The organism is Thermus sp. KWY1, assembly GCF_057547025.1.
Genome location: NZ_BAAJPG010000029.1, coordinates 1 through 53,572, shown reverse-complemented (window position 1 = coordinate 53,572; position 53,572 = coordinate 1). Strand labels below are relative to the sequence as shown.

Below are 53,572 nucleotides of genomic sequence, written 5' to 3'. Positions count from 1 at the left end.
TGGGTGGAAACCAGGGGATAGTCCCGGCCCGTGGGGGAAACCTCCACGGGCCAGACCACCCCCTCGGGGTGGAAGAAGTGGGAAAGGGGGGCTACCCCGCTCCCCTTAGGCGGACCGGGAAGGGGCCAGAGGGGAAGGAGGGCCTCCTTCTCCCCAGCCTTAACCCGTAGGAGGGGCCTTTTGGGATCCGCCCGCCGCTCCCGGGCCCGGATGTCCGCAAGAAGGCCCAGGGCCTCGGCATCCTCCTCGCTTAAGAGCAAGGCCCCGTCCCAGACCAAGCGGCTTAGGGGCCTGGGAAGCTCCTGCAAATAGGGGTTGTCCCGGTAGCGCCCGTCGTAAAGGCTGGCGTCGGGGCGCAGGGTAAGCTCCCAAGGAGCCTCCTTCCGCAAAGGGGGAAGGCGGCCTTCCAGACCGGGGCGCACCTCCACGGGCACCTCCTTGGCCTCCGCCAAGGGCCTTCCCTCCACCAGGGCCTGCTTCTCCTCGGGGGAAAGGGCGGGAAGCTCCTCCCCCAGAAGCCCCGCCAGCACCTCCTCCAGGGTTTTCCCACCCCACAGGGGCTGGATGAGGGCCTGGCTGGACCAGAGCCGGCCCTCGGCATCCCGGTGCTGGCCCGAGGCCTCGAGGGGATGGGCCAAGGGAAGGCTCCAGGAGGCCGCCTTGTTGGGGTAGAGGGAAAGCGCCGCAGAAAAGGCCTTGCCCGAAAGGCTGGGCAAGGGACCCTCCGCCGCCCACACCAGGCGCTCGGCCTCCTCGGCCTGCTGGAAGGCTTTGGGCGTGGCCGCCTCCTTCTCCGGGGGCTCCACGTAGCGCACCGGGGCCTTAAGGACCTGGTTGATGGCCATGACCAGGGCCTGAGCCCCCGGGGAGAGCTGGGGCCCGGCCAGGACCACCCCACCCCGTTGCAGGTCCTCCGCCAGGATGGGAAGGAACCCTCCGTAGTCCGAGGCTGGACTTCCCGGCACCACCCCCAGGGTCTGGGCCAGGGCCAGGATAAACGCCTCCACCTGGCTGGGCTTTAAGGCCAGGCGGTGGTCGGCCATGCTCCCCAGAAGGCTGGCCCCGCTTTCCACCGCATAGATGCGGTTCATGGGCGGAATGCGCCTGCGGCTTAAGGCCTCCCACCAGAGGTATCCCGCCGGGTGCTCGTGCGCCTCCACGTCCAGGAGGAGTACGGTTTCCACCTTCTCCGGGGCGTAGACGGGCCAGGCCCTTTGCCCAAAGGCCACCTCCGCCCCCAGGTAGATGTTCTCCAGGCTCCAGGCCTCAAACCGGGCCACCCGGAGGTTGGGGAAGCGGGCCTGGGCTTTTTCCAACAGGCCCTCGAGCCTGGGGGAGGTGGTGCGGGGAAGAACCAGAAGGGTTTCCCCCTCCGCCAAAGCCCGCCGCCAGGCGGCGTAAAACCCCTCCCAGTCCGGGGCCTTGCCCTGGCGGGCCGGGTCGTATAGGGCGTAAAGGCCCGCCAGGGGGTAGGGGCTCATGGCCCTCTCCAAAGGCGCCATGAAGAGGGGCCTTTCCTGGTAGACCTTTACCCGCACCGGCTCGGCAAAGCCAGCATGGGCGATGGCGGTGACGAACTCCGCCTCTCCCCCCTCCACCACCCATTCCGGCTGGCGCACGTAGGGTACCCCCTTCCGCCGCACCACCGGGGTACAGGCCGCAAGGGACAAAAGCCCCAAAGCCAAGAACCCCCGCCGGGTCACAGGGCCAAAGGGAAACTCCTCACGGAAGAGCTCCCGCTCCAAAGCTTCTTCATAACCGCGCCGTTCCCTCATGAAGCCTCCTAGCGGTGACAGGTGTTGCAGCTGGTAAGGGCCTCCGCCGAACGCACCTGGTAGATCTCCTTCAGCTTCTTGCCCAGTTCGGGATCCGGGGTGTAGGCCATGTTGAAAACCTGCTCCCGGGGCCTGAGGCGGGCCTCGGGCTGGCGGTGGCAGTCCAGGCAGAACTTCATGGTGAAGGCCTGGGGCTGGCGGACCACCGCCATCTGGTCCACCCGTCCGTGGCACTCGGCGCACCCCACCCCCTTGGCCACGTGGGCCCCGTGGTTGAAGTAGACGAAGTCGGGCAGGTTGATGACCCGGTTCCAGCGCAGGGGCTCCCCGGTTTCCCAGCTTCGCCGCACCAGGGCCAGGTTGGGGCTATCGGGCTTGATAAAGGTGTGGCAGGTCATACAGGCCTCCGTGGGGGGCAGGCCCGCGTAGGCCGCCCGCTCCACGCTGGAATGGCAGTAGCGGCAGGAAAGCCCCAACCCTCCGGCGTGGAAGGCATGGCTGAAGGGCACGGGTTGCTCCACGGGCAGGGTGCGGTACTCAAAGGCCCCCACCGCCACCCCGGAAAACACCACCACCAGTAGCGCGAACACCCCTAGAACCGTTCCCCAGAAGAAGGTTTTTACCCATCGGTTGCGCCGCCGCATGCCACCTCCGGTCTTAAGGGCCAAGGCTACGGGCAAAGGGGCAAGGGGTCAATCAAGGGGCGTGGGTTTTTTCATAAGCGAATGGGCCCTACCCGTGCCTACCCTTTAGCAAGGTCTTCTCATGGGTACACTAGCGGAAAGGGGAAGGGACAAATGTCCCAAACCCCGGCAAACCTTGACAAGGAGGAGGCTTTTGCTAAACTAAGGCTTGCGCGTAAGGCGCACCCTGCCGGGATGGTGGAACTGGTAGACACGCCATCTTGAGGGGGTGGTGCCCGCAAGGGCGTGCGGGTTCAAGTCCCGCTCCCGGCACCAAAGAGGCCCTGCGGGGCCTTTTTCCTTTATGCGGCTTCTCCTAGAGCGCACCCTCAAGACCCTCGAGGACACCCAGGCCCTGGCCCGGGAAGCCCTGGCCCTTTTCCCCCCGGGGGCCCTGGTGGTCCTGGAGGGTCCCTTGGGTGCGGGCAAGACCACCTTCGTCCGCTTTCTGGCCGAGGCCTTGGGCTTTAAGGGAAGGGTGACCAGCCCCAGCTACACCCTCATCCACACCTACCCCACCCCGGAAGGCCCCTTGGTCCACGCCGACCTCTACCGCCTGAAGGACCAAAGAGCCCTTCTGCCCCAGCTGGAGGCGGCCCGGGAGGAAGCCCGCCTCCTCCTGGCGGAGTGGGGGGACCCTGGGCTCCTCGAGGCCGATTTCCTCCTGCGCCTCAGCCCCCAGGGTGAGGTGCGCCGGGCAGAGCTATGGCAACTCCACCCCGGCCAGGAGGAGGGCATCCAGCAAGGCCTCCCGCCCGGCCCGCCCAGCGAATAGGGCCACCACCTTGCCCTCGGCATCCACCACGAAGGTCCAGGGCTGGCCCAGGACCTTGAAGCGGTTGGCCACCTCGTGGGGCTTGTCCCTATCCGAGGCCAGCAAGGGAATGAACCGGGGAAAGGCCTTCATGTACTCCAGCACCACCTCCTTGGTGTCCTTGGGCTCCCGGCTGATCACGTAGAAGGGCACCCGGGTTTCCTCCGCCACCCGGTGAAGCCCCGGGAACTCCGCCTTGCACACGGGGCACCAGCTGGCCCAGAAGACGATGACCGCAGGCTTCTTCATGGTGGCGGGGGTGACGAGGTTACCCTTGGGATCCAGAAGGGCGAACTCGGGCAGGCGCTGGCCCGGCTGCACCGCAAGGACCACACCCAAAAGCAGAAGGAACCCCATCCATCGCCTTAGCATGCTTCCATTGTTTACCCTAGCGGGGATGGGTATGTAAACCACCTCACCTTGGCCGCCGCAAGCGCTTAAGGTCGTGGTCGGGCCAGATGCCGTCCGCCACCAGGTGGAGCCACTGGGAAAGGTAGTAGCCCAAAAGGGCCAAACCCCAGACCTCCCAGGGCCAGGAGGGAAGCTTAAAGGAAAACCCCATCCCCAGGTATTTGGCAAGCCCCTGGGCCAGGTACCCCAAGGCCAAAAGAAGCCCCGCCAGGTAACCCAGGCGGGTCAAGGGCCCCAGCACCCAGGTATGGGAAAGCCCCCGGTGGCGGAAAAGCCAGCCGTAAGGACGCCAGAAAAAACCCAAAAGGCCCCAGCGGCGCTGGGACCGCGTGCCCTTCTCCGCCAGGTCCAGATCAGGGGAAAGGAGGAAGGTGCCCGCCAGATAAGCCAGGGTGAAGGCCAAGCCCCGGGGGTCCTCCGGGGAGCCCCCGGCGGCCAGGAAGACCACCGCTCCCCCGCCTAAGACCGTCAGGTTTATGGCCTCGTGCACCCGCCCCGAGGGCATAGGGCCATGTTACCGGAGGAGGGGACCCCGCCCTCCTTAAAGGGCGGGCAGGGGGAAGCGCTCCCCCGCCGAGAGGACGTCCACCTTGAGCCCCTTCACCCCCCGGCCCGTGTACTCCGCCCCCCCGGCGTCCACCAGGGTTACCCCTCCCATCCAGACCTCCCCCAGGCCCTTTAGGAGGCGAAGAGCGGTGTTCTCCAGAAGGCCTAAGCCCACCAGGTCGGGATTGTCGGCCACCAGGCGCGAGAGAGCCAGGAACCGCCCCCTTTCCTCCACCCGGGGGAGGAAGACCAGCCCCCTCAAGAGGGCCAGGCCCAAGGCAGCCTTAACCTCCCCCTCCAGGGAGTAAAAGGCAGCCTCCCCCAGAAGGCCCGCCGCCTCCCCCAAGGCCACCACCCCACCCCCCTGGCGGTGGACCTCCAAAAGGGCCTGGAGAAGGAGACTTCCCCGGATGAGATCCAAAAACTCCGGTAGCCCCTCGGCGGCCAGAAGCACCAGGGGGCTCGCCGCCACCGCCTGGGCTATCTCGGGGTCAAAGGCCTCCTCCCGCCGCCTGAGGTAGAGGACCCTTCCCCGCCTCAGACCCAGGCTCCGGTAAGCGAGCCGCCAGGCCTCCGCCAGGTCCCGCAAAGGATAGGGCACGAGAAAAAGGGCCTCCCCCCTGGCCTCCTCCAGGAGCCTGGCCTCCACCGGGCGCAAGGCCCCCCGAAGGGGATCGGCGGTCAGCAAGGCGAAAAAGCCCTGACGCATACCTGACCTCCTATACCTTTAGGGTAATCCCCTCCTCATGAAAGGAAAAGGGTGATGTGGTAGACTTAAGGGCGTGGCCGCGATGGTATCCCCCCCGGGGGCGCTCTCCAAGGATAAAAAGAGGGCCATCCTCGAGGCCACCTTGGAGATCCTCCGGGAGATGGGGCTTTCCGGGCTCAAAATGGAGGAGGTGGCCCGGCGGGCGGAGGTGGGTAAGGGTACCATCTACCTCTACTTCCGCGACAAGAAGGACCTCCTGAAAAACCTGGTGGAGGAACGCACCTGGGCCTTTTACCGGGAGGTGGAGGAGGTGGTGCGCCAAAAGGCGCCCTTTTTTGTGCGCCTCGAGGGCCTCCTGAAGAAGCGTCTGGCCTGGATCGCCGAGTGGCGGGGCCTGTGGGCGGCGGTAGCCCGGGAGGCCATGGAGGACCCCACCCCCTGGCTCAAGGGGCTCCACCAGCACTACCTGGACCTCCTGGAGGAGCTGGTGCGAAGCGGCCAGGAAGAAGGGGCCGTGCGCCCCGAGCTTTCCCCCAGGGCCACCGCCCACGTGATCGCGGCCTTGGGGTGCACCCCCCAGCTGGAGGTGGAGGCTTATTTGGAGCACCTCATGGAGGTGCTCCGGAAAGGAGTCGCGCCGTGAAAGAGTTCCGTCCCGGCGACAAGGTGGTCTTGCCCCCTTACGGGGTCGGCGTGGTGGCGGGCATAGCCCAGCGAAGCGTGAGCGGCATCAGCCGGGCCTACTACCAGGTGGACTTTCCCGGTTCCCGCTCCAAGGCCTACGTACCCGTGGAGGCTCCCCAAAGCGTGGGCATGCGCAAGGCCCTTGCCCCGGAGGAGGTGCCGGTCATCCTTGACCTCCTGAAGAACGGACGCATGCCCCTGCCCAAACAGTGGGCCGCCCGGCACCGCAAGACCAGCGAGATCCTGGCGGATGGAAACCCCTACCGCATCGCCCAGATGGCCGGGCAGCTCAGGGCCTGGGAGCTGGAACGGGGCCTACCGGACCTGGACCGCCAGGCCCTCAGGCGGGCCATCTACCTCCTGGCGGAGGAGGTTTCCCAGACCCTGGAGATCACCGTGCAGGAGGCCAAGCGTCTCTTCGAAGAGGCCTGGGGCGAAGAACTGAACTGAAGGCCCTTGGGCTAACCAAGGCCCCGGGGTTCCGGGGTCTTTTTCCATCCCACCCCGGATTCCTCAACCGCCAAGAACGGGCTTAAAGCAGCAGGCTCCAGGTTTTCTTCTCCATCTCTAGGATGCGGGCCAGGTAATGCTCCAGGACCCCCGGATCCAGCCCCTCCACCTGGCCCTGGGCCATGACCTCCAGGTCGAAGAGCACCGCCTGGAACTCGGGGGCCGACCAGTGCTCGGCAAGCTCCTGCCAGGGTCCATCCCCCTCCACGTGGGCGTTCCAGGCCTCCAGGAATAGGCGGTTCAGGAAGTAGAAGAATACCAGGCGGTAAGGGTAGGGAAACCCCTCCATCTCCTGGAGCAGGGCGATGTACTCCTGCCGCACCGGGTGAACCGGTTCCCTGGGATCCGCCCCCTGGGAAAGAAGCCAGTCCAGCTCCTCCACCGTGGCCATGAGGGCCTGGACCAAAGGAGCCCGGTGGGGATGGGGGGCCTCCTTAAGAAGCCCCACCTGAAAGCGGTACAGGGCTTCCACGAAGGGGAAATCCTGCTTAAGCCAGAAACTGAACCGCTCCTCGTCCCAGCGGAGGGGCAAGGACTTGATCTCCTCCAAGGCATCCGGGCAACAACCAAAAAGCTCCCTAAATAACTCCATACCCTCCCCCCAGAATTCCGTGCCGGGCATAACCGGCATGCCGCAGGGCCTCCACCACCTTCTTGGCCTGGGCCTCGTCCTCCGCCAGGCCGAAGAAGGCGCTCCCCGAGCCGGACATTAAAACGCCCCTCAAACCCAAGGCCTTAAGCCGGGCCTTCACCTCCTTCAGCTCCGGATGAAGGCGGAAGGCAGGGCCCTCGAGGCTATTCCAATAGGGTGGCTCCTCCCCTTTCTCCAGGGCCTCGAGGATCTCCGAAACCGGAAGCTCGGGCCCGAAATCGTGAGGCTTCACCTCCCCATACACCCTGGGGGTGGGAAGGCGCAGGCCCAAGGAGAAGACCACCACCGGCAAGGGGGAAAGGGAAAGGGGCCTGAGCCTCTCCCCCACCCCCCGGGCCTCCGCCACCCCTCCCTGGAGGAAGAAGGGCACATCGGCCCCCAGGGAAAGGGCCAAGGAGGATAGGTCCACCTCCGCCGGGTAGAGCTCCTTCAGGCCCAGAAGCACCTGGGCGGCATCCGAACTCCCCCCGCCAAGACCCGCCCCCTCGGGGAGCCTCTTTTCCAGGAGGATCCGCACCCCCCCGGGCCAGCCCGCCCTTTCCAGATAGGCCGCCGCCGCCCGGTAGGCCAGGTTCCTTTTCCCGTACCGCCCGCGGAACTCGATCCCCTCGGGGATGGGCTCCAGGAAAAGCCGGTCCCCGAAGGATAGGCTGGCGAAGAGGGTGTGGAGCTCGTGGTAGCCATCCGGCCTCCTCCCCAGGAGGGAGAGGCCCAGGTTCACCTTAGCCACCGCTAGGCGCTCCATACCCTCGCCAAAGCCTCCGCCAGGGGCAGGTCCTCGGGGTAGGTGATCTTGAAGGCGGCCCTCTCCCCCTCCACCAGGGCCACGGGATAGCCCAGGGCCCTCACCAGCTGGGCGTCGTCGGTGGCGGAAAGCCCCCGCTTCCTGGCGTAGGCGTGGGCCTCCCGCAAGAGGGCGGTGAAGAAGCCCTGGGGGGTTTGGACCAGGCGCAGGGCCTCCCGGGGTACCACCTCCCCATACCCCTCCCCTTCCGGCCGCATGAGGGTATCCGGCAGGGGCAGAACCGGCACCGCCGCCCCCGTGGCGCGGGTGGCCTCGAGGACCCGCCCCATCAGCCTCTGGCTCACGAAGGGCCGGGCCACGTCGTGGACCAGAACCAGAGGGAGGCTTGCCGCCTCCAGGAGGCGGGAAACCGACTCCTGCCGGGTTCTGCCCCCCTCTAAAAAGGTGGCGCGAAGCCCCTTGGGGACAGGAGCTCCGGGGGGCAGGGCCACCAGGACCTCCGCCGCCTCCTTGAAGGCCTCCACGGCCCACTCCAGGAGGGTCTTCCCCCCCACCCGCAGGAAGGCCTTGGGCCCAAGGCCCAGCCGCTCCCCGTTCCCGGCGGCGGGGATCAGGACGGAAACCATCCGGTGTTCGCTTGTCAGCGAAGCACCCACGATTCCCATGGTAGCATGGGCTCCATGAGCCTTTGGGAAGCCCTTCTCTTAGGGGTGGTGGAGGGGCTCACGGAGTTCCTGCCCGTTTCCTCCACCGGCCACCTAACCCTCCTCTTCCACCTCCTGGGCCTGCCCATCCAAGAGGATCCCTTCCTCAAGACCTTCCTCATCGCCATCCAGCTGGGGGCCATCCTGGCCATCCTCCTCCTTTACGGAAGGCGCTTTGCGGTGGACCGGGCCCTCTGGCTCAGGATCGGAGTGGCCTTCCTGCCCACCGCGGCCATGGGCTTCCTCCTCTACCCCCTCATCAAGGGGAAGATCCTGGGAAACGACGGCATCGTGGTCTTCTTCCTCTTCTTCGTGGGCTTGGTCCTCCTCCTGGCCGACCGCCTGGCGGAACGGGCCCGCTATGGGGATGTGCTGGAGCTCCCCCTAGCCCAGGTGGCCTTAATCGGGGTCTTCCAGGGCCTGGCGGCCCTCTTCCCCGGCACCAGCCGGAGCGGGGCCACCATCCTGGGAGGCCTCCTCCTGGGCTTGAGGCGCAAGGCAGCAGCGGAGTTCAGCTTCCTCCTGGCCCTTCCCACCATGCTGGCCGCCGTGGGCTACGACCTCCTGAAAAGCGCTCCCGCGGTGCCCCAGGGGGGCTGGAACCTTCTTGGGATGGGCTTCCTCGCCGCCTTGGTCACCGCCCTCTTCACCGTGCGCTGGATGCTCGCCTTCGTGGAGCGCCAGGGCTTCAAGCCCTTCGCCTATTACCGCATGGCCCTGGCCTTGGTCTACGCCTACTTCTTCCTACGCTAGGGCCAGAACCCTATCCAGGGTTTCCAGGAACTCCTGGTAGGCCTCCCTCCGGGCTCCTTCCCCCATGAGGCCGAGCCGCAAAACCTGCCCCCGGGTGGGCCCGATTCCCCCGGCCACCGCCACCCCCTGGGCGTAAAGGGCCTTCACCAGCCGGTCGGCCTCCACCCCCTCAGGGGGGCGCACCACCAAGACCGTGGGCAGGGGGCTGGCCTTGGGGTAGGGGCGGAAACCCCGTTCCCTTAGCTCCCCAAGCAGCCAGGCGTAGACCTCCTTCGCCCTTTGTTCCCGGGCCTCCATCCCCTCCTCCAGGACCAGGTCCAAAGCCTCCAGCAGGGCGTAGTGCAGGAGGACCGGGGTGGTGTGGTGGTAGCCGCCCCGCTCCCAGTGCTCCGCCACCCGGGCAAGGTCCAGGTACCAGCCCCGCCTGCCGGTGAAGGCCTTGCGGGCCTCGAGGCTCACGGCAATGGGGGCCAGGCCCGGGGGAGCGGAGAGGCACTTCTGGCTGCCCGTGAAGGCGTAGTCCACCCCCATCTCCCGCATGGAGAAGGGAAGCATCCCCAGGGTGGTGACGGCATCCAGGAAGAAAAGGGCCCCGGCCTCCTTGGCCAGGGCCCCGATCTCCCGGGCCGGGTTCAGCACCCCGGTGGAGGTCTCCCCGTGGACCAGGGCCACCATGCGGTAGCGCCTCACCTTTAGGGCCCGGGCCACGGCCTCGGGGTCCACGGGCTCGCCCGGAGGGAACTCCAAAACCGCGGGTTCCAGGCCGTGCACCTGGGCCATCTCCGCCACCCTCTGGGAGAAGGCCCCGTTCACCAGCACCAGGACCGGGCCCCGGTCCAGGTTGGCGAGGCCGGCCTCCATGCCCAGGCTTCCCGAGCCCGCCAAAGCCGCCAGCAGGGCGCCTTCCCCGGGGTCAAAGAGCCGGGCAAGCCTCTCCTGTATGGCTCGGTTCACCGCCAGCACCTCGGGGTCCAGATGGCCCCGCATGGGACGGAGAAGAGCCTTTTGCACGCGCTCGGGGATGGGGGTGGGTCCAGGGGTCAGAAGCAGCATCTTGCCTCCTCTACTCCCGCCGGAAGCGGGCATAAGAAAAGCCCCCGCGGCGATACCGGGGGGGCCCTTCCCGAAGGAAGGGGCCCCCTACCGGATAGCTCGCAGGAGCCTCATTGAGGCCCACTTTAGCCCAAGGCCCCTTTCCTTGTAAAGTGCTACCTGGATGAAGGACTACTACGCCATCCTGGGGGTGGGCCGGGAGGCCACCCAGGAGGAGATCAAAAAGGCCTACCGCAAACTGGCCCTCCAGTACCACCCCGACCGCAACCCCGGGGACAAGGAGGCGGAGGAGCGCTTCAAGGAGATCAACGAGGCCTATGCGGTTCTCTCCGACCCCGAAAAGCGGGCCCGGTACGACCGGGGGCTTTTGGGGGCACCCGAGCTCCAAACCGAGGACCTCTTTGACCTCTTCGCCCAGGTCTTCGGCTTCCGCACGGGGCGCACCGCCCCAAGAGGGGAGGACCTCGAGGCCCAGGTGGAAGTGGACCTGGAAGACCTCCTCACCGGCAAGGAGGTGGAGGTCGCCTACGCCCGCTTGGTGCCCTGCGAAGCCTGCCAAGGCCAAGGGGGCAGGAGGGTGGTCTGCCCCACCTGCGGGGGTAGGGGGGTGGTGGAAACCTATCGTCAGGGTCTTTTTGGCGGGTTCCTGACCCGCTCCACCTGCCCCCACTGCAAGGGGCAAGGCCATCTCCTGGCGGAGGCCTGCCCGGTATGCCGGGGCCGGGGCCGGGTGGCCAGGGAGGAAAGGGTACGGGTACGCATCCCCCCGGGCATGGACGAGAACCGCCTGCTTCGGGTACCGGGTTACGGCAACCTGGCCCCCGGGGGTCCCGGGGACCTGTACGTGCGCTTGAAGATCCGCCCCCACCCCCACCTGGAGCGGGAAGGCCCCCACCTGGTCTACCGCTTGAAGATCGGCTTGGCCCAGGCAGCCCTGGGTACCCGGGTGGAGGTGCCCGGGCTTTCGGGCCCCATCCCCTTGGAGATTCCCCCGGGCACCGGGCACGGGGAGGTGTTTGAGCTTCCCGGAGAAGGCCTTCCCTACCCTGGGGGCCGGGGAGCCTTAAGGGTGGTGGTGGAGCTTTCCGTGCCCAAAAACCTTAGCCCCAAGGCCAAGGAACTCCTCAGGGCCTACGCCAAGGAGGTGGGGGAGGAAGTGGCTCCCGAAGGCTTCTTTGAAAGGCTACGGGGGTTCTTCCGCAAGTAGGTCCTTCGTGGTATAGTGAGGCATTCCGGGTCGCTATAGGGTGGCCCCTCGGGTCTAAAGCAACCCCTAAGGCCCCGGATACGAGCCCAAGGGCTCGGAAGCGAAGGAGCAGTATGCAGAAGGGTCGGGTCAAGTGGTTCAACGCGGAGAAGGGCTACGGCTTCATTGAGCGCGAGGGCGACACCGATGTGTTCGTCCACTTCAGCGCCATCAACGCCAAGGGGTTCCGCACCCTGAACGAGGGCGACATCGTCACCTTTGACGTGGAGCCGGGCAAGAACGGCAAGGGCCCCCAGGCGGTGAACGTCACCGTGGTGGAGCCGGCCCGCAGGTAAAGGGCAACCCGGACCGCCGTGGGGAAGACCCACGGCGGCTTCCTTTTGGGGAAGCTATCACCCCTTTCTCAGACCCCAGCCGGTAGCATGGGAGGGATGCGGACCCTTAACCTGAGCCTACGTCCAGTGCTTCCAGAGGACGCTCCCCTCCTGCATCAGCTCTTCCTGCGAAGCCCCGGGTACTTCGCCCTGATCGGTATGGAACCCCCGGCCCTCGAGGACGTGGCCCGGGACCTTTCCACCCTGGAGAAGGACGAGCGCCGCCGGGCCTTCCTCCTCTACCTGGAGGAGGAGGCGGTAGGGTACCTGGACTACAAGCTGCGCTACCCCGAGCCCGAGGACGCCACCCTAAGCCTCCTCCTCATCCGGGAAGACCGCCAGGGGCAGGGCCTGGGACGAAGGGCCCTGGAGCACCTCCTAAACCACCTGACGGGGGCCGAGCGGCTTTATGCGGTGGTCTACGGCAACAACGCCCGGGCCAGGGCCTTTTTCCAAGCCCAGGGTTTCCGCCACGTGAAGGATGGGGGCCCCACCCTGAGCTGGTACGTGCGGGAACTATAACCCATCACCCCACCCGGGCGAGAGCCCAGGTGGGGTGCACCCGAATCGTGAGGACTCCCCAGACTAAAGTCCGGGGCTTCTCGGGGTTTCCCCCGAAGGCCCCGTCCGGGCCCAGAAAGACCTTGACTCCGTATCGGCAGGCGAGCGCAATGCTTCTGGCTCTGCCACGGGTGTTCGTTTGGAGTTTTACCCATCGGACTACCCGATGGAACCCCCTACTCCAAGTTTCAAGGTCCACGGGGAACTTTGTCCCCAAGAACATTGTACCAAATCCGTGTCCACCTGTGGTGGACGTAGGGGGTAGGGGAGTCCATGTATCCCCGGTTTGGTCAGCCTGTGTCACGCGTTAGCGTATCTTGAGGGCTATCTTGGAAACCGGGGGATTATAGCTCCCCCACACCCCCTCTTTTCTCTAAGCCCGCTCTGGGCCAAAGCTCCTAGCCCAAACCGGCCAGCTTGCGGTTCTTCTCGATGTAGGACTTCCACTGCTCGGGAACATCCTCCTCGGGGAAGATGGCGTTCACCGGGCAGGCGGGTACGCAGGCCCCGCAGTCGATGCACTCCTCGGGGTGGATGTAGAACTGATCCCCCCCGTCGTAGATGCACTCCACGGGGCAGACCTCCACGCAGGACTGGTCCTTTACGCCGATGCAGGGTTCACAGATCACGTGCGGCATCCTTCACCTCCTAAGCCACCCTCCCCCCTATTTTAGGGGAGAAACCCTCCTGTCAAGGGGCTAGGCCCCCAAGTAGCGGAAGAAGGCCTCCCGGGAGATGGCCCCCACCACCTCTTCCCCCTTCACCACCAGGACCAGGGGTTGCCGCAGGAAGAGGGGGGAGAGCTCGCTGACCGCCACCTCAGCCTCCACGCTGGGGACCTCCTCCAAAGGGAGGATGTGGTCGGAAAGGCCCAAAAGCCCCACCGGGCGCCCTTCCTGCACCAACAGGGCCACCCCCCGGCCCTCGTAGGCCTCGAGGGCCTCCACCCGGGGCAGGGGCCTCGCCAGGCGGCGGGCCGGGGTGGGCCAGAGAAGCCCGGCGGTGAGCAGGGTGGTGCAGGGCACCCGCACCGCCTTCTTGGCCACGTAGAGGGCAAAGGTGAAGAAGAGGAGAAACCCCAGCCCCTCCAGGAGGCCGGTAAAGTTAAAGCTCTCCCACCCCAGCCTGCCCCCACCCCCGAGGAGGGAGTGCAGGAGGTAGGAGAAGAGAAGGCCCAGCACCAAGGCGGCCAGATAGGCGAAAAGCCCGGCCAGGCGGAGTTCCTTCACCGTGCGCATGGGCTTAGCTTACCAGTTCCTCCTCCCGGTCCACGTCCACCCCCACCTCGGGGTAAGGGGTGATGAGGGCCTTGGCCTCCACCCCGAGAATCCTCCCCGCCCTCGCCTCCAGCTCCGTGAGAGAAAGCCTCCCCAGAAGAAGCTTGATGAGGATGTCCAGGCCGATGAGCCGGGCCAGGGCCAAGGGTTTCTTCCTTAAGGCCACCACCTTTTTGGCCAGGGGCAGGGCCTGGTAGAAAAGCCCCTTATCCAGAAGCACCAGGTTCCCCCCGGTGAAAACCCCCTCCCGCAGGCGGGCGTAGGTGCGCCGGGTGTGGGGAAAACGGGCCTCCACCGCCTCCTTCGGCACGATGGGGTAGACGAGGGCAGCCTCCGGGGCCCTTTCCAGCACATATCGCACCGCCTCCGGGGTGAGGTGGGGGATGTCGGCGGTGGCCACCAGGACCCGTCCCTCCACCTGCTCTAAGGCTGCCTCCAGGTTCCCAAGCAGGCTTCCCCTGTCCGGCAAGGTCAAGCGAGGAGAGGGGTTTAGCCCCGGGTTCTCCCCCACGTAGACCACGGAAAGCCCCGCCTCCTTCAAGGCGGAAAGCACCCACTCCGCCATGGGCCTTCCCCGGTAGGGCACCAGGGCCTTGCTCCGCACCCCATACTTTCGGGCCCACGCCTCCTCGCCGCCTCCCAGAACAATGGCCTCCACGCCCCTATGCTAAAGGTTTTGCCGGGGCCCCCACCCCGGCGACGCCGGGGTGGGGTGGCATCAGAGGGGCCTAAGGGTAAACCTCAGCACCTGGTTCCCGGTGATGCGTACTGTCTCCACCAGGGTGCGGTACCCAGGGGCCACCAAGGTAAGTTCATGCTCGCCGAAGGGCGCCTCGAGGCGCAGGTAACCGCCCTTGGCCACCCCCACTTCCTTCCCATCCAGGAAGACCCGGGCCTCCACGTTCAGGTAAAGCTCCAACACCGCCCGCACCGGAACGAGTTCCACATAAAGCCTGACGCTTTCCCCGGGGCGCACCTCCACCTGGGCCCGGTACTCCCCGTAGCCGGGGGCCAGGACCCGCACCTCGTGCAGGCCGGCCTCGAGGCTCACCCTCAAGGGAGCGCGGCCCGCCAGACGCCCGTCCAGATAGACCTCCGCCCCCTCGGGCCTGGCCTCGAGGACCAGCTCCCCGGTGCGGATGGGCCTCAAGGTGGCAGCCAGCCGGGTCTCCCGGCCCCGCTCCACCCGCACCGTGGCCTGGTAGGGCTCGTAGCCCGGGAGGCGGTACTCCACCCGGTAGGTCCCCTCCTCCAGGGTGAGGCGCAGGGGGGTGCGGCCCTGGAGGCGGCCCTCCAGGTAGACCTCGGCCCCCGCCGGGCTTGTCTCCAGGAGGAGGGTGCCGGTGCGGGGCAGGGGGGTGAGGCGCACGTCCAGCCTCGTGGTCTCCCCCCTCCGCACCTGCACCGTGGCCCGGTAGGGCTCGTAGCCCGCAAGCCGGAGCTCCACCCCGTAGCGGCCCTCGGGAAGGCTCAAGGAGAGGGGCGTCCGGCCCCGGAGAGCGCCGTCCAGGTAGACCTCGGCCCCCGAGGGGTTGGAGGTGACGGCGAGCGTCCCCTGCCGAACCTCGGGCACCAGCTGGGCGAAGACCTGCACCCTTTCCCCCGGCTTGGGGTTCACGGTTACCCGGTAGCTCTGGTAGCCGGCAAGCCGGAACTCCACCTCGTGCCGCCCGGGATTCACCGAGAGGGTAAGGGGGGTGCGCCCCTGCAGGCGGCCGTCCAGGTAGACGTCCGCCCCTTGGGGCCTCGAGTCCACCACCAGGGTGGCCGTGGCCGGGGTGGGCGGGGGAGCTGTGACCCGGCCCACGAAGTAGCGGGCCACGTCCGTGACCCAGTCCTTGTCGGGGATGGGCTCAATCACGATGGAAAGCGCCCGGGCTAAGCCCTCCGCCCCCTGGACCCGCACCTGATTGCGCTCCACATCCAGGATCTCCCCCAGGGAAAGGGGGCGCTTGCTGGCCACCGCCAGGATGCGGTCCTCACCCTCGGGACCCGTCACCGTGTAGCGGTAGCGGGCCCCTTCCGGGGGAAAGCGCCGGGTTTCCCCGGCCCGGAGGAAGTTGTTCCGTTCGAAGGCGTTGGGCAGGATGGGGTCGATCTTGCCGTCGGCGTTGATGTTGAAAAGGTAGACGTAGGCATCCTGGTTCACGTTCACGTAGATGAAGATGGGCTCACCGATCTGGTAAACCGCACCTCCCCGTTTCCCGGGGTCCTTGTCCACCCAGACCTTCACCTGAAGGTCGGTGGGCGCGGGATTCACAATGATCCCCTGGGGGCTTATCTGCTGGGCCAACGCCGCCCCAAAACCCAGGATGGCCAAAAGGAGCTTCCGCATAATCCTCACCTCCGCCCTCAGGCTAAAGCCTCCCTGTGAAAATCCTGAGGGAAAAGGGACAAGGCCCCTTAAGACTCGGCGTAGGCCCCAAGGGTGCGGAAGCGGCGGTAACGGTCCCGGTAGAGCTCCTCCGGGGAAAGCCCTTTGAGCTCCTCGAGGGTCTTCAGAAGGGCTTCCTTGATGTTGCGGATGGCCTGGTCGGGGTCCTTGTGGGCCCCGCCCTCGGGCTCGGGGACGATGGCGTCCACCACCTTCTGGGCCAGGAGGTCCCTTGCGGTGAGCTTCAAGGCCTCGGCGGCCTTGGGGGCCTCCTTGGCATCCCGCCAGAGGATGGCGGCGCAGGACTCCGGGCTGATCACCGAGTACCAGGCGTTTTCCATGATGAGGACCCGGTTGGCCACCCCGATGGCCAAGGCCCCCCCGCTACCCCCCTCCCCCAGGATGAGGGCGATGGCGGGGACCCGTAGGCGGCTCATGCGCTGGATGCTCTGGGCGATGACCCAGGCCTGGCCCCGCTCCTCCGCGGAAACCCCCGGGTAGGCCCCCGGGGTGTCGATGAAGGAGAGGAAGGGATAGCCGAACCGGTCCGCCAGGTCCATGAGGCGCATGGCCTTGCGGTACCCCTCGGGGTGGGGCATGCCGAAGTTACGGTGGAGGTTTTCCTTGGTGTCCCGCCCCTTCTGGTGGCCCACCACCACCACCTTCTGCCCCTCCAAGTAGGCGAGCCCCCCCACGATGGCGGGATCGTCGGCGAAGGCCCGGTCCCCATGGAGCTCCAAAAAGTCCTGGAAGGCCTTCTCCAGGACGTCCAGGGTGGTGGGGCGGCCCGGGGCCCGGGCCAGCTGCACCCTCTGCCAGGCGGTGAGGCCGCCGTAGACCTCCTTCTTAAGCCTGGAAAGCCGCTCCTCCAGCAGGTGGATCTCCGCCTCGAGGTCCACCCCCGTGGTGCGGGCCGTCTCCCTTAGCTCGGCGATGCGTTTTTCCAGCTCCAGGATGGGCTTTTCAAACTCCAACGGCATAGGGAACTCCAGGGTGCAGATGACGAAGGGCCCGGACCAGCTCGCCCTTGAGCTTCCTGCGATCGGTAACCCGGTCCACCATCCCGTGCTTCAGCAAAAACTCCGAGCGCTGGAAGCCCTCGGGCAGCTCCTGGCGGATGGTCTGGCGGATGACCCTGGGCCCGGCAAACCCAATGAGGGCCCCGGGCTCGGCGAAGATCACGTCGGCCAAGGCGGCGAAGCTGGCGGTGACTCCCCCGGTGGTGGGATCGGTGAGGATGGAAACATAGGGAAGGCGCTTCTCCCAGAGGCGGTCCAGGCTCATCACCGTCTTGGCCATCTGCATGAGAGAAAGGGCCGCCTCCTGCATCCTGGCCCCGCCCGAGGCGGCCACGATCACCAGGGCCCGGCCCTCCGCCGCCGCCCGTTCCGCCCCCCGGGCGATCTCCTCCCCCACCACGCTCCCCATGGACCCCCCGGCGAAGGCGTAGTCCATCACCAGAAGGACCGCAGGCACCCCGCCGATGGTGCAGGTGCCCCCCAGGATGGCGTCCTTGCGACCGGTTTCCTCCTGGTAGGCCCTGAGCCTTTCCGCATAGGGCTTGGTGTCCACGAAGCCTAAGGGATCCAGGGGCCTAAGCCCGGTGATCTCCTGGAAGGTGCCGGCATCCGCCAGCATCTCCACCCTTTCGGAAGCGGGCACCCGGTGATGGTGGCCGCACTTGGGGCAGACGTAGAGGTTTTCCCGGAACTCCTTCTTGTAGAGCTGGGCCCCGCAGGCCTCGCACTTGGTCCAAAGCTCGGGGACGTCCCGGTTCCCCCCGCTGGGCCTTTTTCTTCGGAAAAGCCGCTCCAGGGCCACGCTTATGCCTCCTTGGGAGCCTCGAGGGCCCTGGTCTCCCCCGCCAGGCTCTGGCCGATGAAGACCGCTCCCGCCTCCACGTCCAGGGCCTGGGCCCGCACCGTGCCGGTGAAGCGGGCCGTCTTGGAAAGGCTCACCTTCTGAGCCACCAGGTCCGCCTTCACCTCCCCGTGGATCTGGACGCTCCCTGCCTCCACCCTTTCCCCTTCCACCCGGCCCGTGCGGCCCACCTCCAGCTCTCCTTCCACGTAGACCGAGCCTTTGACCAGGCCGTCGATGCGCACCTGGCCCTTGGCCCTCAGATCCCCCAGGACCTCGGTGTCGGGCCCCAGGTAGGTGAGGGTCCCCGCCTGCTTTCTCCCCAGCATCCGCCCCATTTTAACGGGAGGCCCAAAGGGGGTCTAGGTAGAGCCTGGGATCCCGGGGGGAACCGTAACGGTAGACGCTGTAGTGGAGATGGGGACCGGTGGAGCGGCCCGTGGAGCCCACGTACCCCAGGACCTGCCCCTTCTCCACCCTCTGCCCGGGACGCACCAGGATGCGGGAAAGGTGGCCATAGAGGCTCTGGTACCCCTCGGCGTGGTCCAGGAGGACGGCGAGGCCATAGGCCCCCATCCAGCCAGCCCGGGCCACCACCCCGCTTCCCGTGGCGTAGACGGGGGCGCCGTAAGGGGCGGAGAGGTCCAGGCCGTCATGGAACTCGTACCCCCGGCCAAAAGGGTTCTTGCGCATGCCAAAGAAGGAGGTAACCCCCTCGTAGCCCCTCAGGGGCAGGCCCCGGGGGAGGCTTCGCTCCACCTCCAGGGTCCTTTCCAGGGCCGGCACCACCTCCTTAAGCTGGTTCCTTAGGTCCAGGACCTCGGCCCGCACCTCCGCCCAGCCCGCCAGGGACTCCTCGGAGGAAGCCACAGCCCCACCCCCCTGGCCCCCTTCCTGGTAGCGCACGGGAAGGGCGTTTAAAGGGGAAAGCCCCGCCCGGCGGCGGAGCTCCTCTATGGCCTTCTTGATTTCTTCTAGCTCCTTTTTGGTGCGCCTGGCCTCCTCCGAAAGGGCCCCGTTTTTGGCCCGCTCCGCCTCGAGGGCCAAGGAAAGCCTCCTGGCCTCCTGGGAAAGAGCCTGGAGGCGAACCTCCAGGGTTCGGGCCTCCCGGCTCTTATGCCAGAGGTAGAGGTTGGCCCCGGTCCAAAGGGTTAGGAGGGCCAAGAAGAAGGCCACGGCCCACCCCGGCAGGGACACCGCCCGGCTCCCCCCACCGCTTCGGGCGAGGAGAAGGGTATAGCGCAAGGGCCTTCTAGCCTGCCGCTTCATCCGGAAGAGTATACCCTGTACACCCCACCCCTCCGCCACCTGCCCCGCGCAACCCTATCGCGGCCTCAGGGCACAGCATCCAGGACCAGGGGCAGGGGGCTTGCCGAAAGTCCCAGCTGGAAGGCCTCCCTTAAGTGGGCCAGGGCTTCCTCCAAACCCTTCCCGCGGTGGTAGACCAGGGCCAGGACCTCCCCCCTTTCCACCCGGTCCCCGGGCTTTTTCAGCAGATAGACCCCCACCCCGTGGTCGATGGCCTCCCCCTTCTTCCTACGCCCGCCCCCCAGGGCTAAGACCGCCAGGCCCACCCGGTAGGCATCCACCTCCTGCACCACGCCCTCCTTCTCCGAGGCGAGGGGAAGCTCCTCCCCCAGGGGAAGGAGGGAGAAGTCCTCCACCACCCGGGGGTTTCCCCCCTGGGCCTCGAGGAAGGCCTGGAACCTTTCCAGCGCCCTGCCGCTTTCCCAGGCCCTACGGGCCAGGCTTGGGTCCAGCCCCTCAAGCCGTAAGGCCTCCTCCGCAAGGCGCAGGGCCACCTCCACGAGGTCCTCCGGTCCCTTTCCCTTCAGGGTCTCTATGGCCTCCCGGACCTCTACGGCGTTCCCCACCGCCCGGCCCAGGGGGGCCTCCATGCTGGTGAGGAGGGCCTTAACCCTTCGGCCCGCCCCCTGGCCGATCCCCACCATGGTCCTGGCGAGAAGCCGGGCTTCCTCTAAGGTCTTCATGAAGGCCCCCTTGCCCACCTTCACGTCCAAGACGATGCTCCTCGCCCCGGCCGCCAGCTTCTTGCTCATGATGGAGCTGGCGATCAAGGGGATGCTCTCCACCGTGGCCGTGACATCCCTTAGGGCGTACAGCTTGCCGTCCAAGGGGGCCAGGTCCGGGCTTTGGGCGGCGATGACCAGGCCGATGCGCTCGGCCCTTTCCAGAAACTCCCCCTCCGTCATCTCCCCCCGCCAGCCCGGCACCGACTCCAGCTTGTCGATGGTCCCCCCGGTGTGGGCCAGGCCCCGGCCCGACATCTTGGCGAAGGTGCACCCCGCCGCCGCCAGGATGGGCCCCACCACCAGGCTCACCTTGTCCCCCACCCCCCCGGAGGAGTGCTTGTCCACGGGGTGGGGCAGGTGGGAGAGGTCCAGGACCCTCCCCGAGTAAGCCATGGTTTCCGTAAGCCATAGGGTTTCCTCCGGGTCCAGGCCCCTCAGGAAAGCAGCCATGAGCCAGGCGGATACCTGGTAGTCCGCCACCTCTTCCCTGAGGTAGCCCTCGAGGAAAACCTTCAGGTCCTCCCGCCTGTGCTTCAGGCCCTCCCGCTTCTCGCGGATGAACTGCACCGGGTTCATGCCCCCATGCTACGCTAGGGCTATGGCCCAGCGGTACCGGTTTGGGATCGAGGAGTTCGAGCGCCTCTTCCAGGGGGTCAAGGGGGTGGAACTTCTGGACGGGGAGGTGTACCAGATGAGCCCTATCGGTCCGAAGCATGCCGAGGTGGTGGCCCGTTTGGTTACCCGGTTCGCTCAGGCCCTGGGGGATAAAGCCCGCGTCTGGCCGCAAAATCCCATGCGCCTGCCCCCGGGCTCCGAGCCCCAACCCGATATCGCCCTCCTCAAGCCCAAGGACTACTGGGAGGCCCTCCCCAGCGCCGAGGACATCCTGCTCCTGGTGGAGGTTTCCGAGTCCAGCCTGGACTACGACCGGAACGTGAAGCTTCCCCTTTATGCCCGCTCGGGAATCCCCGAGGTGTGGATTCTCGACCTCTCGGAAAACCGCCTCCACGTCTTCCGCCACCCCAAGGAGGGCCTTTACACGGAACACCGCATCCTTCTCCCGGGCGAGGAGGCCGAACCCCTCCACTTCCCTGGGGTGCGCATTCCCTGGTCTTGAACCTCCGCGCTAGCGGGTTCTTATGCGTATCACCTTGGACCTCCCCGACCCCCTGTACCGCCACCTCAAGCTCCAGGCAGCCAAGGAGGGGAAAACCCTGCGGGAGCTGGTGATCCGCTACCTGGAGGAGGGCATGCGCCACCAGGCCCAGCGCCAGTCCCGTCCTTTGCCCAAGATCCCCCCGGCTGGCCGCCAGATTTCTGCCTGGACAGGTACCGAGCTCTGGAGGCTTATCGAGGACAGCCCCTGACCTTGGTACCGATGCCTACCTGGCTGCCCTTGCCCTGGCCGGGAGGCACTGGATGGTGATCCTCGACCGGGACTTTCTGGGCTTCCCCGGCCTCGAGGGCTGGCTCCTGAAGCCCTAGAAGGCCCCTAGTACGCCTGCCCCGTGGCCTTGGTGAGGAGGAGCCTGAACTCGTGGGGGCTGGTGGCGGCGGAAAGGGCGTCCTCCAGGGAGATGAGCCCCTGGGTGTAGAGCTCCACCAAATGCTGGTCGAAGGTGTGCATCCCGTGGATGGAGCCCTCCATCATGGCCTCCTTGATCTGGGGGGTCTTGTCCTCATCCTTGATGAGCTCCCGCACGTAGGGGGTGGCGATGAGGACCTCGAGGGCCAAAACCCGACCCTTGCCGTCCGCCCGGGGCAGAAGGCGCTGGGAGAGGATGCCGAGAAGGGACTCCGCCAGGAGGATGCGCACCTGCTGGTGCTCGTGCAGGGGGAAGAACTCGATGATGCGGTTGATGGTCCGCCCGGCGTCCAGGGTGTGCAGGGTGGAAAGCACCAGGTGCCCCGTCTGGGCCGCCATGAGGGCGGCCTCCACCGTTTCCTTGTCCCGCATCTCCCCGATCAGGATCACGTCCGGGTCCTGGCGCATGGCGTACTTGATGCCCGAGTAGAAGCTATCCGTGTCCAGCCCCACCTCCCGCTGGACCACCAGGCTCTTCTTGTGCTTGTGCAAAAACTCTATGGGGTCTTCTATGGTGATGATGTTCTTGGCGTAGTGCAGGTTGATGTGGTCGATGAGGGCCGCCAGGGTGGTGCTTTTCCCTGAACCCGTGGGCCCAGTCACCAGGATAAGCCCCCGCTCCTTGGCGGCCAGCCCCTCCATCACCTCCCGGGGCAGGCCCAGGGCCTCGAAGCTGGGGATGACCTCGGAAACCACCCGCATCACCAGGCCGAAGCTTCCCCTCTGCCTCAGGAGGTTGCAGCGGAAGCGGGCCACCCCGGGGATGGTGTAGGCGAAGTCCAGCTCCTTGCGGTACTCCACCTCTTCCCACTGCTCCGGGGTGAGGAGGGCCTTGGCGATGGCCTCGAGGTCCTTGGGGGTCAGGGGCCGGTTGCCAAAGGGCTTCAGCTTGCCGTCCACCCGGATCACGGGCGGGGCCCCCGCCTGCAGGTGGATGTCCGAGGCCCGGGCCTGGACCATGGCCTTGAACATCTCCAAGAGGCTCTGCTTGCCCTCCTGGGGAGAAGCCTCGCTCATGGGTACACCTCCAGGTTATCGATCAGGCGCACCTCGGGGAAGCGGCCCGCCACAATCCCCCTGGCCCCAGGGACAAAGCGGGAGAGGGGGAGAAGGGTCTCGGGGTGGACGATGGCCAGGTAGTCCGGCTGAAACTGAGGAACCTCCCTAAGCACTTCCTCCCCCCTTCCCAAGGCCTCGGCCACGCCTTCTCCCCTTAAGGCTGCTTCCCGCATGGCCTGCAGGGCCCGGTAAAGCACCGTGGCCTCCTTGCGCCTTTCCGGGGAAAGGTACACATTGCGGCTGGAAAGGGCAAGCCCATCCTCCTCCCGCACCGTGGGCACCCCCACCACCTCCAGGGGAAAGCCCATGTCCCGGACCATTTTGCGGATCACCAGAAGCTGCTGGTAATCCTTCTCCCCGAAGTAGGCCCGGCTCGGCCCCACCAGGAGGAAAAGCCTGGCCACCACCGTGGCCACCCCCTGGAAATGGCCGGGGCGCACCGCCCCCTCCCAAAGGGCGGTGAGGGAACCCTCCACGTTGACCCGGGTGGAGAAGCCCGCCGGGTACATCTCCTCCACGCTGGGGGCGAAGAGAAGATCCACCCCCGCCTCCTCCAAAAGGGCCTGGTCCCGCTTCAGGTCCCTGGGGTAGCGGTGGTAGTCCTCCCCCGGGCCAAACTGCAGGGGGTTCACGAAGATGGAGACCACCACAAAGGGGTTCTCCTTCCGGGCCCTTTCCACCAGGGCCAGGTGCCCCCGGTGGAGGTAGCCCATGGTGGGGACAAACCCCACCCCCTCCCGGGGGAGGGCCTGCCTTAGCTCGGCCACGGTGTGCGCCACCTTCACGGGCCCCAGTATACTTTCCCCGTGGGCAAGAAGAAGCGCGAGGAAAAGCTCAAGAAGAAAGCCCTGAAGGAATGGGAGGAGAGGCGGCCCAAGACCTTTCGGGAAGCCCTTAAATACTTTCCCGGGGTCTTCCTCCGCACCACCTTGGTTATGGTGGCGGCCACCTTCCTCCTCATCGCCGTCGCCGCCTTGGGCTTAGCCTGGGCCCAAAGCTTCTGGTTCCAGCTTCTCGTCTACCTGGGGTTTTACCTCCTCTTCCAGCGCTTCATCATGGGGCCTTTAGCCCCACCCCGGATAAAATGAGGGCAGATGGCCGAGCCCGCGGAAGTCCAGCGCCCCCTGACCCTCGAGGCCTACCTGGAGGAGGAGGCCCGAAGCCCTGTGCGCCACGAGCTGGTCCGGGGCTTCCCGAGAGCCATGGCCGGGGCCAGCCGCCGCCACAACCTCCTGGTGGTGGCCCTGGTGGCGGCCCTTTTCCCCCGGGCCCGGGAAAAGGGGTGCCGGGTCCATGCGGAAACCTTTAAGCTCAAGGTGGCCCCCGACACCGTCTACTACCCCGATCTCATGGTGGTTTGCGGCCCTCCAGGGGAAAACCCCTTTTTGGAAGAACGCCCCTGCCTGGTCCTGGAGGTCCTCTCCCCTTCCACGGAGGCCCAGGACCGCTGGGAGAAGATGCGGGCCTATCTGAATCTGGAAAGCCTCCAGGCCTATCTGCTCCTGGACCCGGAAAGGAAGGGCCTCGAAGGGTATTTCCGCGAGGGGAAGGGCTTCAGCCTGAAGCGCTACGCCGGCGGCCAGGTGCCCCTGCCCTGCCTGGACATGTCCTTGGACCTAGAAGCCATCTACTCGGCCCTGGACTAGGCGCAGGGCCTGGGTCCTCATATCCTCTCGGCGTCCGCCCAGAACCCCTCCAGGTCGTAGTACTCCCGGGCCTCAGGGGTCATGAGGTGGACCACCACCTCCCCGTAGTCCAGGACCACCCAGCGGGGGCTCTGCCCCTCCGTGGGCCTGGGGCGAAGCCCCTCCTCCTCCAGCTTCTCCTGCACGTGGCGCTCCAGGGCCTGAAGATGGGGGGTGCTGGTGGCGCTGGCCAGGACGAAGTAGTCCAGGCTCTCGGACACCGCCCGGAGGTCCAGGGCCACCACGTTTTCCGCTTTCTTTTCCCAAAGGAGATCCTTGATCCTCGCTACCAGCTCCACTGCCTCTTGCTTACGCAAATCTAGCCCTTCGTGCTGACCGAGGGTCTTTACCATCTACCCCTATTGTACCAGGTCCCGCCCGAGCTCCACCACCACCCCGGGAACCGGCCCGTGGGGCGCAAGAAGGGGCAGGTGGAAAAGCTCGGCGAAGTAGCTTCCGGCCTCGAGGTCCTTGGTGTAGACCGCGCTTTGCGCCACCTCCGCCTCCTCCACCTGGGCCTCGATTCCCTCCCGGGCAAGAAGGGCTTGGCCCCAAAGGATCAGGCTCCTTTCCCCCTTTAGGCGCACGGGCACTTGGGGCGGAGAGGAAGGCAGGGCCATCCCCATCCATGGGGCCAGGACCTGGGCCCGGGCTTCCTCGTCCACCAGGAGGAAGGTCCCCCTCCCCTCGCGGGTGGGCAGGGTGGCCACGGAAAGCCTCAGGCCCTGGACCCCGGGCAGATAGGCCAAAACCTCATCCAGGGAAAGATCGGTGTCCAGCTCCCGCCAGGCCTCCCTTAGGGCCAGGGCCAAGGCCGGCCAGGTGCGGGGGTCCTGGGCCTTCTTGAGCACCTGGGATACCACCCCCTTGATGCGGTCCAGCCGGGCATAATCCCCCAGGGCGTCGTGGCGGAAGCGCATGTACTTCACCGCCTCCTCCCCGTTTAGGTGAAGCCTTCCCGCGGGGAAGTCGATGAAAAGCCTCGCCGCCCGGTCGGTGTAGCGCATGGGGCGCTCCAGGTAGACCTCCACCCCCCCCACGGCGTCCACCACCCGGGCCACGCTTTCCAGGGTGAGGATGAGGTGCCTTTCCACCACCAGGCCCGTGGCCTCCGCCACCGCCTGCTTCAAAAGCTCCGCCCCACCCCGGGCGTAGGCGGCGTTGATCTTGCCCCCCACCACCGGGCTATAGAGGTCCCGGGGGATGGCCAAGGCCCTGGCCTCCCCTCCCCTAAGGCGCACGTAGAAGATGGTGTCCGTGCGGCTTCCCGGGCCGCATGGGGTCTGGTAGCCGCAGTACTCGATGTCCCGGGCCGCCACCACCACCCCCATCTCGGGCAAGGCCCCAGCCCTCCTGGGCCGCATTCCTTCCTCCTCTCCCGGCCGCGGCCAGGAGAGCACCCCCCCGAGGGCGAAAAGGGCCAGGGAAAGGAGGAGGAGGGAAAGCCTAGGGCGCATCCTGCAAGCGGCGGTACACGGCCAGGGTCCGGGGATGGATGGGGATGCCCTTGGCGGTGAGGTATTCCACCTTGTTCTGCACCGCCCGGCGGTAGGCCTCGAGGAGCCTCCCCGAAAGGGCGAGCTCCCGGATCTCCCCGTTCACCCCCCGGCCGGGCTCGGAGATGTCGGCGATGTAGAGGGCCATGCCCAGGCCATTTTCGGGGTCCACCCCGTACACGTGCCCCTCCACCGCCTCCAAAACCTCCTCGTCCTTTACCCCCCAGGCCTCGGCCAGAACCCGGGCCGCCCGGCCGTGGAGGGAAAGGGGATGAGCCCTTTCCACCTCGTTCTCCGGGGGGGCCAGTCTAAGGAGCTCCTCCTCCCCCAGGTCCCGGGCGGCGTCGTGGAGAAGCCCCGCCAGGTAAGCCCGCTCCCCATCCAGGCCGTTTTTAAGGGCGATCTCCTGGGCCAGGGCCGCCACCCTCTGGATGTGCGCCCACCTTTCCGGCCGGACCAAGGCCTTTACCCTCTCCTCCAGCTCAGCGGTAGAGACCGTGCTTTTCAAGGTACACCTCCACGGGCCTGGGCACCCAGAAGCGGATGCTCTCTCCTTCCCGGATCCGCCTCCGGATCTCCGTGCTGGATATCCCCACCTCGGGCACCAGCAAAGGCACCACGGGCACCGGCATCCCCTCCAAGGGGTAGCCGGGCCGGGCCACGGCCACTAAGGTGGCCAGCTCATGAAGCCGGTGCCCTTCCTTCCAGGTGAGGATATCCCGGTAGGCATCGGCCCCGGTGATGAAGAAGAGCTCATCCTCTGGGAAAAGCCTCCTGGCCTCCCTTAGGGTGTCCACGGTGTAGCTTGGGCCCGGCCGGTCCAGCTCCAGCCTCGAGGCCAAGAACCCCTTCTCCTCCGCCGTGGCCAGGAGGACCATCTCGTAGCGGGCCTCCGCCGGGGCCACCGGGGTCTTGTGGGGGGGGCGGGCCGCCACCACGAAGAGGACCAGGTCCAGCCCCAAGGCCGCCCGGGCCTCCGCCGCCGCCAAAAGGTGCCCCAGGTGGATGGGATCGAAGCTCCCGCCGAAAAGGCCTATGCGCAAGGTTCAACCTCCGTGGTCAAGCCGCCTTTACCCCGGGATGTACTCAAACTCCCGCCCCGCTATCCGTACGATATCCCCCGCCCGCACCCCCTTGGCCTTGAGGGCCGCCTCCACCCCCTGGCGCCGGAAGACCTCCTGCAGGTAGCCCGCCGCCTCGGAGAGATCCCCCTTGAGCCGGCTCAGGTACCGCTCCAGGGCAGGGGAGCGCACCTCGTACACTCCTTCCTCCAGGGGCACCACCTCCACCCCTGCCTCCACGAGCGCCCTGGGGGCTGGCCTGGGAAGCTCGGGGGCCGGGGTGGCCTTCACCAAGCTGAGGAGGGCTTCCTTCAACGTCGCCAAACCCTCCCCCGTGAGGGCGCTCACCGGGAGGACGGGAAGCCCCTCCTGGGCCAGCTCCGCCACCCTCTCCTCCACCTCCTTGGGGGTGAGGAGGTCCACCTTGTTCAAGGCGATGAGGCCAGGCCGCCTGAGGAGAGCGGGGTCGTAAGCCTCTATTTCCTTGCGCAGGGTGCGGAAGGTTTTTAAGGGCTCCTCGGCGGCGTCCAGAACGTAGAGCAACACCCGGGTGCGGGCGATGTGGCGCAGGAACTCCAGGCCCAGGCCCTTCCCCTGGCTTGCCCCCTCGATGATCCCGGGGATGTCCGCCAGGGTGAAGCGCTCCCCCTCCTCTTCCCCCACCTCCACCACTCCCAGGTGGGGGCTTAGGGTGGTGAAGGGGTAGGGGGCGATCTTGGGATGGGCCCGGGTGGTGGCGGCAAGCAGGCTGGACTTGCCGGCGTTGGGGTAGCCCACCAGGCCCACGTCGGCGATGAGCATGAGCTCGAGGCGAAGCCTCCTCCTCTCCCCCTCCTCCCCCGCCTCGGCGAACCGGGGAGCCTGGCGGGTGGGGGTGACGAAGTGCATGTTCCCCCGGCCTCCCTCCCCCCCCTTGGCCACCAGGAGGACCTGGCCCTCCTCCGTGAGGTCCCCTAAGAGCTCCCCGGTGTCCGCATCGTAGACCCGGGTTCCCCGGGGCACCTCTATGTAAAGGTCCTGCCCGGCCCGACCGTGCTGGCCGCTTCCCCTGCCGTGCTCCCCGTCCTCCGCCTTGTAGGTGCGCTTGGAAAGCTCCGAGAGGGAGTCCACGCTTCCCCTGGCCCGGAGGTAGACGCTACCCCCACGCCCCCCATCCCCCCCGTCGGGCCCTCCCTTGGGCACGAACTTCTCCCGGCGGAAGGAAATGGCACCGTCACCCCCCCTACCGGCGGCGACGGTGATGGTCAGGACATCCCGGAACATCCAGACCGCCCCTTGGGCCTACGCCAAGGGACGCACGTGCACGTAGCGGCCCAGCCGCCCCTTATCCTGGAACTCCACCACCCCGTCCACCAGGGCAAAGAGGGTGAAGTCCCGGCCCATGCCCACGTTCTTGCCGGGTTTGAACTGGGTGCCCCGCTGGCGGACCAGGATGTGCCCGGCCCTCACCACCTGGCCCCCATACCGCTTCACCCCAAGGCGCTTGGCCTGGGAGTCCCGGCCGTTTTTGGTGGAACCCAAACCCTTTTTATGTGCCATGGCTCACCCCTGAATCTCCTTGATGAGGATCTCCGTGTAGGGCTGGCGGTGGCCCTTCTTCCTCCGGTACTGCACCTTGGCCTTGAAGCGGGAGATGGTGATCTTCCTGCCCTTGCCGTGAGCGAGCACCTCCGCCACCACCTTGGCCCCCTCCACGAAGGGAGCCCCCACCACCGTCTTCTCGCCCCCCAGGAGGAGGACGGGAAGCGTGACCTCGCTTCCGGGCTCGGCCTCGAGCTTCTCCACCCTAAGCTTCAGCCCAGGCTCCACCCGGTATTGCTTGCCACCGGTCTTGACGATCGCGAACATGGCTTCCCCTTCCCAAAGCCCCCGAAGGGGCTACCGGCTTTCTACTATACCCAACTCGGCCCACTCCTTCAATAGAGCCTCAAGAAGACGGGTGGCCTCTCAGGCCTTGAACCCATGCCTGTGCCCGCGCCTCCCTTTCCGCCGCCTCTCCCGGGTAGGCGACCTTTACCTTGAGCCGACCGAAGAGGTTCTCCAAGGGAACCTCTTGCCTGGGCCGAAGGAAGACTTGCCCGCCTCGGATTACAAACTCCACCTCATCCCCCGGCTCTACCCCTAAAACCTCCCTCACCCTTTGGGGAAGCGTTATCCGGCCCTTGCTACCGACCCGGCTTCTCACCCTACACCCCTTGCGGGAAACCTCTACCCCGCTGCCTCCGCCCGGGGCGGCCTTAGGGCCTCGGCCACGAAGGCGGCCATCACCCCGAGCATGAGGCCCAAGGCTAAGGCCAAGGCCAAAAGGAGGCCCCGCTTGGGGGCCACCTTCTCGTAGATGGGGTAGGCGGGGGCGATGACCTGGGCCAAAGAGTTCTGGGAGCTGGCCAGCTCGATCTGCAGGTCGGTCTTCTTCTGAGAAAGGGCCAGGTAGGCGTTCTTGGCCAGCTCCAGGGCTTGGTTCAGCCGGTCCTGCTCCACCTGGGCCTTGGCCACCCGCTCCCTGAGGAGGGCGATGCGGGCCTCCACCTGGGCGATACGGGCCTGCAGGGCCGCCTTTCGGGCCAAAAGTCTCGCCTCCTCCGCCTGGGCGTCGATGAGGGCCGAGCGCAGGCGCTGGTACTCGGGGTTGGGGTTGTCGAAGGCCAAGTCCTGGGCGGTGAGGTTGGCGATCTGGTCGTAACGGGCCCGGAAGGTCTCGTAGGCGGCCTTTTTGGTGTTGTACTCCAGGGTAAGGGCCTCATTTTCCCTTTCCTGGGCGGCGATCTGGGCGCGGAGGGCCTCTAAACGGGCGGCAATGCGATTCTGCTCCTCCCGCAACCCCGCTTCCTCCGCCTGCAGGGCAGCCAACTCGCCCCTTAGGCTAACCGCTTGAGCCAGGAGGGGCTGGTAAGCGGGGTTTACCTCCTGGGTACGAAGCCGCAGGCCGGCCAAGGCGGAAAGGTCCCCCCGGGCCACCGCCGCCGCCACCGTGGGGTCGGCCACCACCTCCTTGAGGACCTCCAGAACCTTAGGCTCTTGGGCCAAAGCAGCCTCCACCTCCTGGAGGCGCGCCTCCCGCGCCCGCCTTTCCGTGGCGATCTGGGCCAGGCGCACCCCCACCTCGGCAAGCCGCCCCGCCAAACGGTCCCTTTCCCCCTGCCACTCCGGCAGGCGCTCCCGCTGTTTGAACCGCTCCAGAGCCTGAGCGGCCTGGACATAAGCCTGCCTGGCCCGTTCGGTCTCCACCTGCAGGGCGCGCTTGGCCTCATCCAGACGCTTGTTGATGATGGCCAGTTGTTCCGGGGAAGTCCCGATAGGCACCAGCTTCGCCTGGCGCTCCGCCTCGGCCTCGAGGGCCCTTATCCTCCCCCCCACCGCCGCCAGGTCCCGCTCCAGGGCGAAAAGCTCCTGGTCCAGGCTTACCCTTTCCCCCGTTTTGGCGTCTAGCTCCGCCTTGTCCTGAGCCAAAGTAGAGGCTCTTTGGAAGGCCTCCCAGCGCGCTTGGGCCTCTTGGTAAGTCCTTTCAGCTGGTGCGATCTGCTCTTCCAGGGCTTGTAGGTTGGCCTCGAGGCGCGCCAAGGGAATCCGGTTCACCCGCCTGGTCACCGCCTCCGCCCAAAGGTTGGCCGCCCGGGCCGCCACCTCTGGGGTGGGCGCCTCCACGCTCAGGGAAGCCACCACTGGGGGCACCTGCCCCTGGGGTACCACTTGCTGCCGGGAGGTTTCGTTTTTGATCTTGAAGTCCTTCACCATCCGCTCCAGGCCTGGGGTGCCCCCCTGGTCCTGCCAGGCGGTGGGTAGCTTCCCCTCCTTGCGCAAGGCCTCCCACACCTCCCGGGTGACCTCCTCCGAGAAGGCCAGGGCCTTAAGGCCCTCAAAGGTGAGGAGGTTCTGTCCCTGCACCTGGATGCGCTGCTCCAGCTGGGCCTGCACCTGCACCGGGGAAACGTTCACCGTGGCGGTGGAGGCGTACCGGGGCTCGGCGATGAAGAAGCCGTAGATGAGGGCCACCGCCCCAAAGATCAGAGGCAAGGTCAGGATAAGGGTTCGGTGACGCCTTAGAACGTCTACGATATCCCGAAGCGAAAGCTCGTCCCTAGGGGTCTCCACCATAACGGGGCCAGTATATCAGTCAGTAAGCCCCCTTCCGGGTGAGCACCACCCAAACGGTGCGGGCCAAGATGTAGAGGTCAAGCCAGAGGGACCAGTTGCGGATGTAGTAGGTGTCCAGGGCCTCCTGGACTTCCAGGTCCCCCTCGCTCCGGGCGGAAACCTGCCAAAGCCCTGTGAGCCCAGGCCAAACACTCTGCCGTAAGGAGCGGAAACCTGGGGAAAATCTTTCCATATGGTATCGGGGGAAGGGTCTGGGACCTACCAGGCTCATCTCGCCCCTTATTACATTCCAAAGCTGGGGTAACTCGTCCAGGCTGGTCCGGCGCAAGAAAGTCCCCACCACCGGCAATACCCGGGGATCGTCCTTAAGCTTGAAATAGCGCTCCCACTCGTTCTTAGCCTCGGGGCTGGCTTGCAAGTATTCGGCTAAACGTTTCTCCGCATCCGGATACATGGTGCGAAGCTTCCACACACGGATGGTCCGTCCAAGATAGCCTTCCCTTTCCTGCGCGTAGAATACCGGCCCCGGGCTAACCGCTTTAACCCAGAGGGCAAAAATACCGATAATGGGCAGGCTCAGGAGGAAAAGCGGAACCCCGATAAGGTAATCCAGCGCACGTTTAAGAAGGCGGTTGCGCCTGAGGAGAAGGTTGTTGTGAACCTCCAAGGCCAGAACCCCCCCGAGGTCCCGGCTGGATACCCAAAGGCTGGGGATACCCAGAAGGTCTGGAACCAATAATATGCGGGGTACGGGCAAACCCTCCAGGAGTTCCGCTAGACGCCTGGACCCCACCCCTGGCATGGCCAAGATGACCACCCGCAAACCCTTCCGGGCCCAATGGGATACCTGGTTGATGGGCCCCAAAACAGGAAGGCCCTCCACCTTTATCCCATGCTTGTCAGGATCGTCATCCAAAAAGGCCACAGGCCTTAAGCCCAAGGCCCTATCCCGAAAAAGGACACGGGCCACCAAGGCTCCCGTGTGCCCCGCCCCCAGGATGAGGACCGGAACACCCCAAAGACCAAGCCGTACCAACACCTCGCGCACCCCGGCCGATCCAACGGGCACCAGGACCAAAGCCCAGCCCATGGCCAAGACCAGAACTCCCCTCGACCAGCCTTCCCGAAGAAAGAGCCATTCCCAGGCGATAAGGACCAGGAAAAGAACAAACGTCACCTGGACCTTCCTCCTTATCCTTTCCACCACAGGAAGACCATAGCCAGGATATAGACCCGCCAATGCGTACCCAATGGGGAAGAAAAGTAAGGCTAAAGCGAAAGAAACTAGGTTGCTCCAAGAAATCTCCGCTGGAGAAATAGCTCTTAAAGCCTCCCTAAGAACAACCCCCAGGAAGAGAGAAGCTTCCAGGGCTACCACATCAGCTAGAAACAAGCCTAATGGCGCTAAAAAACGAAACCAGGGGGAAAACAGTCCCAGTCCCCCCTGCCGGCTCAGCAAACCCGCGACCCCTCCATCCTGGGTCCTAAGTTTCGTCCCCCATCTCATCCTGCCCCCTACCTCTGCACGTAGGCGCGGTTCTCCAGGAACCAGCGGTAAGTGACCACCAGGCCTTCTCTCAGTGGAATCTTGGGCCGCCACCCCAGCGCAAAAAGGCGGGTCACATCCAGAAGTTTACGTGGTGTGCCGTCAGGCTTGGAACGATCATAGACGATCTCGCCCCGAAACCCTACGATGTCGGCCACCAACTCCGCCAGCTCGCGTATGGAAATATCTTCTCCAACCCCTACGTTGATGATCTCACCCTCGTCGTAGTGCTCCATGAGGAAGAGAGCCGCATCCGCCAGATCATCCACGTGCAAAAACTCGCGCCGCGGAGTACCTGAGCCCCAAACCACCACCTCTCTACGCCCTTCCTCCTTGGCCTCGTGAAACTTGCGAATCAGCGCAGGCACCACATGGGAAGTCTCCAGATCAAAGTTGTCCCCGGGCCCGTAAAGGTTGGTGGGCATGAGGCTAATGGCGTTAAACCCATATTGTTGCCGGTAGGCTTGACACATCTTTATGCCGGCGATTTTGGCAACCGCATAGGCCTCATTGGTAGGCTCCAGCGGCCCCGAAAGTAAATACTCCTCCCTCAGGGGCTGGGGGGCATACTTGGGATAGATGCAGCTAGAACCCAAAAAAAGTAGCTTCTTCACCCCATAGCGATAGGCCGCGTCGATGACATTGACCTGAATCTGCAGATTAACGCGGATAAAGTCCGCAGGGTAAGTGCTGTTGGCTAAAATCCCCCCCACCTTGGCTGCTGCCAGGAACACATACTCCGGACGCTCCTGAGAAAAAAAACGCTCTACCGCTGCCTGATCGGTGAGGTCCAATTCTTCACGGGTCCTGAGAATCAGGTTCCGGAACCCTTCAGCCTGCAACTTCCGCACCAGGGCACTCCCCACCAACCCCCGGTGACCAGCAACAAAGATCCTTGCCCCCTTATCCACGGTCCATCACCCCCGACAGGCTGATGGCATGGCCCGCCTCCAACAGCGTCCTCTCCCTCCTGGCAAGCTCCAAATCGTGTTCTACCATGCGCCTTACCAGCTCCTTAAAGGAAACCCGGGGACGCCACCCCAGTTTTTCCCGGGCCTTAGAGGCATCCCCTAAGAGGAAATCCACCTCGGCGGGACGGAAATACCGGGGGTCTATCTCCACGTACTCGTAAGGATCGAGCCCCAGCAATCCAAAGGCTTCCTCCAAGAACTCGCGTACAGAATGGGCCTCCCCCGTGGCTATCACGTAGTCATCAGGCTCCGGTTGCTGCAACATGAGCCACATGGCCGCCACATAATCAGGGGCATAACCCCAGTCCCTCTTGGCTTCCAGGTTGCCCAAGTATAGCTTTCGCTGAAGCCCCATTTTAATCCTGCCCGCAGCCCGGGTAATCTTACGGGTCACGAAAGTTTCTCCCCGCCTCTCCGACTCGTGGTTGAAAAGAATCCCATTACAAATGAAAAGGCCATAGGATTCCCGATAGTTAACCGCAAACCAGTAGGCAGCCACTTTGGACACCGCATAGGGGCTACGGGGGTAAAAGGGGGTTCTCTCATTCTGTGGCGGGGGAGAAGCGCCAAACATCTCCGAGGAGCCAGCCTGGTAGAAGCGCACCTCCTTCCCCGAAATTTTCACATAATCCCTTACCGCCTCCAGAAGGCGCAAGGTGCCGGTAGCCACCACATCCGCCGTGTACTCCGGCTGTTCAAAGGAAACCTTTACATGGGACTGGGCACCCAGGTTGTATACCTCATCTGGCTGCACTTTCTCCAGGATGCGCCGAAGACCTGTGCCGTCTGCAAGATCGCCGTAATGGAGGAAGAGGCGAACGTCGGTTTCGTGAGGATCCCGATAGAGGTGGTCAATGCGGGCCGTATTAAAGGTGCTCGAACGGCGGACAACACCATGCACCTCATAGCCTTTCGCCAGGAGAAATTCCGCCAAGTACGAACCGTCCTGGCCGGTTATGCCCGTGATCAAAGCTCTCTTCACCACGCCCTCCTCTTCCGAATCTGCCATAACTCCCCCAGGGCTAGGATAACAAAACGGGGATTGTGCTTAAGGTATCTTAGCCATAACCGCTTAGGCTCTTGCAGGAAGCGGAAGAACCACTCCAACCCCATCCGTTGCATCCAAGAAGGCGCTTGCCTTACCCGGCCCCCATGGATATCAAAGGCAGCCCCCACTCCCAGCATGACGGCAGGAATACGTCCCTTGTGCTCTGCCATCCAACGCTCTTGCTTTGGACAGCCCAAACCCACGAAAAGGATACGTACGCCCCTTTTGTGGATTTCCTCAACCACTGCAGCGTCTTCCTCAGGGGTTAAGGGCCTAAAGGGGGGGCTAAAAGCGTAGGCCACGTTTAGACCAGGGAACCTGTCCTTGAGGTTCTTGACCAAAGCCTCCAAGGTGGTGGGATGACCACCATAGAACCCCACGGATAGCCCTGCCTCCGAGGCCGCCTGGCACACTCGAAGGGTAAGTTCCGGGCCATACACCCGCTCCTGTCCAGCAAATCCTAGGGAGCGGAGCATCCATACCAAGGGCATGCCATCCGGCGTAACCAGATCGGCCGCGTTAACCAGGTCCCTAAACACGGGGTCGTCGTATGCCTCCATAACCATGTGGACATTAGCCACGCATACATAGCGGCTCTCTCCCCTCTTAGCCCACTCCCGGATCAGGCTTATAGCCTCTCCGAAACCAACGGCATCTACCCGCATACCGAGAATGCGACCATGAGGAATAGAACTCATCCCTTACCCTCCAATACCTCTTGGTAAATCCTAATGAGCATTTCGTAGTTCCGCTCCGCCGTATACTTGGCCTCGTACTCCGCCCTAGCCTCCCGCCGCATGCGGGCAAGCTCCCCGGGATGAGTAAGAAGCCACTCCACCTTGGTAGCAAGGTCCTCGGGGTCTCCCGGACGAACGAGCAGGCCGGTGCGACCATCATCGATGATACTATCCTGAGAACCAAGAGCCGTCGCTAAGGTAGGTAAACCCCTAGCAAAAGCCTCAGCTATCACCCTAGGAAACCCTTCGTACGACTCCGATGGCAAAACCAAAAGTGCTGCCTCTCCCATCAAGTGGTAGACGTCCTCAGATGGTTTACGCCCTAACCACTCTACCCCCGGTATCCGCTCAGCTTTCGTGCGCACCTCCTCAGCCAAAGGTCCATCGCCCACGATTTTAAGGGGCACCCTTCCACCCAGGTTTTCCCATGCCTTCAGGAGGGTTCCTATCCCTTTCTCCGGCGAGAGTCGCCCCACAAAAAGAGCATACCCGCCCTTTCCGGAACCTACTCCAGGATCTGGATGAACAAAGTTAGGCTTCACTACCAGCTTCTCGGGCGGGAACCCAGCCTGGATGAACTTCTGTCGCGAGAACTCTGTAAGGACGATGTAGCGGTCCACCATGTCCCAGGTGCCCAGGAAGCGGTGTAAAGTTAACATGCCTGCCACCACTGCACTGGCTCCGCGGCTATTCCGGTAGCACCCGTGTACCACCCCCCGCCAGGGTAAGTGCCCGAGGCAGTCCTCACACACCCGCCCCTGGCGAAAGAAGAGAGCGTTTACACAAAGAAGGCGGTAGTTGTGAAGGGTCATGACTAGGGGGAGCTTTTCAACCTTGGCAGCATACACGACTGCAGGGGAAGCCAAAGGAAACGTATTGTGGATGTGTACCACCTGGGGACGCTTTTCTCGGATGAGCAACCGCAGGTTGTGGTAGGCCTCTCCATTCCAAACCGTCACCGCTGCTTGACGCCTACGAGGCATGCTTTCTAACGCTCGGTTATGGAGTATAAAGGGAATGACTTCGTGTTCCCTCCCCTCCAGCAGGGATTTCTCGGCTTCAAAGACCGCGTCTTCACCGCCGGGCTGTTGGTAGTGAGTATGTACGAAGGCCACTTTCACCTGGGATCAGTTTCCCCTCCTTTAGCAAGAGACCTATACCGAACCCGACAATGGCCCAGAACCAGATCCCTCCTTGGGGGCCCTCTAAGTACACATCGAACGCACTATTGACATTAGCTGCAAGTAGGTAACTGAAAGTCCACAAACGTAAACCTGCTTGGAAACGCTCACCTCGGGAGCGCCAGCGCCAATAACTCAGCCACAGTCGGCCCAGAAGAAGGGCAAAAAAGAATACCCACAAAGCAAACCCAGGCACGCCAGTTCTGGCGAGAACAGTCAAGTGACCATTATGGGGGCTACGGAGGGACCCATCAGAGTTCACCTGGAAGCCGTCGTCATCGGCTAGGTTTATACCAAAGCCTTTGCCTGTCCAAAAGTAAGGCCCGAAAACAGTATAGTTGACAATCTCACTCCACCACATCAAACGCCACCTCTTGGTTCCCTCCCCTGAGAAGCCTTCCATGTTCCCAAAGACGCTAGCCACGTTTATGACAAGCTGGTCGAAGGAAACCGTGCGCGCCAAGCCAACATCAATCTCCACGTCAAGAAGTCCCACCACAAGAACGAAGCCCGCCACTACGGAGGCTACACGGATCCACCGCATCAGATTCACGTGGAGAATTAACACCAAAGCAACAAGGACAATGGTGAGGAAAGCTGCTCGACCCGTGAAGGCAACAAACGCGAAGCTTACCAACCAGCCCAACCAAAAGAGTCGCCCTTGCCACCCCCCAGCACGCCAGTAAGGCCGAACAAGAAGCCAGTAAGCCAGACCACCTGCTAGGTGTACCGCCACGTCGCCACCCTTAGGATTCACCACCGGCACGCCGCCCTCTGGACCCCACGGAAACCGGGGCAAAGCCTCCCCGTATAACCAGTACACCAAAAAGGCTACCGGGGACCAAAGAGGTAACCAACCCATCCAGCGGATATACCAGTTGACTACATGGCCCTCGAGCGGGATCCTCCAAGTCAGATAACCGAGTAGAAGGGCGATGATCCCGTAGCTCCAGAGAACACTATCCCGAAGAGCATCAATGCCATACATGCCGACGTAGGGCAAGGTCCGGACAGCCCCCCAACCCATGAAAAGCAAAAGCAACAGCGCCGACGGATCTTTGGCGACCCCCAGCCACCTGGGTTGTAAGAGGAGGTAGAGTCCAGCGAGGGCGAGGAGCACTGAGTCAACATAGAGCGGAGGGATACCGATATAAGCGAATCCTTTTGCTAGATAGGCGTACCCCAGGAGCCATGACCCCAGGACAAGGAGGAATATCCTTGCCATTCCACGTATATGCCCTACTTGCCGACGGTGCAAATCAGGCGTCGCAGCACGCATGGTCTACCAAGCCTCACGAACTGTCTGCTGATAAATGTGACCAATCTGATCGGTCATGATCTTCCACAAACACGCCTCCCTGACCCTAGGCTTGCTAATTTAGCACTTTACTGGCCTCCTCCCCCATGTGAGGCCCTACGAGCCTCCGCTAAAGCTTCCCTGGGTGTTCTGCACCCCTACTCAGAGTGAAGTCTTCCCTCATGGTAGTATCGCAACGCCTCCGCTATCACCTCCTTCACCTCCGTCAGGTCCTTGGTCTCCAAGATGAGGTCCCAGTTCTCCCCTTTGAAGCAGGAAAAAAACAACGCCATCACCGGATTCCCCCTAGGGCCCATCAGGCTGTCTGCTTTCCGAAAGGAACCTGTTCTGGAAACCCACTGACCATCCCCAAGAAGCAACTGCTCCACCCACTCGTGGCTCAAGTCAGCCGTCAGGCCAGGTTCCATGGCTCCCCCTGATCGTGGTGAATGATGGCCTGGGGTAACTTTCCCCCCTCCCTCTGGAGAAAAGTCTTGGCATCCTTCGTTCTTTTTGATGAGCTGTTCAAGCTCCCGGATCTTCCTCGCGTACTACTTCTAGGTGTCGTCCGAGAAGAGGGAGGCCCCTTGCTCAGCAACACATCCCGGTACTTGTAAACGGTGTTGGGATGAATGCCGCAGGCACGGGCGAACCCTACCGCACTCTTGTCACCCTTGATGACCTCCAGAGCGATCTGGAACCTCACCTGGGGTGGTAGGAACTTGGCCTTTTTCACTTTTTCCTCCTTTTGGCCTTTTTGTTAATATAGCATAAGCTTCTAGTCCAGCATTTGAGTAGTCTAGCCGTCACATGTCCACTCAGTCTTGTTAGCACGTTTCCACGACCCCTACTTCTCCGATCAACTGTTCCGCAAGCTTGAGATGGCGTTCCCCAAAAGGTCGTAAATCATAATGCCTAGCATGTACATCTTGGTTGGTGTACCCTGCCTCATTTAAACTAGCATTAGATAAGGCCTCTAGTATAGCCAAGAGGAGACCGGAAGGAGTCAATTCCTTTACATAAAACACTCCTGGTGAATTAATACAAAGACTCCCACCAACTTGACTCGTGAGGATCGGTTTTCCCAAGGACATGGCTTCAAGAAGGAGCAAGTCAAAATAGGTCACACGGTTAGGAACCACAACTAAGTCGACAGCAGCTATGGCATCTGGTAGCTGTTCCGTAAGGTAGCCCAGGTGGCGAAAGTTGGGCAAATGGCGCGGAGAAGGTAGGTATCCCTTTCCGGCTGCAATAAACACTAAGTCTCTGTAGCCTTTTTCGTGGGCTAGCCGCGCAGCATCGCAAAACAAGTCATATCCCTTGTGGGCATGGTGCCTGCCGAAAAAACCCACCACTTTGCTCCCTAAAGGGATATCCCAACTAGCCCTAACTTCCGATGTTGACTTACGTCTTGATAATCTAGGGACACCAGATGCCAGCTCATAAACAGGGAGCCGAAAGAATGCCTCCCGTCCCCGAATGTCACGAAAGTAGCCATCCAACGCACTCTTACAGGGAGCCAAGATGCCGCTGCTATTAAGATAAATTTTCATCTCTAAGGTTGCAAGGATATTACGAATGTGGGGCCATAGCCTTGTAGAGCCATACTGCTCTTGCCAATTTTGAACAAGCTCTGTAGCCACATCTGTTGGTGAATGGGGCATTATGATTACTTTTTGACAAGCTATTCTCCCTCGTATGCTATAGTAGGCATAAGCTAATCTTGGGTCGTGAAAGATCACCACCTTGGCTCGTTTCATTAGGTCTAACTGGCTTCGCTTGAATCCGAAATACCTGAAGGCAAAGCGTGTAATTACTATCATACGGAGCGCCAAAAGCGGAGCTAACAAAAACAAGGGCAAACCACGTGCCAGCTTTCTAAAAAATACCCGCCCTCGTGTGCGCATCCCATAGGGCATGTCTGGAAAAAGCAGCTCTATTTTCCCCACATCCCCAACCGCGTTCAAAGCATCACGGAGATTTGAGCAATAACCTGCAGGGCCTCCACCACGCTGACACCCAGGAAAAACGTGGACCACTTTACCAGTGACGCTTTCCATAGAGAACCTCCTCGAAAACCTTCAACGCTCTGGCCACCGCCTGGTCCATGTTGTAGTAACGGTAGTCCCCAAGCCTCCCAGCAAAGAGGACGGTCTTGAGCTTCTCCGCCTCCTTCTGGTAGAGCCTAAGCCGCTCCTCGTTCTCCTCCCGGGGCACCGGGTAGTAGGGCTCGTTCCTCCCTGGCTCGTAGGCCTCCGGGTACTCGTAGACCACCGCCGTGTGGGGCAGGTAGGCCTGCCCGGTCAGGTGCTTGAACTCGGTGATTCGGGTGAAAGGGTGTTCGTTAGGGTAGTTCACCGTGCCCACCTCCTGGAACCAGGGCCTGAGATGGTGTTCAAAGCGAAAGCGCAGGGAGCGGTAGGGCAGGGGGCCGTGGAGGTAGCCGAAGAACTCGTCGATGGGCCCAGTGAAGATGAGGCGGTCAAAGCGCACCTCCCCCTCCACCTCCCTCCAGTCCACCCCCAGGAGCACCTTGATGTTGGGGTGGGCCAGCATCCTTTGAAAAAGGGCCGTGTACCCCTCTTTGGGCATGGCCTGGTAGGGATCTTGGAAGTAGCGCTCGTCGTAGCTCACCAGGATGGGAACCCGTCCCGTCACCGAGGGGGAGAGGTCCTCGGGCCTAAGCCCCCATTGCTTGAGGGTGTACCCCTCGAAGACGTTCCGGTAGACGTAGTCCGCCAGGAAGCGGAGGTCTTCGTCCTGGACCTCCTTGAGCCTGAGGATGGGTACCCTGGTCCCGTAGCCGAACTGGGCGAGGAGCTTCTCCTCCAGCTTGTCCGCAAGCCTTTCCGAGAAGAGTTTCCTGAGGGAAGCCAGGCTGAAGGGGAGGGGGATCTCCTTGCCCTCCACCACCGCCCGCACCCGGTGGTAGTAGGGACGCCACTCCGTGAAGCGGGAGAGGTAGTCCCAGACCTTCTTGCTGCCGGTGTGGAAGATGTGGGGGCCGTAGCGGTGGACCAGGATCCCGTTCTCGTCGTACTCGTCGTAGGCATTGCCCCCGATGTGGTACCTCCGGTCCACCACCAGCACCTTCTTGTCCAGCTGGCTAGCAATCCGCTCCGCCAGGGTAGCCCCGGTGAAGCCAGCGCCCACGATGAGGTAGTCCACCCTCACCGCCCACCTCCCGTCCGAGCAAGGGCAAAGGGGTCCTTCCCCTGCCTTCGCAGGTACAGCCACATGCTTAAGGTAACCAGAAGCTCGGATACCACCACCGCTAAGGCCATTCCCACATGGAATAAACGGGGAGCCAGGAACACCGCCAGAACCAGGTTAATGAGCCCTGCCCCCACGATGATAGCGTTAAAAGGACGATCCAAACCCAACGGAAGCATCCACTGGATGCCTAACACATTGCTAAGAGCGATGAGGGGCACAAGAAGAGCGAGGATTCGTAGAGGCCAAACCGTAGCCTCATACCCCTCCCCAAGGAAGAGCCTTACCAAAAGGGGTGCCCAAGCCCAGACCCCAAGCCCTAGGACAACCCCCGCAGCTCCCATGGTCCAAAGCCCCAGCCGGGCCAGCCGGGCTGCCTCCAAAGGGGCACTCCGGGCCAGGTGGCTTAGCCTTGGGTACAGGGCCTGGCTCACCGGAGAGAGAAGCCCCAAAAACGCCTTACTGATCTTCTCCGCCCCTGCGTAGTACCCTACCAACTGGGACGGGGCAAAAAGACCCAGGATGAAGGTGTTGCCCAGAGTATAGAGGCTTACTGCACTGCGAAAGAAAAACATACTCCACCCCAAGCGGAGGGCCTCCCAAACCCCCTTGGGCTTGGGCAGGAGAAGGGGCACCTCCCGGTAGGCAAGGTAGAGGGCCAACAAGGTAGCCACTAGCGATGCTCCCCCTTGCAGGGCGAGAACCTTCCAGGTGTCGCCAGGCCCCTTCACCCCAAGGAAGATCAAAATCAGCACCAGAGCCTTTGCCCCTACCTCCAGGCTAGCCACCAGGCGCATCCTTTCTAACCCTTGAAAGTACCAAGTGGGGCTGAAAGCTGTAGCCAAGGCCCAGAAGACCCCCGCCCACAGGACCTGGGGATGGTCACGGAAAACGGGGATCAACCACCCCACCAGAAGGCCCACGCCTAGGGCCAGAAAGGAAAGCAGCACCTTGGCACCCAAAACCCCTGCCAGCAACTCAGCCCGCCTCCTAAGGGCATCCCGAGACTGGGCCACCTGCCGGGTAGCGGAAAGGCCGAAGCCGTACTCCACCAAGAGGTTGAGGTACCCGCCAAAGGCCTGGGTGAAGGCGAGAAGGCCCCATTCCTTGGGCCCCAGGACCCGGGCCAGGTAGGGGACCAGAAAGAGGGGGAAAAGGTAGTTGGCGAAGTGGACCCCGTAGAGGGCCACGATATTCTGGACTAAACTGTGCTGGACAAACCGACGCAAATAACCAGTCATATTAGTTAGTTCATCCGCTAGGGGACAACAACTCTTTTGAAGTAGGCTATCGTCCTTTGCAACCCTTCCCGCACCGGCACCCTGGGCTCCCAACCCAGCAAGCGTCGAGCCAGGGTGATGTCGGGGCGCCGCTGCTTGGGGTCGTCCTCGGGCAAGGGCCGGAAGACAATGGGCGAAGAGCTCCCCGTAAGCTCCCTCACCAAATGGGCCAGCTCCAGCACCCGGTACTCTTCGGGATTGCCCAGGTTCACCGGGTATGGGTACTCCACCTCCATCAAGCGCCGAAAACCCTCCACCAGGTCGTCCACGTAGCAAAAGGACCGGGTCTGGCTCCCGTCCCCGTACACGGTAAGGGGCTCCCCCTTGAGGGCCTGGACGATGAAGGTGCTCACCACGCGCCCGTCCTCCGGGTCCATGTAGGGTCCGTAAGTGTTGAAAATGCGGGCGATGCGCACAGGCAGGCCGTGCACCCGGTGGTAGGCCAGGGTCAACGCCTCCGCATACCGTTTGCCCTCGTCATAGATGCTCCGGGGACCAATGGGGTTCACGTTCCCCCAGTAGGTCTCCGGCTGGGGGTGGACCAAAGGGTCCCCGTAAACCTCGCTGGTGGAGGCCAGGAAGAAGCGGGCCCCCTTGGCCAGGCTCAGGTCCAAAAGGTGCCGCGTGCCCTCGGCGTTCACCAATAGGGTTTCCAAAGGAAGCCTGAGGTACCTGGGAGGTGAGGCCGGAGACGCCAGGTGCATCACCCAGTCCAGGGGACCCTCTACCTCCAGGGGCTCGCGGGCGTCTGCCCGAAGAAAACTGAAACCAGGGTAGCGCTCCAAGCGCTCCAGGTTGCGCCTCTGCCCGGTGGAAAGGTTATCCACCCCCAGGACCTCGTGCCCCTCCCTAAGAAGCCTCTCCGCCAAATGGCTGCCCAAAAAACCCGCCACACCGGTGATCAGAACCCTCAACGAGCCCACCCTCCCTTTCCTGTGTCTCAGATTACCTTCCGCTTCGGTGATCGCCATCGAAACTCACCAACCCGGCTAGACTTCTACTATTGCCTCCAGTTTTCTTAGCAAGGCTTTGAGGTCCTGCACCCGATCCTTGTGGGCAATGAAGGTTATCCCGCCATCCCTTACAATAACCAGGTTCTCCAACCCCAGGGTAACCACAAGCTCATCCCCACTCGCATACACGATCACCCCTCGCGTGTCCAGCCCCACATGCCGGGCCAAAACGAGATTCTCCCCGTCACCCTTTAAATGACGCTCCAGGGCCAACCAGTCCCCCAGATCATCCCAGGGAAAAGAGGCTGGCACCATGTAGACCCGCTCGCTCCTTTCCATGAGGGCATGGTCAACGCTAATCCTGGGGATTTCTCCCCGAAGCACCCCGGGTGCGTGGCGGGAAAACTCCTCCAGCCACACTTCCCTTTTTCCAACAAAGATGCCCGCATTCCAGTAGTGGTGGCCCGAGCGGTAAAGCTCCATGGCCTTTTCCCGGGAAGGCTTCTCAAGAAATTGCTTTACACGAAAAACCCGCTTCGCCGTCTCTTCCCCCCGCTCCAGGTAGCCATACCCCGTGGCGGGGTAAGTAGGCTGCACCCCCAAGGCCACTAGTCCCCCTGTGGCTTCGGCAGCATCTAGGGCAAGACCGAGATCCTCTGCAAAGGCCTCTTCATCTCCCACAAAATGGTCTGCAGGAAAAAAGGCAACCACACCCTCAGGAAGCTGGCGAAGAGCAAAGAGTACAGCATAGGCCGTGTCCCTGGGTTCAGGTTCCACTAAAACGTTTCCGCTGGGTAGTTCCGGCAACTCTTCCCGCGAAAGAGCCTCTAAGGAAGGAGGAACCACCAGGAAAATATCCTCCGGAGGGAACACCTTCCGCAGTCGCTCAAAAGTAGCCTGCAGCAGGCTGTGGTTTCCTAAAAGACGCAGGAAGGGCTTGGGCTTTTCCGGCTTCGAGAGGGGCCAGAACCTCTCCCCCCGTCCTCCAGCCAGGATCACCGCATACCGTTTCATATCTCCTCCAGCAAGATTTCTTGGGCTTCCTTGAGCAGACCCTGCACCAGCTGGAACTCCGTTGCCTCCGCATATATCCTAACGATCGGCTCCGTGCCGGAGGCCCGAAAGAGCACCCAGCCCTCAGGGTAGATCCACTTCACCCCATCCAGGGTTTCCACCCCCACGGGGCTCAGGCCCAACAAGGGTTTGGGATCCAAAAGCTTGGCGCTATCCAAGGGCTTTTGAATGGGAAGGTCCAGGCGGTCATAGGCGTGTGTAAGACCCACAAGGGCTTCAACCTCCAAGAACTGCTCCTCGAGGTCCTTGCCCGTTGCGACCACACTTTCCAGGAGAAAAAGGGAAGCCAGAATCCCATCCCGCTCAGGCAAATGCTCGGGGATCCCAACTCCTCCGGACTCCTCCCCGCCCAAGAACACGTCCCCCTTAAGGAATTCCTCCTTGATCCACTTAAAACCCACGGGGGTAGTGGTGACGGCAAAGCCCAGCCGCTCCCCCAGGCGATCCAGAAGCCAGGTCACAGCAAAGTTCTTGGCTACCCGTCCCCTTAGACCCTTGGCAAACCGGTAACGGGCCAAAACGCAAAGGACCTGGTGGGGGTTGAAAAAACGTCCACCGGGTAACACCACCCCAACCCGGTCCGCATCGCCATCCGTGGCCACAGCGAAGGAGGGTGGCCTGGCATCCACCAGGGCATCCATGGTCACCTTGAGATTTTTGGGAATAGGCTCAGGATTTACCCCGTGGAAAAGGGGATGGGCCTCCTCCCGAAGTGGCCGGACATCGACAGGAATCCCCATGTAACGCAAAAAACCGCTTAGGAATCCTGCGCCCGCCCCGCCCATGCTGTCGTGGTAAAGAACCCCCTGGAAGCGGGAAAGGATTCCCACATCCACCAGATTGGCGAGAGCCTTGAAGTAGGCTTCCTTAAGGTCCAGGGTGTGGTAGGTCCCGTTTCTGGGAAGCACCCCGTCCGGAAGCAGGCTTTCTATCGCTTTGGCCTCCTCGGGGGTTATGGGGCCTCCCCAGGCATCCTTGAACTTGATTCCTAGGTACTCGGGGGGGTTGTGGCTGGCGGTGACCATGACTCCCCCCTGGGCCTCCATATGCCGGACCGCAAAGGAAAGAAGCGGGGTGGGCACGGGACCCCGGAGGAGGTGGACCTCGAGGCCCATACTGGCAAGGTAACTCGCCACGGACTCAGCAAACTGTTTGGCCAAAAACCGCGTATCGTACCCTACCACCACGCGCTCACCATCTTTCTGCAGGAGGAACCGACCGTAAGCCTCCGCCAAGCGCGTAATTTCAGAAAAGGTAAAGTCCCTGGCGATCACCCCACGAAACCCTTCGGTACCAAAGCGAATGCTCATACCCTACTTCTGAACGTTAACTGCACGAGCTTGAGTTTCCAAGACTCCTCCAGGACGTATTCCCACACCCAAATAGCGGTAGCCCGCCGCCACCAGCCTATCCCGGTCCAGGTGGTTGCGGGCATCCACCACAAGGGGAGTGTGCATAAAACCCCTTAAGGTCTCCCAGGGCCAGGTGCGGTACTCCGGCCAGTCCGTGGCCAGCACCACCGCATCCGCCCCCCGGAAAAGCGCCTCCGGGGTCTCCGCATACTCCAGGGCAAGGGAAACCTCCCTTTGGGCGCGGGGAATGGCCACGGGATCATGGGCCCGCACGAAGGCCCCGCGCTCTACCAGCAGGGCCGCCAGCTCCAAGGCCGGGGACTCCCGGAGATCATCCGTATGGGGCTTGAAGGCTAGCCCCAGCAAGGCAATGGTCCGCCCCTTCAGCGTTTTGAGCTCGCTCAAAAGCTTCTCCACCACCCGCTGCCGCTGCAGGGCGTTCACCTCCCGCGTCGCCTCCACCAAGGGCATGGAAACCCCGTATTCCCGTCCCATAGCCACCAAAGCCAGGGTATCCTTGGGGAAGCAGCTCCCTCCCCAGCCCAAACCCGCCTGCAAAAACCGGGGCCCAATGCGGCTATCCAGCCCAATGCCCCGGGCCACCTCCCGAATGTCCGCACCCACCCGCTCCGCCAAGGCAGCCAACTCGTTGATAAAGCTGATCTTCATGGCCAAAAACGCATTGGCCCCGTACTTGATCAGCTCCGCCGAGGCCAAGTCGGTGGTGATGAAGGGCACCGCGCCCATCCGCTCGGGCCGGGGAAGAAAAGGAGGAGCAGGAAAACTCTGCTCCAATATGGGCTCGTAAAGCTCCCTCAGCACCTCCAAAGCCCTCCTGTCCTCCGCCCCCACCACGATCCGGTCCGGGTACAGACTGTCATACACCGCCTGCCCCTCCCGCAAAAACTCGGGGTTGGAGGCCACAGCAAAGGACCTCGGTTCCTCCCCGTAAACCTCCCAATAAGCCCGCCGCACCAGGGCCTCCACATAGTTACCGCTTCCCACAGGAACTGTGGACTTGTTCACCGCCACCGTGAATCCCGACCCCAGGTGCTGCCCTATCCCCTGCGCCGCAGAACGCACCTGGGAAAGATCCGGAGCTCCGTCCGGACCAGGAGGCGTGCCCACCGCCACAAAAACCACCTCCGCCTCAGGAATCGCCTCCTCGTACCGGGAGGTGAAGGCGAGCCGCCCTTGGGATAGGCCCATGATCTCCTCTAGGTAGGGCTCAACAAAAGGAACCTTCCCAGCCTTTAGTCCCTCAACCCTGGCTTGGTCCAGATCTACCACTGTCACCCGGTGACCAACGTAGGCCAAAACCGCCCCAGTGGTCAGCCCCACATACCCCGCCCCCACAACAGTCACACGCTTCATGAGCATGCCTCCTCCATCTTCCTGCGAGGGTTAGAAACCTTGTTCGCTAGCTCTTCAACTGGGGTTCCTAGTCGCCTCCACACCCCCCTCTTCCAAGAAAGAATACCATGCCCTTTGCCCTTTCCGGGTTTAAATCCCAAGCGCCCCTCCTATAGAATCCCTAACATGCACCGGTTTCTGGTTTTTGGGCTCTTCCTGGGCCTGGCCCTGGCAGGCCCCTGTGGGCAGCGGCCCTACACCCTGGAGACGGAAGAAGGCCTTTTAGGCGGTGAGGAGATGACCTACGACGGGGAGGTCCTGGTCTTTGAGGGCCGGGCCTGCTTGGAAAGGGATGGGCTTTACCTGGAAGCCCCCGTGATCCGCTACCTGGAAAAGGAAGGAAGCTTCCAGGCGGAAGGCCTAAAAGGGGAGGCCGAGGGCTGGCGGGTGGAGGCCAGGGTGCTCTTGGGAAAGGAACTCAAGGAGGTACGCCTGGCCCAGGGGCAGCTGAAGGCGGAGGTGGCCTCGCTGGCCCTGGGAACTCCCTTGAAGGGAAGGGGCATCCTTCTGGAAAGCCCAGCCTACCGGGTGCGGGCGGAGGAAGCCACCTTCACCCGGGAGGAAGCCCGGCTTAAGGGCTTCCTGGCCACTCCCTGCCCCTGCGGGGAGGATGTGCGCCTGGCCATGGAAGAGGTCACCTTCCTGGTGCGAACCGGGGAGCTTAAGGGAGACGCCACCTTGGGGCTTTGGGGCCTCGAGGTTCCCCTGGAGGAAGCCCGGGCCAACGTGAACCGGAGGCCCGACCTAAAAAACCCCTTGATCCTTTCCAGCTCGGATACCGGGGGCTGGACCCTGGGCCTACAGGACTTTCCCCTCCCCAGGCCTGGGGAGGAGATCGGGCAGTGGCCAAGAAGGTTCACTCTTCTTGCTTCAGGCCTGGGCACTTCCCAAGAAGCCCTCCGCCTGGGCCTACGGGAAGGCACCCGGGGTGCCGAGGTGCAGCTGGGCTACGCCCTCGAGGTTAAGGCCTACTGGGACGACCTCCTCTTCGCCGCAAGCCCCAGCCCTCCCGATGCCGATACCCCCAGGCTGGAAGCCCGCTACACCCCCAGTTTCCACCTGGAAAACCTCACCCTAAGGCCTTTCCTGCGCTATGCGGAGACGGGGAGGAGCCAGGGGACCACGGTGGGCCTCGAGGGGGGGTACCGGGAAACCTTTCGGGAAGGGCCTTTCAGGCTTACCCTAAGCCCCAGTTTCCTCCTCGCCCTTTATCCCTTCACCTCGTATAGCCCCTACCTGGCCCTGGGAGGAAGCGTGGAAGGTGCCTTCCGGGAAGGGAGCCTCTCCTTGAGGGCCTCCTATGCTGGAAGGCTCGAGCCTTTATCCCCCACCCCGCCCTTCACCTTTGAGAACCGGGACGAGTTCCAGCGCCTAACCCTGGAAGGGCGGTATGGCTCCTTCGGCCTCCGCTACGCCCTGGAAAACCCCTTGGGCCAGCGCCTGGACCGGCTGGAAGGGGAGTTCCAGGACCCCGGCCTCGGCACCCTCCGCCTGGGGTACGTGCGGGGTAGCCTGGAGGAACTCCGCCTGGGCTACGCCATGCCCCTCCCCGAGCGCACTTGCTGCCAGGCCCTTTGGCTTGCCCCCGAGGTGGGGCTTAACCGGGAGGGCCTCACCCGCCTTGGCCTCACCTTCCGCTACTACGACGGCTGTTTCGCCTACGAGGTGCGCTGGCAGAACATCCTGAAGGGGCAGTACAGCGAGGCCACGGGGCAGAGCCTCTCCTTCGGCCTTTCCCTGCGCTAGCTTTCGGTGGACCTCAGCGGACCTGCAAGGCCCTGAGGAATAGATTGCGGTCCTCTGGGGGCTGGTAGAGGTCGTTGGTGAAGGCCAAGGCCAGGGTTCCCTTGCCGCTGGTCATCACCCAGACCTCCCTCACCCCCCGCACCTCCCCCTGCCAGAGGACCCGGCTTCCCTCCACCACCAGGGCGTAGGGTCCTTTCCCCTGGGCCAGAGTGCCCTCGAGGAGAAGCCCCACCCGCCCCTTTCGGCAAAGGGGGATCTCCACCACTCCATTGCTCCATAGCTCCGCCCTTTCGGGAAGAGGGCCGGGAAGGCAGGCCTCCTGGGCGAGGGGGGCCAGGCGGAAGGCCTGGTCCAAGGACCAAAGGGCCAGGGAAAACCCCAGGGCGAAAACCCCAAGGCCGAGGAACCAGGCCAAGCCCCTCACCGCCGCACCTCCCTCTCCAGGACGTAGCGGGGCTTAAGGGCCAGGCGGTGCTGGCTGAAGAGGAGGATCCGAAGCCGGTACTCCCCGGGGGGAAGGTCTTGAGGAAGAGGGAAGGCTACCAGCTGGCTTCCCGACCACTCCCAGCCTAGGCGCTGGCATCCTTTCCCGCAAAGCCACACCTGGACCCTGTATCCTTCCCCTCCCACCAGGCGGAGGAAGCCCACCCCCTCCTGGGGAAGGGCCAGGTAGGCCAGGGCTGGCGGGGGGATAGCAGGGCGAGTGGCCAGGTAAAGGAAGGGCAGGGACCAAAGAAGGGCCGCCGCCCCCGCCAAGCCCAAACTGGCGGGAAGCCGCACCCCCCGGGCCAGGGCCATCCCCCCCACCAGGAAGAAGATCTCCCCCCGGAAGGGGCTCGGAACGCTGAAGGGGTTGTCCGTTATCCCCATGGCCACGAAGGCCAGGAGGAGGGAGAAAAGAAGCCCTTCCCCCCAGGCCGCCGCCAAAAACCCCCCCACCAGGAGGAGAAGCCCCACCCCACCAAAGATCCCGCTTTCCCCCAGGGCCTGGAGGAGATGGTTGTGGGCGAAGCTCCAAAGCCCCCCCAAGGGCTTAAGCCAGCCGGGGCAGGTGAGGCCGCGGGCCTCGAGGAGGGGAAAAAGGAAGCACTCCCCAAAGAGGGTTCCCTTCAGGTAATCCCCCAGCACATAGGGCCCTACCCCCGTCCAGGGATGGGCCTGGTAGACCTCGTAGGCCCTGAGCCATAACCCCTCGCGCCCCGAGAGGTGGGCCTGGAAGAAGCGCTCGGAGATAGGGGTATCCAGGGTGGAGGCGGCGAAGAGGACAAGACCCGCAAGCCCCAAGGCCCAAAGGCCCCGCCCCCGGAAAAGAAGCCCTCCGGCTCCTCCGACAAGCAGGGCCAGCATCCCCCCGCGGCTTGCCGAAAGGAGCAGGACCGCACCCCCAAGAAGGCCCAAAAGGAGGCGGAAGGGCCAGGGGTAGCGAAGATACACGGCAAGGAGCACCCCCATAGCCCCCATAAACCCCAGGCCCACCGGGCTATGGAAGGGATGCATGAGCCTCTGCTGCACCGCCTGGTCCCCAAAGGTGAGGTAGGTGGCCACGAAGGCCGTTATGTAGAGGAGAAAAAGCCCATATCCTAAGGGCTTCAAAGCCTGGGTAGGGGAAGAGGCTCCCGCGTAAAGGGCCACACCGGCGCCCACCAGGCCCAGGACGTAAAGGACCCGGCCCAGGGCCAAGGGAAAAGCCAAAGGCTCTGGGGCCCCAAGGGCGGGAAGGAGGACGGAAAGGGCATAGACCCCCAACAGGCCCAGCGCCCAAGGGGAAAGCCGCCGCAGGTGGCCCAAAAAGAGGGGGGCCAAAAGGGCGAGAGGGGGAAAGAGGGGAGCCAGGGCCAAGGCGAAAGGCAAAAGGCGCACGGGGGACAATATACGCCAAGGAAGCCTTAAGGCGCTCCTCAGAACTCTCGGGTAAAGTACGTGCCATGAACGGGCTTAGCCGCCTTCTTCTCACGGCCATCCTTTTCCTGGCCGTTGCCCTGGGGGCCCGCTTCGCCGCCTTCAGCGTGGAACCCTTCGGCACCCAGCGGGTCAACCTGGACACCGGCGTCACCACCCTGCCCCAGGGGGGGGTCCTCACCGACCACGAAAACGGCCTCCGCCTCAAGGCGGGCTACCTCGAGTACAAGGAGGGCAGCTTCGTGCGGGCCCGGAGTGCCGAGCTCCTCTCGGAGAAGGAAACCTTTTTAGCCCAGAGCCTCGAGCACGACATCCCCAAGCAGGAAGCCCGCTTTAAAGGCCTCACCTTCAGCAACCCCGACTTCAAGGGCCTGAAGGCGGAAAGGGCCCTGGCCCTCTTCGCCGAGAACATCGTGGTCCTGAAGGGCAGGGTCCAGGCGGAAAGCCCCAGGCTCCAGGCGGAAACCCTGGTGGTGAACCTGAAGGACCAGGAGGCCTTGGCTCTCGGAAGCTTCACCTACCAGGAGGGGAAGGCCACCCTGAGGGGCCAGGGGCCAAACGCCCGGCTATACCTGCGCTTTGCCTCGGGAAAGGTCCAGGCCAGCACCAAGGTGCCCCCTAGCGCAAGCCCCCTGGCCCAGTACGCCGCCCGCCTCCCATGACCCTTTACCGGCACATCCTGAAAGAAAGCCTCCCCGTTCTGCTCCTGGCCCTTCTCTTCCTCACCGCCGTCTACCTCTTCGGCTTCTTCTACGCCGGGGCCCGCTGGCTGGAGGGGGTGCCCCTCATCAAGGTGGCCCGCTGGCTTTCCTACCACGTGCCCGGGGTTCTGGTGCAGGTCTTCCCCATCGCTTTGGTCACCACCACGGTCCTGGTCTTCGGCAGGCTTTCCGCGGAAGGGGCCCAGTTCGCCCTCCTCTCCGGGGGGGTTCCCCTTTGGCGGGCGGCCCTGCCCCTAGTTGGAATAGGCGCTTTGCTGAGCGGGGTGGCCCTTTACCTCCAGGAGAGGCTGGTCCCCCACTACAACGAAAAGGTGCGGGTGGCCTGGTGGGACGAGATCCACACCCAAGGGGCTGGGCTTTTCCGCCTAAAGGGCCTGCAGATCCCCATCGGCAAGGGGCGAAGCCTCTACTTCGAGGACTTCGACATGGAGAAGAAGGAGATGGTGGGGGTGCGGATCGCCTCCTTCCAAGGGGAAGAGGGCACCTTCCTCTTCGCGGAAAGGGGAAGCTGGGAGGACAAGCGAATCACCCTGAGGGACTACCGCTTCTTTCGCATCGACTTCCAGGAGATCCCCCGGCTGGAAATTGCCCCCGACCTCCTGGCCCAGACCCGCAAGGTCTTCCGGGTGGTGAGCCAGGGCAAGATCATGGAGGTGGAGTCGGACCTCTCCCGGGCCCGGGCCATCGCCGACTATGCGGACACCTTCAGCTTCGGCCAGGATAGCCTCTCGGAGGCCTGGGCCAAGATGCGGGACCCCTTTTTGGCCCCCCTGGAGAAGTGGCGGGCTAGGCTGGAGTTCCACTCCAAGCTGGCCCTCCCCCTGGCCAACCTGGTCCTGGTGCTCTTGGCCGTGGCCATGGCCCTGAAGTACGGCCGGAGCACGGGGCTCGCCTTGGGCCTAAGTGTGGTCCTGGCCCTGGGGTACTACGGAGCCTTCTTCCTGGGCCGCTCCCTGGCGGGGATCGGGGCCCTTCCCCCGGAGGTGGGGGCCTGGGGGGCGAACCTCCTCTTCCTCCTTTTGGGGGTCAGGGCCTTACGGTAAAAGCCTTACCCCCTGGGTTTCCCCAGGGGGTTCCTGGTGGAGCCGAGGGGATTCGAACCCCTGACCTCCTCAATGCCATTGAGGCGCGCTCCCAACTGCGCCACGGCCCCAGGCAACGCCTATGGTACCGAGGGGGAAGGCTTTTGTCAACGGGTCCAGAGGCCGATGAGGAGAGCCAGGGCCACGAAGATGACCCCGAGGATCACCGTCAGGCGGTAAAGCCCCCCGGTGACCCCGCGGGCGGAGAAGAGATCCGCGGAAGCCCCCATGAGGTCCCCGGCGCCCTGCTTGGGCTCCTGCACCAGGACCAGGTAGACCAAAAGCCCCGCCACGCCCAGGTAGAGGAGGATGACCAAGGTGTAAAGAAAGTCCATACCCTTACCACTTTAGCGCGGAGCGAAGGGCGTGTCCACCCGGGCGCGGTATAAACAGACTTGACCGATATGCGGCCTTGGGGTAAAGAGGGGGCATGACCCTACGCGAGGCCTTGTCCCAAGTCCCCGACCCCAGGGCCCGCAACCGGCGGTATCCCTTGTGGGGCTTGTTGGCCCTCATCTTGGTGGCCTTTCTCGCCCGCGTGGACTCCCTGCGCGGCGTGGAACGTTTCGCCCGGGCCAACCCTCACCTCTTGCCCCACCTGGGCCTGCGCAACCCCCCGGGCCACACCATCCTCACCCTCCTCCTTCACCGTCTGGACCCAAAGAAGCTCCAGGAGGCCCTCCTCCAGGTCTTCCCCGAGGTGGACCTGGGAGGGGTCCTGGTGGTGGACGGGAAGCACCTCCGGGGAAGCGGCAAGGGGAAGAGCCCCCAGGTCAGGCTCGTGGAGGTCCTGGCCCTGCACCTCAAGACCACCCTGGCCCAGGCCCGGGTGGAGGGGAGGGAGGACCAAGCGCTTCTGGAGCTCCTGGACCGCCTGGGGGCGGAGGGACTCAAAGGGAAGGTAGTGGTGGGGGACGCGGGGTACCTGTACCCGGAGGTGGCGGGGAAGGTGGTGGAAAAAGGGGGGCATACCTCTTCGTCCTGAAGGCCAACCAGGGGGAACTGCTGGAGTGGGCTCTGGAGGTATTCAAGGGGATGGAGGAAAGGCGGCTTCCCGGGGAGACGGAGTCAGCTTGGGAGGTGGTGCGGGACGGGGAGGTGTGGACCTACCGGGTCTGGGCTTCCCCTTATCTGCCGGATGCACTCTTGGCCTTTCCCGGGTGCCGACAGGTGGTGCGGGTGGAGCGGGAGGTGGTGCACAAGGGGACGGGGGAGGTACGGCGCGCGGCGAGCTACGCCCTCACCAGCTTGGGAGCCGAGGAGGCGGACGCGAGGCGGCTTGGGGAGCTTCTCCTTTCCCGGTGGGAGGTGGAGAACCGGTCCTTTTGGGTACGGGACGTCCTCCTCCATGA

At 63.8% G+C, this 53,572-nt stretch carries 61 protein-coding genes, 2 tRNA genes and 1 pseudogene (1 of these 64 cut by a window edge); 16 read left to right on the top strand and 48 right to left on the bottom strand.

Annotated features, from left to right (window positions below; genetic code table 11):
* Both AC27GT_RS09015 and AC27GT_RS09010 read right to left on the bottom strand, forming a co-directional pair.
* On the bottom strand, window positions 1–1,775 hold the 5' portion of the coding sequence (locus tag AC27GT_RS09015) for a 4Fe-4S dicluster domain-containing protein (RefSeq protein ID WP_487223999.1). It extends 865 nt beyond the left edge of the window; only the first 1,775 of its 2,640 coding nucleotides appear in the window; it begins with the start codon at window positions 1,773–1,775; the stop codon falls past the left edge of the window.
* Between the two features lie 8 nt (window positions 1,776–1,783).
* Window positions 1,784–2,419 (bottom strand): cytochrome c3 family protein, encoded by a 636-nt coding sequence (locus AC27GT_RS09010; protein WP_015716265.1) that lies wholly within the window; start codon window positions 2,417–2,419, stop codon window positions 1,784–1,786.
* Window positions 2,420–2,647: 228 nt separating this feature from the next.
* Between AC27GT_RS09010 and AC27GT_RS09005 the strand changes: the two genes are divergently transcribed.
* Together AC27GT_RS09005 and tsaE are read left to right on the top strand one after the other, a co-directional pair.
* Window positions 2,648–2,734: transfer RNA gene (locus AC27GT_RS09005), tRNA-Leu, on the top strand.
* A 28-nt stretch (window positions 2,735–2,762) separates the two neighbouring features.
* Window positions 2,763–3,233, top strand: a complete 471-nt coding sequence (gene tsaE / locus AC27GT_RS09000) for a tRNA (adenosine(37)-N6)-threonylcarbamoyltransferase complex ATPase subunit type 1 TsaE (RefSeq protein WP_487223998.1) — start codon at window positions 2,763–2,765, stop codon at window positions 3,231–3,233.
* On the opposite strand, the gene AC27GT_RS08995 is transcribed toward tsaE, so the two are convergent.
* The 3 genes from AC27GT_RS08995 to AC27GT_RS08985 are packed head-to-tail and all read right to left on the bottom strand — an operon-like array spanning window position 3,162 to window position 4,938.
* On the bottom strand, window positions 3,162–3,629 hold the full coding sequence (locus tag AC27GT_RS08995; protein ID WP_487223997.1) for a TlpA family protein disulfide reductase: 468 nt from the start codon (window positions 3,627–3,629) through the stop codon (window positions 3,162–3,164). The two genes, tsaE and AC27GT_RS08995, sit on opposite strands and share 72 nt — an antisense overlap.
* Window positions 3,630–3,687: 58 nt before the next feature.
* Window positions 3,688–4,188: a metal-binding protein gene (locus AC27GT_RS08990; protein ID WP_487223996.1), complete on the bottom strand. Its 501-nt coding sequence runs from the start codon at window positions 4,186–4,188 to the stop codon at window positions 3,688–3,690.
* 36 nt (window positions 4,189–4,224) lie between these two features.
* Entirely contained in the window at window positions 4,225–4,938 is a 714-nt protein-coding gene (locus AC27GT_RS08985) for a type 1 glutamine amidotransferase family protein (protein WP_015716262.1), read from the bottom strand.
* A 73-nt stretch (window positions 4,939–5,011) separates the two neighbouring features.
* Here AC27GT_RS08985 and AC27GT_RS08980 point away from each other — a divergent pair, with 73 nt between their 5' ends.
* Both AC27GT_RS08980 and AC27GT_RS08975 read left to right on the top strand, forming a co-directional pair.
* Complete coding sequence (locus AC27GT_RS08980; protein WP_211209620.1) at window positions 5,012–5,581, top strand: TetR/AcrR family transcriptional regulator; 570 nt, start codon at window positions 5,012–5,014, stop codon at window positions 5,579–5,581.
* Complete coding sequence (locus tag AC27GT_RS08975) at window positions 5,578–6,072, top strand: CarD family transcriptional regulator (protein WP_015716260.1); 495 nt, start codon at window positions 5,578–5,580, stop codon at window positions 6,070–6,072. Before AC27GT_RS08980 ends, AC27GT_RS08975 begins: the two co-directional genes overlap by 4 nt.
* Before the next feature lie 82 nt (window positions 6,073–6,154).
* Here AC27GT_RS08975 and AC27GT_RS08970 read toward each other — a convergent pair whose 3' ends face one another.
* The 3 genes from AC27GT_RS08970 to ispD are packed head-to-tail and all read right to left on the bottom strand — an operon-like array spanning window position 6,155 to window position 8,155.
* A complete protein-coding gene (locus AC27GT_RS08970) occupies window positions 6,155–6,724 on the bottom strand; it encodes a TenA family protein (RefSeq protein WP_253269343.1) in 570 nt (189 codons plus the stop codon).
* On the bottom strand, window positions 6,711–7,529 hold the full coding sequence (gene ispE, locus AC27GT_RS08965; protein WP_487223995.1) for a 4-(cytidine 5'-diphospho)-2-C-methyl-D-erythritol kinase: 819 nt from the start codon (window positions 7,527–7,529) through the stop codon (window positions 6,711–6,713). Before ispE ends, AC27GT_RS08970 begins: the two co-directional genes overlap by 14 nt.
* Window positions 7,517–8,155 (bottom strand): 2-C-methyl-D-erythritol 4-phosphate cytidylyltransferase, encoded by a 639-nt coding sequence (ispD, locus tag AC27GT_RS08960; RefSeq protein ID WP_487223994.1) that lies wholly within the window; start codon window positions 8,153–8,155, stop codon window positions 7,517–7,519. Before ispD ends, ispE begins: the two co-directional genes overlap by 13 nt.
* 54 nt (window positions 8,156–8,209) lie before the next feature.
* Between ispD and AC27GT_RS08955 the strand changes: the two genes are divergently transcribed.
* On the top strand, window positions 8,210–8,986 hold the full coding sequence (locus AC27GT_RS08955; RefSeq protein ID WP_487223993.1) for an undecaprenyl-diphosphate phosphatase: 777 nt from the start codon (window positions 8,210–8,212) through the stop codon (window positions 8,984–8,986).
* Here AC27GT_RS08955 and AC27GT_RS08950 read toward each other — a convergent pair.
* A complete protein-coding gene (locus AC27GT_RS08950; RefSeq protein WP_370533717.1) occupies window positions 8,978–10,039 on the bottom strand; it encodes an alanine--glyoxylate aminotransferase family protein in 1,062 nt (353 codons plus the stop codon). The two genes, AC27GT_RS08955 and AC27GT_RS08950, sit on opposite strands and share 9 nt — an antisense overlap.
* 163 nt (window positions 10,040–10,202) lie before the next feature.
* Between AC27GT_RS08950 and AC27GT_RS08945 the strand changes: the two genes are divergently transcribed.
* The 3 genes from AC27GT_RS08945 (at window position 10,203) to AC27GT_RS08935 (ending at window position 12,142) form a co-directional block, all read left to right on the top strand.
* On the top strand, window positions 10,203–11,246 hold the full coding sequence (locus AC27GT_RS08945) for a DnaJ C-terminal domain-containing protein (RefSeq protein WP_370533716.1): 1,044 nt from the start codon (window positions 10,203–10,205) through the stop codon (window positions 11,244–11,246).
* A 113-nt stretch (window positions 11,247–11,359) separates the two neighbouring features.
* Entirely contained in the window at window positions 11,360–11,581 is a 222-nt protein-coding gene (locus AC27GT_RS08940) for a cold-shock protein (RefSeq protein WP_014516375.1), read from the top strand.
* An 87-nt stretch (window positions 11,582–11,668) separates the two neighbouring features.
* Entirely contained in the window at window positions 11,669–12,142 is a 474-nt protein-coding gene (locus tag AC27GT_RS08935) for a GNAT family N-acetyltransferase (protein WP_487223992.1), read from the top strand.
* Window positions 12,143–12,579: 437 nt separating this feature from the next.
* Here the strand turns inward: AC27GT_RS08935 and AC27GT_RS08930 are convergent, their stop codons facing one another.
* From AC27GT_RS08930 to AC27GT_RS08890, 9 genes are all read right to left on the bottom strand, one after another.
* Complete coding sequence (locus AC27GT_RS08930; protein WP_015716251.1) at window positions 12,580–12,819, bottom strand: ferredoxin; 240 nt, start codon at window positions 12,817–12,819, stop codon at window positions 12,580–12,582.
* A gap of 60 nt (window positions 12,820–12,879) precedes the next feature.
* The gene (locus tag AC27GT_RS08925) at window positions 12,880–13,419 is read right to left on the bottom strand and encodes a CBS domain-containing protein (protein WP_126169691.1); all 540 of its coding nucleotides are present in this window, start codon (window positions 13,417–13,419) and stop codon (window positions 12,880–12,882) included.
* A 4-nt stretch (window positions 13,420–13,423) separates the two neighbouring features.
* Window positions 13,424–14,116: an NTP transferase domain-containing protein gene (locus tag AC27GT_RS08920; protein WP_126169690.1), complete on the bottom strand. Its 693-nt coding sequence runs from the start codon at window positions 14,114–14,116 to the stop codon at window positions 13,424–13,426.
* Window positions 14,117–14,176: 60 nt separating this feature from the next.
* Window positions 14,177–15,793, bottom strand: a complete 1,617-nt coding sequence (locus tag AC27GT_RS08915; protein WP_370533998.1) for a PEGA domain-containing protein — start codon at window positions 15,791–15,793, stop codon at window positions 14,177–14,179.
* Between the two features lie 68 nt (window positions 15,794–15,861).
* Window positions 15,862–16,812, bottom strand: coding sequence for an acetyl-CoA carboxylase carboxyltransferase subunit alpha (locus tag AC27GT_RS08910; RefSeq protein WP_370533997.1), 951 nt, complete (start codon window positions 16,810–16,812; stop codon window positions 15,862–15,864).
* Window positions 16,796–17,653: an acetyl-CoA carboxylase, carboxyltransferase subunit beta gene (accD, locus tag AC27GT_RS08905; RefSeq protein WP_370533996.1), complete on the bottom strand. Its 858-nt coding sequence runs from the start codon at window positions 17,651–17,653 to the stop codon at window positions 16,796–16,798. Before accD ends, AC27GT_RS08910 begins: the two co-directional genes overlap by 17 nt.
* 2 nt (window positions 17,654–17,655) lie before the next feature.
* Window positions 17,656–18,021, bottom strand: coding sequence for a bactofilin family protein (locus AC27GT_RS08900; RefSeq protein WP_038071230.1), 366 nt, complete (start codon window positions 18,019–18,021; stop codon window positions 17,656–17,658).
* A gap of 10 nt (window positions 18,022–18,031) precedes the next feature.
* Window positions 18,032–18,961: a M23 family metallopeptidase gene (locus tag AC27GT_RS08895; RefSeq protein WP_038071228.1), complete on the bottom strand. Its 930-nt coding sequence runs from the start codon at window positions 18,959–18,961 to the stop codon at window positions 18,032–18,034.
* A 65-nt stretch (window positions 18,962–19,026) separates the two neighbouring features.
* Complete coding sequence (locus AC27GT_RS08890; protein ID WP_487223991.1) at window positions 19,027–20,301, bottom strand: thymidine phosphorylase; 1,275 nt, start codon at window positions 20,299–20,301, stop codon at window positions 19,027–19,029.
* Between the two features lie 22 nt (window positions 20,302–20,323).
* Between AC27GT_RS08890 and AC27GT_RS08885 the strand changes: the two genes are divergently transcribed.
* On the top strand, window positions 20,324–20,842 hold the full coding sequence (locus tag AC27GT_RS08885) for a Uma2 family endonuclease (protein WP_487223990.1): 519 nt from the start codon (window positions 20,324–20,326) through the stop codon (window positions 20,840–20,842).
* 22 nt (window positions 20,843–20,864) lie between these two features.
* Entirely contained in the window at window positions 20,865–21,092 is a 228-nt protein-coding gene (locus AC27GT_RS08880; protein WP_015716241.1) for a hypothetical protein, read from the top strand.
* 125 nt (window positions 21,093–21,217) lie between these two features.
* Here the strand turns inward: AC27GT_RS08880 and AC27GT_RS08875 are convergent, their stop codons facing one another.
* Both AC27GT_RS08875 and panC read right to left on the bottom strand, forming a co-directional pair.
* Complete coding sequence (locus tag AC27GT_RS08875) at window positions 21,218–22,327, bottom strand: type IV pilus twitching motility protein PilT (protein ID WP_038071218.1); 1,110 nt, start codon at window positions 22,325–22,327, stop codon at window positions 21,218–21,220.
* The gene (panC, locus tag AC27GT_RS08870) at window positions 22,324–23,154 is read right to left on the bottom strand and encodes a pantoate--beta-alanine ligase (RefSeq protein WP_487223989.1); all 831 of its coding nucleotides are present in this window, start codon (window positions 23,152–23,154) and stop codon (window positions 22,324–22,326) included. Before panC ends, AC27GT_RS08875 begins: the two co-directional genes overlap by 4 nt.
* A 21-nt stretch (window positions 23,155–23,175) precedes the next feature.
* Here panC and AC27GT_RS08865 point away from each other — a divergent pair, with 21 nt between their 5' ends.
* Window positions 23,176–23,457, top strand: coding sequence for a hypothetical protein (locus AC27GT_RS08865; RefSeq protein WP_041438840.1), 282 nt, complete (start codon window positions 23,176–23,178; stop codon window positions 23,455–23,457).
* A gap of 6 nt (window positions 23,458–23,463) precedes the next feature.
* Window positions 23,464–24,015 carry a Uma2 family endonuclease gene (locus AC27GT_RS08860; RefSeq protein WP_015716237.1) on the top strand — a complete coding sequence of 184 codons (552 nt, stop codon included), beginning with the start codon at window positions 23,464–23,466 and terminating at the stop codon, window positions 24,013–24,015.
* A gap of 17 nt (window positions 24,016–24,032) precedes the next feature.
* On the opposite strand, the gene rsfS is transcribed toward AC27GT_RS08860, so the two are convergent.
* The 24 genes from rsfS to AC27GT_RS08740 all read right to left on the bottom strand — a co-directional run bounded on the left by rsfS (window position 24,033) and on the right by AC27GT_RS08740 (window position 46,732).
* Window positions 24,033–24,407, bottom strand: a complete 375-nt coding sequence (gene rsfS / locus AC27GT_RS08855) for a ribosome silencing factor (protein WP_273107319.1) — start codon at window positions 24,405–24,407, stop codon at window positions 24,033–24,035.
* Window positions 24,408–24,413: 6 nt separating this feature from the next.
* Entirely contained in the window at window positions 24,414–25,511 is a 1,098-nt protein-coding gene (locus AC27GT_RS08850; RefSeq protein WP_487223988.1) for an LCP family protein, read from the bottom strand.
* Complete coding sequence (yqeK, locus tag AC27GT_RS08845; protein ID WP_487223987.1) at window positions 25,501–26,058, bottom strand: bis(5'-nucleosyl)-tetraphosphatase (symmetrical) YqeK; 558 nt, start codon at window positions 26,056–26,058, stop codon at window positions 25,501–25,503. The genes AC27GT_RS08850 and yqeK overlap by 11 nt, the downstream gene beginning before the upstream one ends.
* Window positions 26,033–26,593 (bottom strand): nicotinate-nucleotide adenylyltransferase, encoded by a 561-nt coding sequence (nadD, locus tag AC27GT_RS08840; protein WP_019551196.1) that lies wholly within the window; start codon window positions 26,591–26,593, stop codon window positions 26,033–26,035. Before nadD ends, yqeK begins: the two co-directional genes overlap by 26 nt.
* A 27-nt stretch (window positions 26,594–26,620) precedes the next feature.
* Window positions 26,621–27,874 (bottom strand): GTPase ObgE, encoded by a 1,254-nt coding sequence (gene obgE, locus AC27GT_RS08835; RefSeq protein ID WP_487223986.1) that lies wholly within the window; start codon window positions 27,872–27,874, stop codon window positions 26,621–26,623.
* An 18-nt stretch (window positions 27,875–27,892) separates the two neighbouring features.
* Window positions 27,893–28,150: a 50S ribosomal protein L27 gene (gene rpmA / locus AC27GT_RS08830; protein ID WP_126170451.1), complete on the bottom strand. Its 258-nt coding sequence runs from the start codon at window positions 28,148–28,150 to the stop codon at window positions 27,893–27,895.
* Window positions 28,151–28,153: 3 nt separating this feature from the next.
* On the bottom strand, window positions 28,154–28,459 hold the full coding sequence (rplU, locus tag AC27GT_RS08825) for a 50S ribosomal protein L21 (protein WP_279165383.1): 306 nt from the start codon (window positions 28,457–28,459) through the stop codon (window positions 28,154–28,156).
* Between the two features lie 79 nt (window positions 28,460–28,538).
* Window positions 28,539–28,796 carry an AbrB/MazE/SpoVT family DNA-binding domain-containing protein gene (locus AC27GT_RS08820; protein WP_015716229.1) on the bottom strand — a complete coding sequence of 86 codons (258 nt, stop codon included), beginning with the start codon at window positions 28,794–28,796 and terminating at the stop codon, window positions 28,539–28,541.
* A gap of 23 nt (window positions 28,797–28,819) precedes the next feature.
* Window positions 28,820–30,706 carry a Wzz/FepE/Etk N-terminal domain-containing protein gene (locus AC27GT_RS08815; RefSeq protein WP_487223985.1) on the bottom strand — a complete coding sequence of 629 codons (1,887 nt, stop codon included), beginning with the start codon at window positions 30,704–30,706 and terminating at the stop codon, window positions 28,820–28,822.
* Window positions 30,707–30,725: 19 nt separating this feature from the next.
* The gene (gene wbaP, locus AC27GT_RS08810) at window positions 30,726–32,165 is read right to left on the bottom strand and encodes an undecaprenyl-phosphate galactose phosphotransferase WbaP (protein WP_487223984.1); all 1,440 of its coding nucleotides are present in this window, start codon (window positions 32,163–32,165) and stop codon (window positions 30,726–30,728) included.
* Window positions 32,166–32,221: 56 nt separating this feature from the next.
* Entirely contained in the window at window positions 32,222–33,163 is a 942-nt protein-coding gene (gene fcl / locus AC27GT_RS08805; RefSeq protein WP_487223983.1) for a GDP-L-fucose synthase, read from the bottom strand.
* Window positions 33,156–34,205, bottom strand: coding sequence for a GDP-mannose 4,6-dehydratase (gene gmd / locus AC27GT_RS08800; RefSeq protein ID WP_487223982.1), 1,050 nt, complete (start codon window positions 34,203–34,205; stop codon window positions 33,156–33,158). Before gmd ends, fcl begins: the two co-directional genes overlap by 8 nt.
* Window positions 34,202–34,936 carry a WecB/TagA/CpsF family glycosyltransferase gene (locus tag AC27GT_RS08795; protein ID WP_487223981.1) on the bottom strand — a complete coding sequence of 245 codons (735 nt, stop codon included), beginning with the start codon at window positions 34,934–34,936 and terminating at the stop codon, window positions 34,202–34,204. Before AC27GT_RS08795 ends, gmd begins: the two co-directional genes overlap by 4 nt.
* A 29-nt stretch (window positions 34,937–34,965) precedes the next feature.
* Entirely contained in the window at window positions 34,966–36,129 is a 1,164-nt protein-coding gene (locus AC27GT_RS08790; protein WP_487223980.1) for a glycosyltransferase family 4 protein, read from the bottom strand.
* Window positions 36,083–37,414 (bottom strand): O-antigen ligase family protein, encoded by a 1,332-nt coding sequence (locus AC27GT_RS08785; RefSeq protein WP_487223979.1) that lies wholly within the window; start codon window positions 37,412–37,414, stop codon window positions 36,083–36,085. The genes AC27GT_RS08790 and AC27GT_RS08785 overlap by 47 nt, the downstream gene beginning before the upstream one ends.
* Window positions 37,415–37,644: 230 nt before the next feature.
* Complete coding sequence (locus AC27GT_RS08780; RefSeq protein ID WP_487223978.1) at window positions 37,645–37,914, bottom strand: hypothetical protein; 270 nt, start codon at window positions 37,912–37,914, stop codon at window positions 37,645–37,647.
* Window positions 37,899–38,222: a transposase gene (locus AC27GT_RS08775; protein WP_487223977.1), complete on the bottom strand. Its 324-nt coding sequence runs from the start codon at window positions 38,220–38,222 to the stop codon at window positions 37,899–37,901. The genes AC27GT_RS08780 and AC27GT_RS08775 overlap by 16 nt, the downstream gene beginning before the upstream one ends.
* 91 nt (window positions 38,223–38,313) lie before the next feature.
* Entirely contained in the window at window positions 38,314–39,546 is a 1,233-nt protein-coding gene (locus AC27GT_RS08770) for a glycosyltransferase family 4 protein (protein ID WP_487223976.1), read from the bottom strand.
* Entirely contained in the window at window positions 39,527–40,660 is a 1,134-nt protein-coding gene (gene glf, locus AC27GT_RS08765) for a UDP-galactopyranose mutase (protein WP_487223975.1), read from the bottom strand. The genes AC27GT_RS08770 and glf overlap by 20 nt, the downstream gene beginning before the upstream one ends.
* A complete protein-coding gene (locus tag AC27GT_RS08760) occupies window positions 40,657–41,940 on the bottom strand; it encodes a flippase (RefSeq protein ID WP_487223974.1) in 1,284 nt (427 codons plus the stop codon). The genes glf and AC27GT_RS08760 overlap by 4 nt, the downstream gene beginning before the upstream one ends.
* A 17-nt stretch (window positions 41,941–41,957) precedes the next feature.
* Window positions 41,958–42,893, bottom strand: a complete 936-nt coding sequence (locus AC27GT_RS08755; RefSeq protein ID WP_487223973.1) for a UDP-glucuronic acid decarboxylase family protein — start codon at window positions 42,891–42,893, stop codon at window positions 41,958–41,960.
* A gap of 75 nt (window positions 42,894–42,968) precedes the next feature.
* Complete coding sequence (locus tag AC27GT_RS08750) at window positions 42,969–43,946, bottom strand: mannose-1-phosphate guanylyltransferase (RefSeq protein WP_487223972.1); 978 nt, start codon at window positions 43,944–43,946, stop codon at window positions 42,969–42,971.
* Window positions 43,943–45,316 (bottom strand): phosphohexomutase domain-containing protein, encoded by a 1,374-nt coding sequence (locus AC27GT_RS08745; protein WP_487223971.1) that lies wholly within the window; start codon window positions 45,314–45,316, stop codon window positions 43,943–43,945. The genes AC27GT_RS08750 and AC27GT_RS08745 overlap by 4 nt, the downstream gene beginning before the upstream one ends.
* A 3-nt stretch (window positions 45,317–45,319) precedes the next feature.
* Window positions 45,320–46,732: a UDP-glucose dehydrogenase family protein gene (locus AC27GT_RS08740; protein WP_487223970.1), complete on the bottom strand. Its 1,413-nt coding sequence runs from the start codon at window positions 46,730–46,732 to the stop codon at window positions 45,320–45,322.
* A 165-nt stretch (window positions 46,733–46,897) separates the two neighbouring features.
* Between AC27GT_RS08740 and AC27GT_RS08735 the strand changes: the two genes are divergently transcribed.
* Window positions 46,898–48,517: a hypothetical protein gene (locus tag AC27GT_RS08735; protein WP_487223969.1), complete on the top strand. Its 1,620-nt coding sequence runs from the start codon at window positions 46,898–46,900 to the stop codon at window positions 48,515–48,517.
* Window positions 48,518–48,530: 13 nt separating this feature from the next.
* Here the strand turns inward: AC27GT_RS08735 and AC27GT_RS08730 are convergent, their stop codons facing one another.
* A complete protein-coding gene (locus tag AC27GT_RS08730; RefSeq protein WP_487223968.1) occupies window positions 48,531–48,941 on the bottom strand; it encodes a hypothetical protein in 411 nt (136 codons plus the stop codon).
* Complete coding sequence (locus AC27GT_RS08725) at window positions 48,938–50,377, bottom strand: O-antigen ligase family protein (RefSeq protein ID WP_487223967.1); 1,440 nt, start codon at window positions 50,375–50,377, stop codon at window positions 48,938–48,940. Before AC27GT_RS08725 ends, AC27GT_RS08730 begins: the two co-directional genes overlap by 4 nt.
* 65 nt (window positions 50,378–50,442) lie before the next feature.
* Here AC27GT_RS08725 and AC27GT_RS08720 point away from each other — a divergent pair, with 65 nt between their 5' ends.
* Both AC27GT_RS08720 and AC27GT_RS08715 read left to right on the top strand, forming a co-directional pair.
* Complete coding sequence (locus AC27GT_RS08720; protein ID WP_126209185.1) at window positions 50,443–51,078, top strand: hypothetical protein; 636 nt, start codon at window positions 50,443–50,445, stop codon at window positions 51,076–51,078.
* A complete protein-coding gene (locus AC27GT_RS08715) occupies window positions 51,075–52,181 on the top strand; it encodes an LptF/LptG family permease (RefSeq protein WP_487223966.1) in 1,107 nt (368 codons plus the stop codon). The genes AC27GT_RS08720 and AC27GT_RS08715 overlap by 4 nt, the downstream gene beginning before the upstream one ends.
* A gap of 34 nt (window positions 52,182–52,215) precedes the next feature.
* Here AC27GT_RS08715 and AC27GT_RS08710 read toward each other — a convergent pair.
* Window positions 52,216–52,291, bottom strand: a tRNA-Ala gene (locus AC27GT_RS08710).
* A 36-nt stretch (window positions 52,292–52,327) separates the two neighbouring features.
* Window positions 52,328–52,555 carry a preprotein translocase subunit SecG gene (gene secG / locus AC27GT_RS08705; protein WP_038030757.1) on the bottom strand — a complete coding sequence of 76 codons (228 nt, stop codon included), beginning with the start codon at window positions 52,553–52,555 and terminating at the stop codon, window positions 52,328–52,330.
* A 95-nt stretch (window positions 52,556–52,650) separates the two neighbouring features.
* Between secG and AC27GT_RS08700 the strand changes: the two are divergent.
* Window positions 52,651–53,572, top strand: a pseudogene (locus AC27GT_RS08700) (ISAs1 family transposase); the annotation flags it as partial.

Excerpts from the sequence above, each read along its gene's own strand:
- AC27GT_RS08930 (WP_015716251.1), bottom strand. The coding sequence starts at position 12,819 with ATGCCGCACGTGATCTGTGAACCCTGCATCGGCGTAAAGGACCAGTCC.
- AC27GT_RS08970 (WP_253269343.1), bottom strand. The coding sequence starts at position 6,724 with ATGGAGTTATTTAGGGAGCTTTTTGGTTGTTGCCCGGATGCCTTGGAG.
- AC27GT_RS08940 (WP_014516375.1), top strand. The coding sequence starts at position 11,360 with ATGCAGAAGGGTCGGGTCAAGTGGTTCAACGCGGAGAAGGGCTACGGC.
- AC27GT_RS08750 (WP_487223972.1), bottom strand. The coding sequence starts at position 43,946 with ATGAAACGGTATGCGGTGATCCTGGCTGGAGGACGGGGGGAGAGGTTC.
- AC27GT_RS08995 (WP_487223997.1), bottom strand. The coding sequence starts at position 3,629 with ATGGGGTTCCTTCTGCTTTTGGGTGTGGTCCTTGCGGTGCAGCCGGGC.
- AC27GT_RS08860 (WP_015716237.1), top strand. The coding sequence starts at position 23,464 with ATGGCCGAGCCCGCGGAAGTCCAGCGCCCCCTGACCCTCGAGGCCTAC.
- AC27GT_RS08885 (WP_487223990.1), top strand. The coding sequence starts at position 20,324 with ATGGCCCAGCGGTACCGGTTTGGGATCGAGGAGTTCGAGCGCCTCTTC.
- rpmA (WP_126170451.1), bottom strand. The coding sequence starts at position 28,150 with ATGGCACATAAAAAGGGTTTGGGTTCCACCAAAAACGGCCGGGACTCC.
- AC27GT_RS08745 (WP_487223971.1), bottom strand. The coding sequence starts at position 45,316 with ATGAGCATTCGCTTTGGTACCGAAGGGTTTCGTGGGGTGATCGCCAGG.
- AC27GT_RS08875 (WP_038071218.1), bottom strand. The coding sequence starts at position 22,327 with ATGAGCGAGGCTTCTCCCCAGGAGGGCAAGCAGAGCCTCTTGGAGATG.
- AC27GT_RS08720 (WP_126209185.1), top strand. The coding sequence starts at position 50,443 with ATGAACGGGCTTAGCCGCCTTCTTCTCACGGCCATCCTTTTCCTGGCC.
- AC27GT_RS08910 (WP_370533997.1), bottom strand. The coding sequence starts at position 16,812 with ATGCCGTTGGAGTTTGAAAAGCCCATCCTGGAGCTGGAAAAACGCATC.
- AC27GT_RS08890 (WP_487223991.1), bottom strand. The coding sequence starts at position 20,301 with ATGAACCCGGTGCAGTTCATCCGCGAGAAGCGGGAGGGCCTGAAGCAC.
- AC27GT_RS08935 (WP_487223992.1), top strand. The coding sequence starts at position 11,669 with ATGGGAGGGATGCGGACCCTTAACCTGAGCCTACGTCCAGTGCTTCCA.
- AC27GT_RS08880 (WP_015716241.1), top strand. The coding sequence starts at position 20,865 with ATGCGTATCACCTTGGACCTCCCCGACCCCCTGTACCGCCACCTCAAG.
- AC27GT_RS08735 (WP_487223969.1), top strand. The coding sequence starts at position 46,898 with ATGCACCGGTTTCTGGTTTTTGGGCTCTTCCTGGGCCTGGCCCTGGCA.
- AC27GT_RS08950 (WP_370533717.1), bottom strand. The coding sequence starts at position 10,039 with ATGCTGCTTCTGACCCCTGGACCCACCCCCATCCCCGAGCGCGTGCAA.
- AC27GT_RS08760 (WP_487223974.1), bottom strand. The coding sequence starts at position 41,940 with ATGACTGGTTATTTGCGTCGGTTTGTCCAGCACAGTTTAGTCCAGAAT.
- rsfS (WP_273107319.1), bottom strand. The coding sequence starts at position 24,407 with ATGGTAAAGACCCTCGGTCAGCACGAAGGGCTAGATTTGCGTAAGCAA.
- AC27GT_RS08850 (WP_487223988.1), bottom strand. The coding sequence starts at position 25,511 with ATGCGCCCTAGGCTTTCCCTCCTCCTCCTTTCCCTGGCCCTTTTCGCC.
- AC27GT_RS08780 (WP_487223978.1), bottom strand. The coding sequence starts at position 37,914 with ATGGAACCTGGCCTGACGGCTGACTTGAGCCACGAGTGGGTGGAGCAG.
- secG (WP_038030757.1), bottom strand. The coding sequence starts at position 52,555 with ATGGACTTTCTTTACACCTTGGTCATCCTCCTCTACCTGGGCGTGGCG.
- ispE (WP_487223995.1), bottom strand. The coding sequence starts at position 7,529 with ATGGAGCGCCTAGCGGTGGCTAAGGTGAACCTGGGCCTCTCCCTCCTG.
- AC27GT_RS08900 (WP_038071230.1), bottom strand. The coding sequence starts at position 18,021 with ATGCTGGGGAGAAAGCAGGCGGGGACCCTCACCTACCTGGGGCCCGAC.
- AC27GT_RS08985 (WP_015716262.1), bottom strand. The coding sequence starts at position 4,938 with ATGCGTCAGGGCTTTTTCGCCTTGCTGACCGCCGATCCCCTTCGGGGG.
- ispD (WP_487223994.1), bottom strand. The coding sequence starts at position 8,155 with ATGGTTTCCGTCCTGATCCCCGCCGCCGGGAACGGGGAGCGGCTGGGC.
- AC27GT_RS09010 (WP_015716265.1), bottom strand. The coding sequence starts at position 2,419 with ATGCGGCGGCGCAACCGATGGGTAAAAACCTTCTTCTGGGGAACGGTT.
- AC27GT_RS08895 (WP_038071228.1), bottom strand. The coding sequence starts at position 18,961 with ATGAAGCGGCAGGCTAGAAGGCCCTTGCGCTATACCCTTCTCCTCGCC.
- AC27GT_RS08795 (WP_487223981.1), bottom strand. The coding sequence starts at position 34,936 with ATGCGGGTAGATGCCGTTGGTTTCGGAGAGGCTATAAGCCTGATCCGG.
- AC27GT_RS08815 (WP_487223985.1), bottom strand. The coding sequence starts at position 30,706 with ATGGTGGAGACCCCTAGGGACGAGCTTTCGCTTCGGGATATCGTAGAC.
- tsaE (WP_487223998.1), top strand. The coding sequence starts at position 2,763 with ATGCGGCTTCTCCTAGAGCGCACCCTCAAGACCCTCGAGGACACCCAG.
- AC27GT_RS08740 (WP_487223970.1), bottom strand. The coding sequence starts at position 46,732 with ATGAAGCGTGTGACTGTTGTGGGGGCGGGGTATGTGGGGCTGACCACT.
- AC27GT_RS08925 (WP_126169691.1), bottom strand. The coding sequence starts at position 13,419 with ATGCGCACGGTGAAGGAACTCCGCCTGGCCGGGCTTTTCGCCTATCTG.
- AC27GT_RS08945 (WP_370533716.1), top strand. The coding sequence starts at position 10,203 with ATGAAGGACTACTACGCCATCCTGGGGGTGGGCCGGGAGGCCACCCAG.
- AC27GT_RS08715 (WP_487223966.1), top strand. The coding sequence starts at position 51,075 with ATGACCCTTTACCGGCACATCCTGAAAGAAAGCCTCCCCGTTCTGCTC.
- rplU (WP_279165383.1), bottom strand. The coding sequence starts at position 28,459 with ATGTTCGCGATCGTCAAGACCGGTGGCAAGCAATACCGGGTGGAGCCT.
- obgE (WP_487223986.1), bottom strand. The coding sequence starts at position 27,874 with ATGTTCCGGGATGTCCTGACCATCACCGTCGCCGCCGGTAGGGGGGGT.
- AC27GT_RS08955 (WP_487223993.1), top strand. The coding sequence starts at position 8,210 with ATGAGCCTTTGGGAAGCCCTTCTCTTAGGGGTGGTGGAGGGGCTCACG.
- AC27GT_RS08915 (WP_370533998.1), bottom strand. The coding sequence starts at position 15,793 with ATGCGGAAGCTCCTTTTGGCCATCCTGGGTTTTGGGGCGGCGTTGGCC.
- AC27GT_RS08770 (WP_487223976.1), bottom strand. The coding sequence starts at position 39,546 with ATGGAAAGCGTCACTGGTAAAGTGGTCCACGTTTTTCCTGGGTGTCAG.
- AC27GT_RS08785 (WP_487223979.1), bottom strand. The coding sequence starts at position 37,414 with ATGGCAAGGATATTCCTCCTTGTCCTGGGGTCATGGCTCCTGGGGTAC.
- AC27GT_RS08990 (WP_487223996.1), bottom strand. The coding sequence starts at position 4,188 with ATGCCCTCGGGGCGGGTGCACGAGGCCATAAACCTGACGGTCTTAGGC.